Source organism: Desulfatibacillum alkenivorans DSM 16219 (assembly GCF_900142135.1).
GTDB lineage: Bacteria > Desulfobacterota > Desulfobacteria > Desulfobacterales > Desulfatibacillaceae > Desulfatibacillum > Desulfatibacillum alkenivorans.
The window spans coordinates 1-55280 of the sequence record NZ_FQZU01000039.1 but is presented as its reverse complement, the minus strand read 5'-3'; the positions used below and the strand labels follow the sequence as shown (position 1 = coordinate 55280).

The 55280-nt window shown below is 55.5% G+C and carries 52 protein-coding genes; 28 read left to right on the top strand and 24 right to left on the bottom strand.

All coding sequences use genetic code 11. The features are described 5' to 3' along the window. Nucleotides 1-589 (top strand): electron transfer flavoprotein subunit alpha/FixB family protein (locus tag BUE18_RS22415; RefSeq protein WP_139264858.1); only part of this gene is annotated, 589 nt, incomplete at its 5' end. Between the two features lie 166 nt (nucleotides 590-755). On the opposite strand, the gene BUE18_RS27685 is transcribed toward BUE18_RS22415, so the two are convergent. Then, nucleotides 756-1151 (bottom strand): hypothetical protein, encoded by a 396-nt coding sequence (locus tag BUE18_RS27685; protein WP_139264868.1) that lies wholly within the window; start codon nucleotides 1149-1151, stop codon nucleotides 756-758. 57 nt (nucleotides 1152-1208) lie between these two features. On the opposite strand from BUE18_RS27685, the gene BUE18_RS22410 reads away from it, so the two are divergent. The 3 genes from BUE18_RS22410 (at nucleotide 1209) to BUE18_RS22400 (ending at nucleotide 5225) form a co-directional block, all read left to right on the top strand. After that, nucleotides 1209-2366, top strand: coding sequence for a hypothetical protein (locus tag BUE18_RS22410; RefSeq protein ID WP_170868435.1), 1158 nt, complete (start codon nucleotides 1209-1211; stop codon nucleotides 2364-2366). Nucleotides 2367-2783: 417 nt separating this feature from the next. Continuing rightward, nucleotides 2784-3149: a hypothetical protein gene (locus BUE18_RS22405; protein WP_073478395.1), complete on the top strand. Its 366-nt coding sequence runs from the start codon at nucleotides 2784-2786 to the stop codon at nucleotides 3147-3149. A gap of 276 nt (nucleotides 3150-3425) precedes the next feature. Next, complete coding sequence (locus BUE18_RS22400; protein ID WP_073478394.1) at nucleotides 3426-5225, top strand: AMP-dependent synthetase/ligase; 1800 nt, start codon at nucleotides 3426-3428, stop codon at nucleotides 5223-5225. Nucleotides 5226-5287: 62 nt separating this feature from the next. Here the strand turns inward: BUE18_RS22400 and BUE18_RS22395 are convergent, their stop codons facing one another. The 3 genes from BUE18_RS22395 to BUE18_RS22385 form a co-directional block, all read right to left on the bottom strand. Beyond that, nucleotides 5288-6340, bottom strand: coding sequence for an START domain-containing protein (locus tag BUE18_RS22395; RefSeq protein ID WP_073478393.1), 1053 nt, complete (start codon nucleotides 6338-6340; stop codon nucleotides 5288-5290). A 106-nt stretch (nucleotides 6341-6446) separates the two neighbouring features. Continuing rightward, nucleotides 6447-6995: a response regulator gene (locus tag BUE18_RS22390; RefSeq protein ID WP_073478392.1), complete on the bottom strand. Its 549-nt coding sequence runs from the start codon at nucleotides 6993-6995 to the stop codon at nucleotides 6447-6449. A 31-nt stretch (nucleotides 6996-7026) separates the two neighbouring features. Then, nucleotides 7027-8202 (bottom strand): PAS domain S-box protein, encoded by a 1176-nt coding sequence (locus BUE18_RS22385; protein WP_073478391.1) that lies wholly within the window; start codon nucleotides 8200-8202, stop codon nucleotides 7027-7029. 341 nt (nucleotides 8203-8543) lie between these two features. Here BUE18_RS22385 and BUE18_RS22380 point away from each other — a divergent pair, with 341 nt between their 5' ends. Further along, entirely contained in the window at nucleotides 8544-9605 is a 1062-nt protein-coding gene (locus tag BUE18_RS22380) for a FecR family protein (protein ID WP_073478390.1), read from the top strand. 318 nt (nucleotides 9606-9923) lie between these two features. Here BUE18_RS22380 and BUE18_RS22370 read toward each other — a convergent pair whose 3' ends face one another. After that, complete coding sequence (locus tag BUE18_RS22370) at nucleotides 9924-10274, bottom strand: DUF3795 domain-containing protein (RefSeq protein WP_073478388.1); 351 nt, start codon at nucleotides 10272-10274, stop codon at nucleotides 9924-9926. Between the two features lie 11 nt (nucleotides 10275-10285). Next, nucleotides 10286-11134 (bottom strand): RNA polymerase sigma factor, encoded by an 849-nt coding sequence (locus BUE18_RS22365; RefSeq protein ID WP_073478387.1) that lies wholly within the window; start codon nucleotides 11132-11134, stop codon nucleotides 10286-10288. Between the two features lie 283 nt (nucleotides 11135-11417). Between BUE18_RS22365 and dnaJ the strand changes: the two genes are divergently transcribed. The 4 genes from dnaJ (at nucleotide 11418) to dusB (ending at nucleotide 16311) form a co-directional block, all read left to right on the top strand. Then, entirely contained in the window at nucleotides 11418-12518 is a 1101-nt protein-coding gene (gene dnaJ, locus BUE18_RS22360; RefSeq protein ID WP_073478386.1) for a molecular chaperone DnaJ, read from the top strand. 33 nt (nucleotides 12519-12551) lie between these two features. Further along, a complete protein-coding gene (gene queD / locus BUE18_RS22355) occupies nucleotides 12552-12923 on the top strand; it encodes a 6-carboxytetrahydropterin synthase QueD (RefSeq protein ID WP_073478385.1) in 372 nt (123 codons plus the stop codon). A 151-nt stretch (nucleotides 12924-13074) separates the two neighbouring features. After that, complete coding sequence (locus tag BUE18_RS22350) at nucleotides 13075-15255, top strand: DNA translocase FtsK (RefSeq protein WP_073478384.1); 2181 nt, start codon at nucleotides 13075-13077, stop codon at nucleotides 15253-15255. 42 nt (nucleotides 15256-15297) lie between these two features. Beyond that, nucleotides 15298-16311, top strand: a complete 1014-nt coding sequence (dusB, locus tag BUE18_RS22345; RefSeq protein WP_073478383.1) for a tRNA dihydrouridine synthase DusB — start codon at nucleotides 15298-15300, stop codon at nucleotides 16309-16311. Here the strand turns inward: dusB and BUE18_RS22340 are convergent. Together BUE18_RS22340 and queF are read right to left on the bottom strand one after the other, a co-directional pair. Continuing rightward, on the bottom strand, nucleotides 16298-17233 hold the full coding sequence (locus BUE18_RS22340; protein ID WP_073478382.1) for a hypothetical protein: 936 nt from the start codon (nucleotides 17231-17233) through the stop codon (nucleotides 16298-16300). The genes dusB and BUE18_RS22340 overlap by 14 nt on opposite strands. 19 nt (nucleotides 17234-17252) lie before the next feature. After that, a complete protein-coding gene (gene queF, locus BUE18_RS22335) occupies nucleotides 17253-17642 on the bottom strand; it encodes a preQ(1) synthase (protein WP_073478398.1) in 390 nt (129 codons plus the stop codon). A 199-nt stretch (nucleotides 17643-17841) separates the two neighbouring features. On the opposite strand from queF, the gene BUE18_RS22330 reads away from it, so the two are divergent. Both BUE18_RS22330 and BUE18_RS28070 read left to right on the top strand, forming a co-directional pair. After that, nucleotides 17842-18660, top strand: coding sequence for an MBL fold metallo-hydrolase (locus BUE18_RS22330; RefSeq protein WP_073478381.1), 819 nt, complete (start codon nucleotides 17842-17844; stop codon nucleotides 18658-18660). A gap of 37 nt (nucleotides 18661-18697) precedes the next feature. After that, a complete protein-coding gene (locus BUE18_RS28070) occupies nucleotides 18698-18868 on the top strand; it encodes a hypothetical protein (RefSeq protein ID WP_170868434.1) in 171 nt (56 codons plus the stop codon). Nucleotides 18869-18911: 43 nt separating this feature from the next. Here BUE18_RS28070 and BUE18_RS22325 read toward each other — a convergent pair whose 3' ends face one another. The 4 genes from BUE18_RS22325 to BUE18_RS22310 all read right to left on the bottom strand — a co-directional run bounded on the left by BUE18_RS22325 (nucleotide 18912) and on the right by BUE18_RS22310 (nucleotide 26783). Continuing rightward, the gene (locus tag BUE18_RS22325; RefSeq protein WP_073478397.1) at nucleotides 18912-19643 is read right to left on the bottom strand and encodes a hypothetical protein; all 732 of its coding nucleotides are present in this window, start codon (nucleotides 19641-19643) and stop codon (nucleotides 18912-18914) included. A gap of 34 nt (nucleotides 19644-19677) precedes the next feature. Beyond that, nucleotides 19678-20898 carry a PP2C family protein-serine/threonine phosphatase gene (locus BUE18_RS22320; protein ID WP_073478380.1) on the bottom strand — a complete coding sequence of 407 codons (1221 nt, stop codon included), beginning with the start codon at nucleotides 20896-20898 and terminating at the stop codon, nucleotides 19678-19680. Nucleotides 20899-21005: 107 nt separating this feature from the next. After that, on the bottom strand, nucleotides 21006-24935 hold the full coding sequence (locus tag BUE18_RS22315) for a translocation/assembly module TamB domain-containing protein (protein ID WP_073478379.1): 3930 nt from the start codon (nucleotides 24933-24935) through the stop codon (nucleotides 21006-21008). Beyond that, the gene (locus tag BUE18_RS22310) at nucleotides 24936-26783 is read right to left on the bottom strand and encodes an autotransporter assembly complex protein TamA (protein WP_073478378.1); all 1848 of its coding nucleotides are present in this window, start codon (nucleotides 26781-26783) and stop codon (nucleotides 24936-24938) included. 177 nt (nucleotides 26784-26960) lie between these two features. On the opposite strand from BUE18_RS22310, the gene BUE18_RS22305 reads away from it, so the two are divergent. The 4 genes from BUE18_RS22305 to BUE18_RS22290 all read left to right on the top strand — a co-directional run bounded on the left by BUE18_RS22305 (nucleotide 26961) and on the right by BUE18_RS22290 (nucleotide 33868). Next, nucleotides 26961-29957 carry an AIR synthase-related protein gene (locus BUE18_RS22305; protein WP_073478377.1) on the top strand — a complete coding sequence of 999 codons (2997 nt, stop codon included), beginning with the start codon at nucleotides 26961-26963 and terminating at the stop codon, nucleotides 29955-29957. Continuing rightward, nucleotides 29954-30775 (top strand): phosphoribosylformylglycinamidine synthase subunit PurQ, encoded by an 822-nt coding sequence (locus BUE18_RS22300; RefSeq protein WP_073478376.1) that lies wholly within the window; start codon nucleotides 29954-29956, stop codon nucleotides 30773-30775. The genes BUE18_RS22305 and BUE18_RS22300 overlap by 4 nt, the downstream gene beginning before the upstream one ends. After that, nucleotides 30756-31277 (top strand): cobalamin-dependent protein, encoded by a 522-nt coding sequence (locus tag BUE18_RS22295; RefSeq protein WP_073478375.1) that lies wholly within the window; start codon nucleotides 30756-30758, stop codon nucleotides 31275-31277. The genes BUE18_RS22300 and BUE18_RS22295 overlap by 20 nt, the downstream gene beginning before the upstream one ends. A gap of 221 nt (nucleotides 31278-31498) precedes the next feature. Beyond that, on the top strand, nucleotides 31499-33868 hold the full coding sequence (locus tag BUE18_RS22290; protein WP_073478374.1) for a PAS domain-containing sensor histidine kinase: 2370 nt from the start codon (nucleotides 31499-31501) through the stop codon (nucleotides 33866-33868). A 404-nt stretch (nucleotides 33869-34272) separates the two neighbouring features. Here the strand turns inward: BUE18_RS22290 and BUE18_RS22285 are convergent, their stop codons facing one another. Further along, on the bottom strand, nucleotides 34273-34845 hold the full coding sequence (locus tag BUE18_RS22285) for a chalcone isomerase family protein (RefSeq protein ID WP_073478373.1): 573 nt from the start codon (nucleotides 34843-34845) through the stop codon (nucleotides 34273-34275). Nucleotides 34846-35021: 176 nt separating this feature from the next. Here BUE18_RS22285 and BUE18_RS22280 point away from each other — a divergent pair, with 176 nt between their 5' ends. Both BUE18_RS22280 and BUE18_RS28065 read left to right on the top strand, forming a co-directional pair. Then, on the top strand, nucleotides 35022-36413 hold the full coding sequence (locus BUE18_RS22280) for a DEAD/DEAH box helicase (protein ID WP_073478372.1): 1392 nt from the start codon (nucleotides 35022-35024) through the stop codon (nucleotides 36411-36413). Between the two features lie 158 nt (nucleotides 36414-36571). Then, nucleotides 36572-37501, top strand: a complete 930-nt coding sequence (locus BUE18_RS28065) for a hypothetical protein (RefSeq protein ID WP_073478371.1) — start codon at nucleotides 36572-36574, stop codon at nucleotides 37499-37501. 160 nt (nucleotides 37502-37661) lie between these two features. Here the strand turns inward: BUE18_RS28065 and BUE18_RS22270 are convergent, their stop codons facing one another. From BUE18_RS22270 to BUE18_RS22235, 9 genes are read right to left on the bottom strand one after another with little or no spacing between them, the layout of a single operon-like run. Next, nucleotides 37662-38105 (bottom strand): hypothetical protein, encoded by a 444-nt coding sequence (locus BUE18_RS22270; RefSeq protein ID WP_073478370.1) that lies wholly within the window; start codon nucleotides 38103-38105, stop codon nucleotides 37662-37664. Between the two features lie 38 nt (nucleotides 38106-38143). Beyond that, nucleotides 38144-38731 carry a response regulator gene (locus BUE18_RS22265; RefSeq protein WP_073478369.1) on the bottom strand — a complete coding sequence of 196 codons (588 nt, stop codon included), beginning with the start codon at nucleotides 38729-38731 and terminating at the stop codon, nucleotides 38144-38146. Nucleotides 38732-38789: 58 nt separating this feature from the next. Beyond that, nucleotides 38790-39710 (bottom strand): MBL fold metallo-hydrolase, encoded by a 921-nt coding sequence (locus tag BUE18_RS22260; RefSeq protein ID WP_073478368.1) that lies wholly within the window; start codon nucleotides 39708-39710, stop codon nucleotides 38790-38792. Between the two features lie 24 nt (nucleotides 39711-39734). Beyond that, nucleotides 39735-39887, bottom strand: a complete 153-nt coding sequence (locus tag BUE18_RS28060; RefSeq protein WP_015948047.1) for a hypothetical protein — start codon at nucleotides 39885-39887, stop codon at nucleotides 39735-39737. Further along, a complete protein-coding gene (locus tag BUE18_RS22255) occupies nucleotides 39884-40579 on the bottom strand; it encodes a zinc-ribbon domain-containing protein (protein ID WP_073478367.1) in 696 nt (231 codons plus the stop codon). Before BUE18_RS22255 ends, BUE18_RS28060 begins: the two co-directional genes overlap by 4 nt. Nucleotides 40580-40619: 40 nt before the next feature. Beyond that, nucleotides 40620-41789: a type IV pilus twitching motility protein PilT gene (locus BUE18_RS22250; RefSeq protein WP_073478366.1), complete on the bottom strand. Its 1170-nt coding sequence runs from the start codon at nucleotides 41787-41789 to the stop codon at nucleotides 40620-40622. A gap of 36 nt (nucleotides 41790-41825) precedes the next feature. Next, a complete protein-coding gene (locus BUE18_RS22245; protein WP_015948050.1) occupies nucleotides 41826-42908 on the bottom strand; it encodes a type IV pilus twitching motility protein PilT in 1083 nt (360 codons plus the stop codon). 3 nt (nucleotides 42909-42911) lie between these two features. Beyond that, nucleotides 42912-43421, bottom strand: coding sequence for a DivIVA domain-containing protein (locus tag BUE18_RS22240; RefSeq protein ID WP_073478365.1), 510 nt, complete (start codon nucleotides 43419-43421; stop codon nucleotides 42912-42914). Nucleotides 43422-43471: 50 nt separating this feature from the next. Next, a complete protein-coding gene (locus tag BUE18_RS22235) occupies nucleotides 43472-43774 on the bottom strand; it encodes a YggT family protein (protein WP_073478364.1) in 303 nt (100 codons plus the stop codon). Between the two features lie 505 nt (nucleotides 43775-44279). On the opposite strand from BUE18_RS22235, the gene rpmF reads away from it, so the two are divergent. The 11 genes from rpmF (at nucleotide 44280) to nusB (ending at nucleotide 53427) form a co-directional block, all read left to right on the top strand. Next, nucleotides 44280-44456 carry a 50S ribosomal protein L32 gene (gene rpmF, locus BUE18_RS22230; protein WP_015948053.1) on the top strand — a complete coding sequence of 59 codons (177 nt, stop codon included), beginning with the start codon at nucleotides 44280-44282 and terminating at the stop codon, nucleotides 44454-44456. A gap of 563 nt (nucleotides 44457-45019) precedes the next feature. Continuing rightward, nucleotides 45020-45766, top strand: a complete 747-nt coding sequence (gene fabG / locus BUE18_RS22220; protein WP_073478362.1) for a 3-oxoacyl-[acyl-carrier-protein] reductase — start codon at nucleotides 45020-45022, stop codon at nucleotides 45764-45766. Between the two features lie 195 nt (nucleotides 45767-45961). Next, nucleotides 45962-46192 (top strand): acyl carrier protein, encoded by a 231-nt coding sequence (acpP, locus tag BUE18_RS22215; RefSeq protein ID WP_073478361.1) that lies wholly within the window; start codon nucleotides 45962-45964, stop codon nucleotides 46190-46192. A gap of 70 nt (nucleotides 46193-46262) precedes the next feature. Then, nucleotides 46263-47513 (top strand): beta-ketoacyl-ACP synthase II, encoded by a 1251-nt coding sequence (gene fabF / locus BUE18_RS22210; RefSeq protein WP_073478360.1) that lies wholly within the window; start codon nucleotides 46263-46265, stop codon nucleotides 47511-47513. Nucleotides 47514-47634: 121 nt separating this feature from the next. After that, nucleotides 47635-48876 (top strand): serine hydroxymethyltransferase, encoded by a 1242-nt coding sequence (glyA, locus tag BUE18_RS22205; protein WP_073478359.1) that lies wholly within the window; start codon nucleotides 47635-47637, stop codon nucleotides 48874-48876. A gap of 18 nt (nucleotides 48877-48894) precedes the next feature. After that, nucleotides 48895-49365 (top strand): transcriptional regulator NrdR, encoded by a 471-nt coding sequence (gene nrdR / locus BUE18_RS22200; protein ID WP_073478358.1) that lies wholly within the window; start codon nucleotides 48895-48897, stop codon nucleotides 49363-49365. An 80-nt stretch (nucleotides 49366-49445) separates the two neighbouring features. After that, a complete protein-coding gene (gene ribD / locus BUE18_RS22195) occupies nucleotides 49446-50564 on the top strand; it encodes a bifunctional diaminohydroxyphosphoribosylaminopyrimidine deaminase/5-amino-6-(5-phosphoribosylamino)uracil reductase RibD (protein ID WP_073478357.1) in 1119 nt (372 codons plus the stop codon). Nucleotides 50565-50573: 9 nt separating this feature from the next. Beyond that, nucleotides 50574-51233 (top strand): riboflavin synthase, encoded by a 660-nt coding sequence (locus tag BUE18_RS22190; RefSeq protein ID WP_073478356.1) that lies wholly within the window; start codon nucleotides 50574-50576, stop codon nucleotides 51231-51233. 9 nt (nucleotides 51234-51242) lie between these two features. Then, entirely contained in the window at nucleotides 51243-52457 is a 1215-nt protein-coding gene (locus BUE18_RS22185; RefSeq protein ID WP_073478355.1) for a bifunctional 3,4-dihydroxy-2-butanone-4-phosphate synthase/GTP cyclohydrolase II, read from the top strand. Nucleotides 52458-52523: 66 nt separating this feature from the next. Continuing rightward, nucleotides 52524-52991 (top strand): 6,7-dimethyl-8-ribityllumazine synthase, encoded by a 468-nt coding sequence (ribH, locus tag BUE18_RS22180; protein ID WP_015948063.1) that lies wholly within the window; start codon nucleotides 52524-52526, stop codon nucleotides 52989-52991. A gap of 4 nt (nucleotides 52992-52995) precedes the next feature. Next, nucleotides 52996-53427: a transcription antitermination factor NusB gene (gene nusB / locus BUE18_RS22175; RefSeq protein WP_073478354.1), complete on the top strand. Its 432-nt coding sequence runs from the start codon at nucleotides 52996-52998 to the stop codon at nucleotides 53425-53427. A gap of 80 nt (nucleotides 53428-53507) precedes the next feature. On the opposite strand, the gene BUE18_RS22170 is transcribed toward nusB, so the two are convergent. Further along, nucleotides 53508-54662, bottom strand: coding sequence for an acyl-CoA dehydrogenase family protein (locus BUE18_RS22170; RefSeq protein ID WP_073478353.1), 1155 nt, complete (start codon nucleotides 54660-54662; stop codon nucleotides 53508-53510). Between the two features lie 29 nt (nucleotides 54663-54691). Beyond that, the coding region (locus BUE18_RS22165) for an electron transfer flavoprotein subunit alpha/FixB family protein (protein WP_139264858.1) at nucleotides 54692-55280 on the bottom strand (589 nt) is incomplete at its 5' end.

The following is a 55280-nucleotide window of genomic DNA, read 5'->3' as shown; positions in this document are numbered from 1 at the left end:
GCTGACCGCCGTCCGCCAGGAATACTCCGGCCAGGTTTACGCCAAGATGGACGCCGACGTATCCGGCGGCGCCGTGATCACGGTGCGTCCGGGCGCCTTCGCGGGCGACGAAGCGGGCGGAGCAGGCGGAGCCGTGGAAGAGAAGGCCGCCGACGTTCCGGCGGTGGGCCGCAAGTATCTGGAAACCGTGGCCGCCGAAGTGGGCGACGTGGACATCACCAAGAGCGAGGTGCTTTTGTCCATCGGCCGCGGCATCGAGAGCGAGGACAACCTGGAAGTGGCTTTTGACCTGGCCAAGATCATGGGCGCGGACGTATCCTGCTCCCGTCCGATTGTCGACTCCAAGTGGTTGGAGCACGCCCGTCAGGTGGGCACCTCCGGCCAGACGGTCAAGCCCAAGGTTTACATGGCCATGGGCATCTCCGGCGCCTTCCAGCACTTGGGCGGCTTGAAGGGCAATCCTTTCATCGTGGCCGTGAACAAGAACCCCAAGGCTCCCATCTTCCAGGTGGCGGACGTGGGCATTGTGGGCGACATCCTGGAAATCATGCCCGAAATGCAAGAAAAGCTCGAAGAAATGAAGGGCTAATCGCCTTTTTGTTTCAGCGGCCATGCCGCCGGACTTTCAATATCTTTAAAAAAAGGGCTTCGCTTTTGGGCGAGGCCTTTTTTTTGTGGAGCAGCCTTCCTTCCCGCACTGTCCGTTTTGTCCCCATTTTTGTTTTGAGATATTATTTTCCATGCTATAACAGTTTTTATTGTTTTTTATACGCAAATAAAAGAAGGGAAAGCACATGGTTTTCGGCTATGTATTGATCTGGCTGGAAAGTTTGGTTTTGCCGCTTTGTGTGAGTGCAGCGGTCGCCTTTGTGTTTCACAAAATCCAGCGCACATGGCTCAAGGCCGCCTTGCTTGTTCTGTATAGCCTTTTGTTCCTGACAGCCGCCGGTTGCGCGGTGCTGTATTTCTGGGTCATGAATTTCGTTGGGTACATCCCTTCGTGGACGGTTCAATACTCCGCATCTGCGGCGATAATAGCCACTGCCCTGAGCATCCTCATTTTCGTTAAATTCAAAATCAAATCCTTTTTTAAGCCCCTGCTGACAGCCACGGCCGTGATGGCAATATTGTTTCTTACCCTGATCGGCCAAAATAGCCTCCTTGCAAAAAACAATATAGAAATGGCCCAGGCTTTTATGGATCAGGCCATGGCCGGCCTGCCCTGCCCCATTCCGGACGAGAAAAACTCGTTTCTGATATACAAGTCCTTGTTCGACGTTTTCAGCCACGAAGAATCCGAGTTTATGGAAAAAGCGATTCAGCCTGGATTTGACCCTTTGAGTGGCGAAGTGAAATGGCTTTTAGCCAATCATCCTCATGTGCTGGCTAAAATGCTGGAAGCCAGCCTCAGGCCCGGGTACTACTATCCATTTTCTCTGGATGATGAATTTTACGATTATAAAGATACACAGGGCCAACTCGATCTGTTCCGATTTTGCGGCTTGGCAGCCATGAATCTTGCAGCCAAAGGGCGTTTGTACGAAGCGGGACAGATTTTGAACGACCTGCGCTTGTTTTCAAACCGGCTTCAAAAATTTCCAGGGAAAAGTCTTCATTATTTCGGACCTCACTTTCAGGGACTGATCAGGGACTATGAAGAAAAATGCCTGTTTGCTTCCGAAGGAAAGCCTGAGAATGCGATGCTTCCCGCCTCCACTGCTGCATTTTATGACTTCCCCCAAAAACCCCTGGAATTGGAGTTTACCTGGGTTGCCCAAGCCATGGTCAGCCAGGATTTTAAACTTGAGGACGCTTCCTGCGTCCGGAAACTATCCGGAGAAATGTATTTTATCGATAAGGTTTGTTGCGCCCTTCCAATGGAAACGCTGTTCATCAATTACCAGTTCGACCAAATGGAGATACTTTTGAAAAACTGGAAACTATTGGTTGAACGGCCCTGCATCAACTTTCGGGAAAACCTTAGCCAATCATTTGCGGAATATGAGCACAGTTATATCGGTCAGATGCTTGGTGGTTTGTACAAATTTGGCGCCATGGACTTTAAATGCTCCGCACAACTTCATAACAACATGGAAATATTAATCAGAGCCTTATGGGACTACCGTATTGAACATGGCCAATATCCGAAAAGCCTTGATGCCCTTGTTCCGGATTTTTTAGGGGTACTTCCTTTAAATCCTTTGACCGGACAGCCGCTTGCAGTGGAGTTTATCGATGGCGGGTTAACCATAAAAAGCCAGGCGCCGAAAGATTCCATGGTGTTTTTCCCCAATGATTTCCACATGGGTGCGGCGTTTGAAAAAAACCGGCTGGCCGAAAAAAACCAGACCGGGAAAGACAATTAAGCTGCGCAGAGCGCGGTTCGGACAGGCACGGGGGCCTGTCGCTACATCTAAATGAATCCTTTGCGGCATAAAAGGCAATGTTGGCGCGCCCCCCTGTGGGCGGCATTTGCCGCAGCATGTCCCAATTGGCCCATGGACTTGTGGGAACAGCGTAGATTCAGGGCTTGCCCTGCTTTTTTTGTGCTCCATTGCCGCCGACGGCGTTCAAAAGCGTCATAGATACATTTATTTGCTATAATTTCAGATAGTTCAATATTCATTCCCACGCGAAGCATCCGAACAAAAAAAAATGAGAAGCTGGATTCCCGACAAAGACGCTTGGGAATGACGGCCGGAAAGGACGCACCTATTGCGCCTCTATTGTGCGCGGGAACCCCGCAACTACCATGCGAGGAGACCTCGCGACTACGCAAAAACATGGATTTGAATGGGATTGTTCGCCCGCCAGCCGTTGACAATATCGACAATCAATATGGGCGGCGCCTTTTGCGCTTACGCGCCCAGGCAAATAACGGCCTTGCCTGGGCCAGCCGACAACAAGCCGTGCGCGGCAAGCGGCGTCCCACCATTTCTGACGCGGCAAGCGGCGCACTTGCCACGCATGGGAATCGCATAACGGCAAAATTCGATTTTCTACGCTTGGTTCTTTTTAAATCGTTCGGCGTGGGTTTAAATGCAAAAAGAAAACCTCCAATCCTGTATAATCCCGTTGCAGATTCCGTTGCAGATTCCTTGACGTTCGGCCAATTTCGTGCTTTGAAATTTGTGGACGTTCGGCCCTGAATCTTGCTCTTAAGGCGGGTTTTTCCCGGGGTTGTCCGTCTGTTCATAGCTCTTCCAAACGCCTTTTCTCCCGGTCGGTTTGCAGGAGGGGACGCCGCCCTTGGTTTCGGCCCCGGAGGAGCAGGAAATATGGAACCGCGATTATGTTGAACGGGGGATGAACCGGCTTATTGAAAATGCCGATGCCCGGCATCACAACCGCAGGTTTGTATTTCGTCAGTTACTATTCGCCGGACTAATGGCGTTGTTCCGGCAAAACGATTTGGAGGAGCAGGCATGGAGAGATATGAAACCCCGAACAATTTAGTGGATCTGTTTGAAGATGCAGTGAAGCGATTTAAAGACAACCCCCTTTTCGGAGTAAAAAATAAGGAGAAAACCGGGCTGGACTGGATGACCTACGGCGAGGCCGGAGCCCGTGTGGATAACCTGCGGGCCGGTCTGGTGCAGATGGGCGTGGGAAAAAACGACGTGGTGGGATTCATCGGCAACAACAGGCCGGAATGGGCTATCAGCGCGTTTGCAACCTACGGCGCCGGCGCCCGGTTCGTTCCCATGTACGAGGCTGAGTTGGAAAGCACCTGGGAATACATCATACGGGACAGCGGCGTGAAGATTTTGATCGTGTCCAAGCCCGCAATATTTGAGAAGGTTTCCGCCTTCGCCGACCGCACGCCGGGTTTGGAAAGGATTTTCATCATCGAAACCCAGGGCGAAGCCTCCCTGGGCGAGTTGGAAGCCTTGGGCGCGAAAAATCCCGTGGAATCCATCAAACCGGACAAATACGACGTGGCCGCCCTGGTATACACCTCCGGCACCACGGGAGAGCCCAAGGGCGTGCTTTTGACCCACCAGAACTTTTCCTCCAACGCCGCAGGGGGGTATCACCTTTTCACCGAGGCATTGACCGAGCAAGCCCGCAGCCTGTCCATTCTGCCGTGGGCTCATTCCTACGGCCAGACGGCCGAGCTTTACAACTGGATGCAGTTCGGCGGTTCCATCGGGTTCATGGAGTCCGTAGAGACGCTGGCTGACGATCTGGCCCTTGTCCGTCCGACCTTTATGATCGCCGTGCCCAGGGTGTTCAACAAGATTTACGACGGCCTGCAGGCCAAAATGGCGGAAACCGGGGGCCTGCCCAAAGCCCTGTTTGACATGGGCGTAAAAGCGGCCAGGGAAAAGCGGGAGTTGGCCGCGGAAGGCAAGTCCAGTTTTTTGGTGAACCTGAAATTCAAGCTGGCGGACAAGATTGTCTTTCAAAAAATCCGGGACAAGTTCGGCGGACGCCTCCAGGGCGCCCTGACGGGCAGCGCCTTGATGAATCCGGAAATCTCCCACTTTTTTGCGGACATTGGGGTGCCCGTATTCGACTGCTACGGACTCAGCGAGACCTCGCCGGCCGTCAGCATGAACTGTTTTTCGGCCTATAAAGTGGGCAGCGTGGGCAGGCCCATCGAAAACGTCAAGGTGGTCATTGATCAATCGGGCGTGGACACCATCGGCGACGACGGCGAGATCATCGTATACGGCCCCAACGTCATGCAGGGCTACCACAACAAGCCCGAGGCCACCGCAGCGGCCATGACCGCCCACGGCGGATTCCGCACCGGCGACCGGGGCAGGATCGACGAGGATGGCTTCCTGTTCATCACCGGCCGGATCAAGGAAGAATACAAGCTGCAAAACGGAAAATACGTCTATCCCGGCGCCATCGAGGAGGACATCCGGCTGCTGCCCAACGTGGCCAACGCCATGCTCTCCGGGGAAGGCAAAAAATACAACGTCTGCCTGGTGGTTCCGGATTTCGAGGTCCTGGGCGATTACGCCCGGCAAAAAGGCTTGTCCGCCGATCCCTTTGACCTGGTTGAAAACAAGGAAATCACGGACATGATCGCCGCCGAAATTACGGCTTCCTTGAAAGGCAAGTACGGCGGATACGAAATTCCGAAAAAGTTCATCTTTCTGGCCGACGACTTCACCCTGGACAACGGCATGCTCACCCAGACCATGAAGTTGAAAAGGAAGGCTGTTTTCGACAAGTACAATGACGCGATAGAGGATTTGTATAAGGAATAAAGCGAGTGAACAGCGGGGGATCGCCCCCTTGGATAAGGGTGCGATCCCCCGCGCATATTGAGCTAATTGCTGGCGACGACGCTGTTCCGTTTGAGGTAGGTCTCGATGATTTTGGGCGACGTTTGGCCGGCCTGGTCAGGCCCGTGAAGGATGGTTTCCACCAGCAGGTCATCCTTGACCGCGGCCTCGATGGTTTCTTCGCACTGCCCCTGTGCGGTTAAATAGGCGCGCAAAATCCCCTGGACCGCCGTCTTTTTGCTTTCGTCCGAGCCCCATCCGTAGAGAATGGTTTCGCTGGTCCTGCCGTTGTCCGAAAGCAGCACGCCGTCGATATCGCGGTCGGCCAGGATCATTTCAATAAAATCCTGGTCCTGGATGAATTCCCTGAGCCGGGCCACCAGGATTTCCTTGACCCGTTTTTTGTTCTCCAGAATGTTCAGGCAGACTTCACGATCCGGGGACTGCTTGGCGGCCTCGATGTACTTTTCCTTTTTAAACAAGGCCTTCAAGTTCATGAAAGTGTCGTACATCATGTACTTGGTGGCGATGTTGGCCATCCAGTCCGGAATGGCCCCGGCCAGGTCCGCCCGGTAGGTCTGGATAATGCCGGTCCTCTCCCGGGTGATGAATTCAAAGACGTATTGCCCTTTCAGGGAAGGCATGCGGATGTAGTCGTCGCTTTCCGGGCAGGCGGGAGTGACAATGTTGCGAAAATTCGACACGGCGCGGCCATGGACGAGGTCGTACTCCGTGTCCGTCCCCAAAGCAAGGTCCCGGTCTTTCAGGGGCCAGGGCAGATTAAACATATTGTATGTGGAAAAGTGGTTCCGGTCCGTCATTTCCAGCAGGCGGGCTTCCTGGCAATAGGGAAGCCAATCGGCGCAGGCGGGAACGTCCCGCAGGGTTTCGCCCACCACTTCGATGGGAGCGTCAACTACGGCCACTGCACGGAATTCAAAGATCCCCGACCCCTCCACCTTGCGGGAATAGGCTTTGATGCCGTTTTTATCCATGACCAATTCCCATTCTCCATATTGGGTTTCGGCCATGCACAAAGGGGCGGCCGCTAAAAAGGCGGCCGCCAGAAGCGCCAGGAGAATCAAGGCCTTTTTCATAGTAAATCTCCTCGTCTGGTAAAATTGCAATTAAAAAAAGACCCGCTTTCAGACTGCGTCAGGACGGTTCAGGGCTAAGGGAAGGCTAATGCCGTTCTCCGATTCCTCAGCCTCCGCAGGCGGGGCATAGGGTTGCATCCACGTTGATCTTTTCGCGTTCCACCAGGTAATCCTCCAGATCCATCCAGTCTCCGGCGCCTGGCTCTCTGCCCCGGTCGTCCCGGATTTTTTTGCACTCGCAGCAGATGGGCAGGATTTCCTCATAAGCCCGGATTCTTAGCCTGAACTCCCTCTTTTGCAGGCATTTTTCCACGCGAAAGTGAATTTCTTCGGGTTCGGCGGGTTTGAGGAGAAAATCGTCCGCGCCCAGCCTCAACGCATCAATGGCGATGGACACCTTGCCGTATCCGGTGAGGATAATCACCATGGCGTCGGGATGGCGGCTTTTCGCCGCCTTAAGCACCTCCAGCCCGTCCACCTGTTCCATGACAAGGTCAGTCAGAACCAGATCAAAGGATTGCACGGCCAACAGCTCCAAGGCCGCCTCCCCGCCGGAGGCCGCCGCGACCCCGTACCCCCTTGATTGCAAATCCCGCGCGATGGCGTTTCTGATATAATAATCATCCTCTACCAGCAGTATTGAATAATCAGGCATAACGCGTCCTAAAAAACGTGAATAATTGGGATCAGGCGCCGGGACGCCGCACCGGAAGCTCTATGGTGAACAAGGCGCCGCCCTCGGGAGAGGCTCCGGCCTTTAACGAGCCTCCGTGGTCCGCAATAATGGACCAGGGCATGTGAAGGCCGCCGACTTCTTCGGCCCCTCCCCCGGGGCGCAAATAATTGAAATCAAAAATGCGATGGCAGTCCTCCCTGGACAAACCCGGGCCGTTGTCGGACAACTCGATAATAATTCTATCCTTTTTTCTTCGGGAAGTCACACTGATTTCTCCGGGCGCCTCGGGCGACCTCATTTTGCTTTCCACGGCGGCGCAGGCGTGATTCAATAAAACAAACAGAGCGTGCTCCATCCTTTTGGACCATGCCATGGTAAACGGAATCTGGGTGGAAAGGCTAAGCGTAGTGCGGATGCCTTTTCGATCGAACCTGGATCTGAAAAGCCGGAACACGTTGACAATGCTTTGATTCAGGTTGACAGCCCTGAGCATTTCATTGACGGCCGGGTCCAGGGAGGCGATCATTTTCGCCGCGTCTTTCAGGCGTGCGGCGGCCTCGGTGAATCTGGTCCAGAAAGGCCCCAACTCAGGCTCTTCCTTGACCATATTATCCAGCGAGGACATATGGTCCTGGGCTTCCCGCCAGACAAGACAGAACTCCCGGGCCAGAAATACGGCCTGCTGCCCGGCCGACGCCATCTGACGGGACCACACCAACTCCTGCTGTTGCATCCTTTCTCTGGTGATCTCCGATGCAATGCAACGAACTCCGCCGGCGCCGGTCATGACATGAACCGGCGATCCGGTCACCCGGAACCAGACCGGCGCACCGTTCTTGTCCAAGGCCCTGTACTCGCCCGCTTGGGGTGAATGGACGAACACCCGGCTCAACTGGTTGACCGCCCGCTCCTGATCCGGTTCCAGAATAAACTCGGACAAACGCCTCCCTATCAGCTCGTCCGGCGAATAGCCCAAGGCCCTTTCCACCGCCTGATTCACCTGGATGATCTCCCCCTGCGAGTCCAGAGTGAAGACGATATCCTCCATCCCCTCTATCAAGGACTGATAGCGGGCTTCGCTGATCTCCCAGGCTTCCTGGGCGGCCTGCCTGCGCATGCTTTCCATATGCAGGCGGGTCTCGCAGGACTCCAGCCTTTCAAATAGGGATTCCCGGTCCGATGACAAGGCTTCTCCTTGACTGGCGGCGGCCTTCGCCTTATTGGTCTTTTTTAAGGTTCATCCCCAATGAATAAACAAAGTTAAACAGACGCCGCTCCCATTGGACGCACCCGTCTAAACGGTCGTGGCGCAATAAGAAGCGTGATTGTGTATTGGGGAAAATAACTGACCGCTCGTGGAACTAAATTTTTGTAGCAGGTTTTCCTGGCATTGTCAAATACTTGCCAAGTGTGGAAAAAGGGCTTGACCCGGATATGCATCAATAGTATTCAGCATTATTACCAGTCTCTTAGAATATTCGATTTGCCGATCCCCATGATTTCAAATAGCCGCAAAGAGGACGCCAAATGAACAAAAGCTCCACTATTTTTGGAAAAATTTCCATTTTTCTGATTCTCATAACACTCATGCTGACCAGCGCCGGCCCCGTTCTTGCGGGAGAGGAGCCCATCGGCAAGGTGGCTGTTTTTTCAGGTGAAGTCATACTCCGGGGCCAGGATGTGTGGGGAGGCGGCGTGGTGGTCGGGCTTCCTATTTTTTCCGGGGACAAGATTGTCACCCTGGACGGAAGCGCCGAGCTGGTTTTTGAGGACGGAACCAACGTCACCTTGTGCCGTTATTCGGCCGTGGAGTTCAAGCAATGGACCCGCAAGGGCTTGCCGTTGATTCAGTCGGACAAGACGCGGCGGCGCTTCACCCTGTATGCGGGAAAAATATGGATAGAAACCGATTACCGCCAGATGCGTTCTGAAATAGCGGTTCCGCCCATGGTTTCGGGCCTGAGAGAGGACGCCGGGACCACGCGCATCGCCGCTTTGATTTCCCTGGATCACAAAGGGGAGGCTTTCATGTCCTTTGACGAAGGCGACAGGAGCTTCACCATCGGGCCTTGGAAAATGGGCGTTGCGGAAAACGTCCCTCCGGCGGCAGCCAAGGAGAACGAATTCATTAAAAAGGCCCTGGCCGCAAAAACAGCCGCTTTAGTGGCCCAACGGGCCAGCGAAAAAGAGGATCTGGACCAGGCGGCGGCGGAAAGCCTTCGTAAACTGGCCTGGATCCGCGCCAACAAAGCCTCAGCCGAGGAAGCCTTGTACAGCGCCAAGTATCTGGAGGATTGGACGCCTGACAAGCAGATTTTGGCGGACGCCAGAGAAGCGGCTCGTGTGGCTGAGGAACGGCTCAAGACAGCCGAGGTCGCGGAAAAAGCCGCCATCGAGGCGGGCGCCTTGGTGGAAGAGTGGGACGCCTTGTACCAGACGGCCATGGACGAATTTGAAGATCAGCGGGCCATCGAAGGCGTGGACGAAGGCAGCATCGGCGACCTGGAGGGCGGCGGCCGCTCCGCCAAGCCCAATGACCTGGGCATGCCCAAACCCGGCGCCTTCACCAGCAAGAACCCCTGCGAATAAAATTCCTTTAAAAACCGTAAAAGCCCGGCCGGTTCAACCGGCCGGGGCTTTTTTTAAGATATATTTTTTGGTTTCGTTCATATGCTTTTGGCTTCGGGTGTTGCTCCCGGCGCAAAGAAAACAGCCTCTGTGGAAAAAACTCCGTAAACTCTACCCACCTACTATTTTTATGTATGAAACGCAGGCTGGTAAAGCTCTGAAGTTGGATTCTAAACTGCTGGGAGAATGCGTCTGGTTCAAACGCATTAAAGGGCGGATGCCACTCTGCGAAACCCAACAAAACAGAGAGGCCGCCGCGACCCATGGTCTCCTTCACTCTCACGATTGCAGCTTTTGCAGAACCCTGTCGAAATTGTCCTTGGCGAATTTGGAAAAATTGTGAAAAGCCTCCAGCTTGCCGCAAGGCGCGTCCGAACAATGGGCGCAATTCTCCAAGCCTTTTTCTTCGCCGCAGGCCCGCACTTCGCAAGTCGCGCAATATCCCAGCTTGCGGCCTTCCTTGGGCAGGCACCCGTCGCAGTTGACCTGTTCGGGCGTCAGGTCGAATCCATAGGTTTTGTTTAAAAAGGCCGCCGCTTTCGCCCTGATGACGTCGTCGTCCTTTTTTGTGGCGATGTACGAGGGGCATTGGGCGCAATCCAGGCCGCAATAAGCTATCATTTCTTCCATGGCATTTCCTCCTAGTTAAGAGTTTTGAGTTCCTGAAATTTTTCGGAATCCAGCATTCGGCGAATGGCCCGGACGAAATCCCGGGGGGCCTGGCAGTCCGCCTGGCAGCGCATGATGGCCGCTTCCCTGGTTAAATGCTCCAGGGCTTTGAGGCTGTCCTCCAGGCTGCTCTGGCCGTCGCGGCCCGGCCCCTGATCGGCGAAGGAAAGCGCTTTCAGGTCCATGAGGCCGTTCTGCATGGCCAGCGTTCCCTGGGTGAGGCAGTTGCAGGGATTGCCTTTTTCGTAGAGATCGCAATTGACGCTCAGAAACTCCCGGATTTTCTCCCGGGCCCGGGACAGCCTTTTCCGGAAAGCAGCAGGCTTGATGTCCAGGATGGCGGCGCCTTCCGGGCCGGGAATGCCCATGGTTTCCCCCAGGATGTAGACGATACGATGCTCCCAATCCAGGCATTGCAGGAGTCCCTGCATGCAGGCGAGACGCATTTCTTTGACGATCAACTCCTGCTCCGCCTCGTCGTAATCCAGGGAGGGGGCGTCCGGGGGGTCCTGCACGATGGCGGCCTGGCGCCTTTCAAAGGTGAACCAGTAGGCAGCCCGTTTTTTCCGCACTCCCATCAAATGATTGGAGGCCACCTTCAAAGCCCAAGTATCGAATGAGCTTTTGTGGGCGAAACTCCCCAGATTGGTGATGATGCGGATAAGGATCTCCTGAACGGCGTCTTCGGCGTCCTGGGGGTGGTAGAGCATTTTCAGGGCCAGTCCGAAGATCCTGTGCTGGATGGCCCGGACAATGCTTTCCAGGGCGTGCTTGTCTCCTTGCTTTGCCTTTATTGCCAGATTTTCCAAATTTTCGTTCATGGCGTTCTCTCCTTAGTTCGGCCGTCCCGGGCGGCTTGTAAGGGTAGAGTGCAAAACAAGGGGATGTGTGACAGGAAATGCGAATTTTTTTATTTTACAACCTTTTTAGCCCTGGCGCAAAGATTCCCGCACGGCTTAGTTTTTGGCAAAGAAAAATCAAGGTCTTGTCAGGCGTTGACAACAGCCCCTGATGTGTTAAGTTTTTGGGTGCTAATAAAAGCCTTTTTTGGCTATTGTGCGAAAATTCATTTAATCCATTCAGAAACCAGACAGCAAACCGAATATGAGCGAAAAACGTTGTTATTACGAAGTATTGGGAGTTGAGCGAGACGCTTCGGCGCAGCAACTTAAGGCTTCTTATCGCAAGTTAGCCATGAAATACCACCCGGACCGCAACCCCGGGGACAAGGAAGCGGAGGAACTGTTCAAAGAGGCCGCTGAGGCGTACGAGGTCCTGACGGACCCCAAAAAACGCGGCATCTACGATCAGTACGGCCACGAAGGCCTTTCCGGCCAGGGTTTTAGCGGATTCAGCGGCTTTGACGATATTTTTTCCAGCTTTGGAGACATATTTGAAGAGTTTTTCGGGTTTGGAGGCGGCCGCCGGGGAAGAAACCGGGTTATGCGCGGCTCCGATCTGCGCTATGACATGCGTCTGGATTTCATGGAAGCGGCCTTCGGCGCGGAAAAGGAAATCGACATCCAGAAGCCCGAAACTTGCGAAGAATGCGGTGGATCCGGCTGCGAAGAGGGCTCCAGCCCCACCGTGTGCCCCCAATGCCAGGGAACCGGTCAATCCACCACCCGCCAGGGCTTTTTTACGGTCCGCACCACTTGCGCCCAATGCCGCGGCCAAGGACGGATTATTGAAACCCCCTGCCAGAACTGCCACGGCCAGGGAGTGGTTCAAGCCAGAAAAAAAGTGACCGTACGCATTCCCGCCGGCGTGGACAACGGCTCCAGACTGCGCCTTTCGGGCGAGGGCGAGGCCGGCCCCCAGGGCGGACCTCCCGGCGACCTCTACGTCTTTTTGTATGTGGAGCCCCACGAGTATTTCCAGCGCCAGGGCGTGGACGTAGTCTGTCAGGTGCCCATTTCCTTTGTACAGGCGGCTCTTGGCGCGGACATCAAGGTTCGCACCTTGGAAGGCGAGGCCGACCTGAAGGTGAAAAAAGGAACCCAGCCCGGCGACATCGTGACCCTGCACAACCAGGGCATTCCGTCGTTGCGCGGCAACGGCCGGGGCGACCAGATCATCCAGTTGATGGTGAAAACGCCCACCAACCTGAGCAAAAAGCAGGAAGCCCTGTTGGAGGAATTCGCCAAACAGGAAGACAAAAAGCTCACCAACAAGCTGAAAAGAGTGTTGGGCGGTAAAGCATAAAAAAACACCCATCCAAAAGAACGGATCAGATCCATGTACGAATTAAAGGTAAAAACCGATTTTGCGGCCGCCCACAGATTAACCCTGGTGGGGCATAAATGCGAAAACCTTCACGGACACAACTGGAAGGTGGAGGTCTGCATCAAAGGCGACGGCCTGGACGAGGGCGGCGTATTGATGGACTTTGGCGTCATCAAAAAGAGCCTCCGGGGCATCATGGAGGAGCTTGACCATAAATTCCTGAATGAATTGGATATGTTTTCCGACTGCCCGCCGTCTTCCGAAAATATCGCCCGCATTATCGCCGACAAACTGGGCGCGGCCGTGAACACGGACAAGGCCAGAGTCTACTCGGTGACGGCCTGGGAGTCGGATAACGCCAGCGCCACGTATATAGTGCAATAGCCCATCAAAAACGGATATTTACACTTGATTTTGCTCGTTCCGTGATGATACTGTCCGAACTTAAGGACGAGGGGGGCGCCAACCTATTAATCCCCCCTCCTGGAAGCGAAATCGGATGCCTTAACCCTGGACGGTCTTATTACGAGGAGCAATGCGCAAGGAAGTATCCGGTATACTCTTCTTATTCGTTATCGTGTTTACTCTCGGCGCTCTGGCGACATACACCCCAGAGGACCCGGCGCTGTTTTTAAACATAGGCGGAGACGGGGAAATCAACAATATTTTCGGCCCCGCCGGAGCGCATTTCGCCGGAGTGCTCATAGGCCTGTTCGGCCTTGGGTCCATTTGGATTCCCGTACTTCTTCTGCAAGCCTCGATTAAATTGTTGAAAAAACAAGATCTTCCCCACTGGCTGCCGACCGTGGGAGGCGCTTTCTGCCTGATTATCGCCACGGGCGGGGTGCAAGCCCTGGCCGGTTTGGATGAATGGACGGGCATAAACTGGCAGTCAGGCGGAATCCTGGGCGGACTGACGGAAGACGCCCTGGTGAAAGCCTTGGGGATAACCGGTTCAGCCATCGCCCTGGCCGCCATCTGGACCATCGCCCTGATTTTCGCGACGGGCATATCCGTAACCAGGGTGTTGAAAAGCTCCGCCGAATCTTTGGGCAAGGGCTTCGCCTACCTGAAAAACCGCCGCGCCCAGGCCAAAGCCAAAAAACCCGTTGTGGTCAAGGCCAAGCCCAACCGGCCTAAAAGGAAAAAACCCAAACAGCAGGATCCTCCCGCCATCAAGCAGGCGCCGGAGCAGCCTCAGCCGCCTTCAAACGCCAAGAACAAGGCCACCCAGCAGGTTTTCAATTTTATGATTCCGGGAAGCTACACCTTGCCCGATGTGGACATGCTGGATAATCCGCCCCCCCGCCCCAAGGGAGCGGACGCCAAAAACCTGGAAATGCAGTCGCGCCTGCTGGAAAAAAAGCTGGAGGATTTCGGCGTGCAAGGCAGGGTGAGCGAAGTCTGCCCGGGCCCGGTCATCACCACTTTTGAATACGAGCCCGGCCCCGGGGTGAAGATTAACCGCATCGCCAATCTTTCGGACGACCTGGCCCTGGCCCTGCGCGCCATGAGCGTTCGCATTGTGGCGCCCATCCCGGGCAAGGCCGCCGTGGGCATAGAAATCCCCAATATGGAGCGCGAGTTCGTCTACTTTAAGGAATTGGCGTGCTCCAAGGAATTTGAAAGCTCAAAGTCCCGCCTGACCCTGTGTTTGGGCAAGGATATCGAGGGCAACTCCTGTGTGGCGGACCTTGCCAAAATGCCTCATTTGCTCATTGCCGGGGCCACGGGATCGGGCAAAAGCGTGGCCCTGAACTGCATGATCGCCAGCCTCTTGTACAAGGCCTCTCCCGAAGAGGTGAAGCTGGTCATGATCGACCCCAAACGCATCGAGCTTTCCATGTTCGACGGCATCCCTCATTTGATCACTCCGGTGGTGACGGACGTAAAGAAAGCCACCAACGCCCTGTATTGGGCGGTGAACGAAATGGAGCGCCGGTATCAGGCCATGGCCGAAATGGGGGCCCGGAACATTGGCGGGTACAACCAAAAGGTCAAGGCGGCACTTTCCAAAAAGGCGCCTTTGCTGGAAGGCGAGGAAAAAAAGCAAGACCCCGAATACATGCCCTACGTGGTGGTGGTCATCGACGAACTGGCGGACCTCATGATGGTGGCCTCCAAGGACGTGGAAGCCGCCCTCCAGCGTCTGGCCCAGATGGCCCGCGCCGCCGGCATCCACCTGATTCTGGCGACTCAAAGGCCTTCCGTGGATGTTCTGACGGGAACCATCAAGGCCAACTTCCCCACCAGGGTGTCTTTCCAGGTCTCCTCCCGCACTGACTCCCGGACCATTCTGGATGCCAACGGAGCGGAAACCCTGTTAGGCATGGGCGACATGCTGTATTTACCGCCGGGCGCCGCCAAAATCCAGCGTATGCACGGCGCTTTCGTCTCGGAAGGCGAGTTGGAGCGCATTCTCTCCCACGTGAGAAGCCAGCAGAAACCGGAATACGACGAGTCCGTGACCGACGCCCCGGAAGCCTCCTCCGGCGGCGAACTGACCGAAGAGGATTACGACGTCAAGTATGACGAAGCCGTGGCTATCGTTACGGAAACCGGCCAGGCGTCCATTTCCATGATTCAGCGGCGTTTGCGCATCGGCTACAACCGGGCGGCCCGCATCATCGAAGTCATGGAAAAGGAAGGCGTCGTAGGCCCCTCCGACGGCGTCAAACCCCGGGAAGTTCTGGCCAGGAGCTACCTGAACGATTAACGCCTCTTGCTTATTATCCATCCCTGGAATACATGAACCTCCATGTTAAAGATTGCTTCCTTAAAACTGGATAATCCCCTGGTGTGCGCGCCCCTGGCCGGAGTCACCAACCTGCCTTTCCGGCTAATGGCCAAGCGGCATGGCGCAGGCCTTGTATGCTCCGAGATGATCAGCTCCAACGGGTTGATCCGATATCAAAAAAAGACCATGGAGCTCATGACGAGCAAGGAGGAGGAGCGGCCGCTTTCCATTCAGATATTCGGCTCCGATCCCGGGGTGCTGGCGGACTCGGCCAGAATCGTTGCGGAACATGGAGCGGACATTGTGGACATCAATTTCGGCTGTTCCGTTAAAAAGGTGCTGAAAGGCGGCGCAGGCTCCGCGCTCATGGCCGACCTGCCCAAGGCGGAAAAAATCCTGAAAGAGGTGCGAAAAGCCACTTCCCTGCCTTTTACCATCAAAATGCGCTCGGGCTGGGACGCCTCGGGCGACGAGGCCGTGGCCTTGGGCAGAATCGCCCAGGACGCGGGCGTGGATGCCGTGGTTCTACACCCCCGCACGGCCAGGCAGGGGTTTTCCGGGCATTCGGATTGGTCCCGGATAAAACGGCTCAAGCAGGAGTTGGCCATTCCGGTCATAGGCAACGGAGACGTAACCAAGCCTGAGCATGTATTGGAAATGATGGGGCAAACCGGGTGCGACGGCGTGATGATCGGCCGGGCTGTGCTATACGCTCCCTGGATTTTCCGCCAGGCCCTGCGCCTTTTGGAAAACAGGCCCATGGAGGAAATCGACCTGGACGACAGGAAAAAAGTGCTGTTGGACTACCTGGACGATACCATGGATTATTTGGGCGAAGAGCACGGATGCCGGGTGATGCGAAGCCGCCTGGCCTGGTTTGTAAAAGGCCTTCCGCACGCCGCCAGGTTTCGGGGGGAGATCACCCGCATAGCCTCCAAAGAGCAGGCAGGGGAATTAATCGAAGAGTTTTTTAGAAACATTGAAGAGCGGCGGGAAGAAGCTCCCGCCGCTTTGGATGGATCTACAAAGGATTGATGCTGTCCCGCCGATTGCGGATGGACACCCAGGCGGCGTTGGAGACGTCCGCGTCTTCGGTCAGTTCGGCCCGGCAGGATCCGGCATACACTTCCACAACCTTGGCCCGGGCCAGACGCTTGCCCGGCACGACGAATTGCTCGCCCTTTACGCCGTCCACGATATCGCCGTTGGCGCAAATCCAGAGCAGCATGCCTTTTCTCAGGCCCACTTCCTCACCCGAGGCGATGGTCACGGACTTGCCGTCCACGGTGGTCACAAAACCCGTCCAGGGCAAGTCGGAGAGAGCGTCGCAAATTTTATCTTCGGTTTGCTTGACGATGTCGGAGAAGATCTCCTGTTTCCACTCAACGGTCTCCAGGTCTTCGCCGTCCTTTAACTGCTTACTGGAAAAAATTCTGGCGTCTTCGATCTTGGAGCCGGTCAGGGAGTCATACACCCACAGGTCCAGACTGACCTTGATGACTTTTACGGATTCCCGGAAGGGATAGATGCCTTTTTTCTCTTCTTCCAGGGAGACTTTCCACAAAGAACCGGTGACCACAATGCCCGCGCCTACGGCTCTGGCTTCGGCCATGAGGGCCAGGTTTCGGTCCACTCCGGTGATGGGGCCGAAATGCTCGGTAACCAGGTACTCAACTCTGGGCGAATCCTGGACAAAGGTCCGTTTGCACTTGTCCCGTAAGCGGATTTTCAAGGGATCGCCCACCAATGCGGTCAAATCCAGATCCTGGGCCTGGGATGGATTGTAAAACTGGGCCACAATGATCTGCTTTTTCAATTTCCCCGGGGGCCCCATAAGCTCCTGGGCCAATTCCTGAGGAGAAGACGTATAAAAGTTGACGGTGGAGCACCCGGAGCCCAAAAGGGCCAGGGCCGGAAAAATGATCAGAACGGTTAAGATACGGACAAATTTTGTCATTACACTCCGCCTGGTTGGATTATTTGACGTACTTGGCGCTAACCTGGGTGCTGATGCCTCCGCGCGGGGTGAAGTCGCCCGCCACTTCCAGCCTTTTGGGCTCCAGGGCTTTCACCAGGTCTTCGAGAATCCGGTTTACCACATGCTCGTAAAAAATTCCCACATTGCGGTATTGGAGAAAGTAGTACTTGAGAGACTTCAGCTCCACAATTTTTTTATCCGGGCAATAGTTGACGGTGATGGTCCCGAAATCGGGAAGCCCGGTCATGGGACACACGGAGGTGAATTCCGGCTGATCGATCCGAATGTCGATGTCCCTGGATGTCTGGTATTGGTAATCAATGGTTTCCAGCACGGAAGCGTCTATGGTTTCCGGGCCGTCCGCCCTGAGCTTGACTTTTTCGCTCATTTTGCTCGCCCCTTTTTTTTCTTTCCGGGGCCGCCCCCGGAGAAATTGCAAGGCCGCGGCTTTAAGCGCCCGGTCCAAGCATGGTATTGGGTCTATACCTGATGGGAGAAAATGCGTCAATATTTTACGTCCTTGGCCTTCAGTTTGCTTGACACGCCTTCCGGGCCTTTGGTAGATACAGACCCCGAGGGCAAAACACATGAAAATCAAATACTACGGAGTAAGGGGAACCGTACCCACGCCCGGCCAAAGCACCATCCGCTATGGAGGGAATACGCCTTGCGTGGCTGTCTGGTGCGGCGAGGACCTGGTCATCCTGGATGCAGGCACAGGCCTGCGCGTCCTGGGCGATGAACTGGCGGACTCCTGTTTCGGCAATGGCAAGGGAAGCGCCACGCTGCTCATCAGTCACACGCACTGGGACCACATCCAGGGCTTTCCTTTTTTTTCCCCGGGATACGTCCAGGGGAACGTCATCCGCATCATGGGCGCGCACCAGATCAACAAGGGTTTGGAAACCGCCATGCATTACCAGCAGCAATACCAGAATTTTCCCGTCCTGCTCAGCCAAATGCCCTCCCGCATCACCTTTAAGGCTCTGGAGGAAGGGGTCGGCCATCGAATCGGCGAGGTGGACATAGAAACCGCCGAGATGAATCACCCCGGAGGGTCTTTCGCCTATCGGGTGACGTGGAAGGGCAAATCCGTGGTCTACGCTACGGACACAGAGCATTACGACTCCGTGGACCACAAGCTGACCCCGTTGTGCAAAGACGCAGACATTCTGATTTACGACAGCACATACACGCCCGAAGAATACCCCAATTTCAAGGGATACGGACACAGCACCTACGAAGAGGGCATCAAGCTGGCCAGAGCGGCCAACGTGAAATCCCTTCATCTTTTTCATCACCATCCCAACCATACCGACGAAATGCTGGACGCAATGCAAAAAAAGGCCCGGGCTGATTTTCCCCAAACCTACGTTGCCAGGGAAGGTTGGGAACTGGAAATATAAGGGCCGCAAAACGGCTCTGAAAAACAAGGCGATTAGCATGGCTATTGAAGAAAAAATTCTGACCGTCAGCAAAGAAATCGTGGTGAAATTCATCGAGGTCGGACGGGTTTCCCCGGCTTCGTTTCCGGAGACTTTCAAAGACGTGTACAGGGCGGTCAAGGAAGCCGTGGAAGAAGGCTCCGCTCCGGAAGACGCTGACGACGAATAAAAACCCGAAAAAGCCTTTTGAAGGCTTTTTCGGGCGGTCTTTCCTATTGCAGGGCGAACTTCAAGTTATGGCTTTGTCCCTCTTCGCCGTATTCGTTGATCTGCAAACGCAGGGTTTTGACGGATTCGGCTTCTCCCGGAAAAAAGATGTAGCCGTAGGCCAGCCCCTGACCCGGAATGGCCTTGTTCTCCAGGGTTTTGGACTCCAGGTCGTCTATGATCCGGTTGCTGGCCTCGTTGCTGTCCAGCTTGGAGGCGCCGCCCAAAGTAGCGCCCGAGGCGCCGCCAATGGCCGCGCCCTTGCCGATGCTCTCGCCCACCGAGTCGCCCGTGACCACGCCCACGGCCGCCCCGATTATAACGCCGGCGGCAGCGCCCAACAACGCATTTTTACCGGCGGACTTGAAAATTTCATTGGTGTCCGCGTATTTGGTGACCCGCCCATAGGCGATTTTATCGGCCAGCACAGGCCAGATATTGCCTTCCTGGTCTTCCAAAAAGGTCTGGTCTCCGTTAATCCAAAAGGGAACGCCGCCCTGATTGTCAAAAACCACGAGCACGGGAATCAGCCCGGATTCGCGAATGTCAAAGCCAAAGGTTTCCTTGGCTTCCTGGGGATCGAAATAGGCCTTCGCCGCAATGTCCGCGCCGGCGACGTTCATGGAATTTTCGTAGCTGGCCGGCGTTTTAAAAGACAAGGGCTGGGCCTTATAGGTGTTGCAGCCTGCCGTCAGGAAGCAGGCGATAATCCCGATCGCTATACACAGTTTTTTCATGGAGGCTTTCCTTTCCATCAATACAAATCAGATTTTACTCTTTAATCCGCTCCATTGCCATGAGGGAGACGTCGTCCTCAAAGTTGGGGTCTCCGCGGAAATGCACAAGCTCCTCCCCCATTCTTCGCATCAGGTCCTTTAAAGGCAAGTCGCGTTTTTCAGATAAAAAGTTTACAAGTTTTTCCTGGGAAAATCTATTTCCTTTCCGATCCAGGCAATCCGTTATTCCATCCGAATACAAAAACAACCTGTCGCCGGGGTCGATTCTATACAAGTCCTCGGCAAACTCGGCGTCAGGCAGCAGGCCCACGGGCAGGCCGCCGCTCCCCAACAAACGGGCTTCCCCCTGGTCCGGGATTAAAATGGGGTAGGGATGACCCGCCTGGGTGAGGATGATATTTCCGTTCCTGCGATCCACAATGCCATACACCATGGTGAAATACTGCTCCACGGTTTCCGTGCGCTGAAAAAGCAGGTTCAACTCATTGGCCATGGAGGAGGGTGAAATGCTGCGGCTGAATTCGGCGCCGTCCGAACACGCAAAAAAGCGGGCCTCGTGAAAAGGCATGCTGGTGATTGTTTTGTTGACCGTAACGGAAAGCATGGCCGCAGGGATTCCGTGGCCGGAAACGTCCAGGGAGTAAAAGGCCAGATGGTAGCGGTCTACGGGGAAATAATTGAAAATATCGCCGCCGATCACCTTGCAGGGCATGAACAGGGAGTCGAAGCGAAAGCCGTAAACCATGCTGGAATTGGGCAGCAGGCTTTGCTGGATCCAGGCCGCCGCGGCAATGTCCTTGTTCAGCATGTCCTGGGCATGGGTAAGCTCTTTGTACATGTCCTGGAGTTTGGCGTTTTTCTCCTCCAGGCTGCGCTCCAGGTTGAGAATGCGCTTGGCGGCCGCCAGCTTGGCCTTGAGCTCGGCCATGACAAAGGGCTTGCCCATAAAGTCGTCGGCGCCGGCCTCCATGCCCTGGAGCAGGTCGTCTTTTTGGGATTTTGCCGTCAGAAGCACAACGTAAACATAGGAGGGAAAAGGATGCGCACGAATCCGGCGGCACAACTCCACGCCGTCCATGCCGGGCATCATCCAGTCCGAGATCACCAGCGTGACGGGAGTTTCTTTCAGGATCTCCCAGGCTTCCAAACCGTCCTGGGCTTCCATCACCTGATAATCCCAGGCCGAAAGCCCTTCTTTGAGCAAATGCCGGACTCCCGGGTCGTCATCCACAATCAATATTGGCGCAGATTTCATCACCAGGTTAATCTCCCTGCCTCATCCCTTAATGGCTGAAAAAGCGCCCCACCGCCAATATTTTCAGATTACCAGAGGTTTCAAAAAACTGTCAAATTATTCGCATTTTAATAGTCGTAATTCCAAAACAGGTCCACGCCGGACTCGGATTGGCTGATCTGGCTCTCCACGGAGATTTTTGGCGTGAGTTGATATTGCAACTGGACTTCGTTGGCGCTTTCGGAAGAAATCCCCCGGCGATAGGTCACAAACAGCTTGGGCGACAAATACTTGCCCACCACCAAATCCTGCCCGCCGTTTCCTTCGCCGTTGCTGCGCACGCTCAGCATATCCACGGGAACGTCCGCGCCCACAATCTGCTTGAATTCATCCAAGGCCTTGGCCGCCAGCATGGCGGCGCCCTGCTCTTTCAGGGATTTGGATTCTCCGCTGCTCAGATCCGAGGCCCTTTTCCCGAAAATCAATAAGGACGCGATATCCGTCTGGTCCAGCTCCGGATCCGCGGACAGGGTGATGATCATGGATGAGGGCGTTCCGCCTATCTCCAAATAGATGGTCACGCCGGCTACTTTGTAGGCGGCCACGATCTCCAGGATAGGGTCGGGCGGATAAAGGCCCACAAAATCCACACGTCCTTTTTCCACGTCGAAATTTTTGCCGCGGAACTCGTATACGCCCCGTTTGGTTTCCAGATATCCTCGGGTGCGTATGGCTTCGGACTGACGCTCTTTGGTCACGTTCAGGTCGCCCCCCGCCTGAATCTGGGCGCCCTCGCCCCGTATCCACATGGGGCCTTCTATGCTCACCTGCAGGTCCAGGCCCATGGGCTTGATGGGGGATTCTTTTTCCTCCACTTCTTCGCCCACAATGCGCACGTCCTTTTCCACAGACACCTTGCGTCGCATTTCCGCCATAAAACGGTCAAGCCGGAATTCCCCCTTACCCACCTTCACCTGGCCGGTCAGGTCAATATCCGGCCACAAGCCCGCCAGCTTCAAGTCCGAATCCGCCCTGGCCGTTATCATGTTCCAGTAAGATAGATCGAAGTTGCGGGTTTGCAGGGCCAGGTTGAAATTCGTGGGCTTGAAGTTCTCCAGGGCCACGGTTCCCGAGCCGTGAAGCTCGCCTTCCTTTTGGGTGCGCGCGGACAAATCCTTGATGGCGACAAGCTCGGGCGTCCATTCCAATTGGGCTTTCACATCCGTAATGGGATCTTGCCATTCTTTAACAACCATGTTGCCGGCGGCCAAGGAGGCCGAACCGTGCAATATGGGCGCCCGAGGATCTCCCGAAGCGGCGGCCTCCAGGCTCAGGACGCCTTCCAGGACGTCCAGGCCGTCCACCCATTGGGGGAGAAAGGCAAGGTCCAGGCCCTGGCCTTTGATGGAGGCCTGCAATCCGCTGCGGGGCAGAAAATCGTCTTTCAACGGCAGCCCCAGTTCCATGGGGCAGGTTGACTTAAATTCCAGCTTGCCGCCGGTTTCCGGAACCAAATCCGCACTCACGAAAGCAAGGCTATTTTCATAAACTCCCGTCGCATGAAGGGAAAGCCCGGGCAAATCCTTGTCGATGCTGACCTCTTGGGCGTTGACCTCAAACCTGACCTCCGGCTTTTCCAGGGAGCCTTTTACGGCCAGGAAGGCGTCTCCGGCCCCGTTGATAGGCCTGGACAACTGCAAAATTTCAGACAACCGATAGAGGTTCAGATTCGGTAGATTTGCGGAGGCCTCCAGGTTTCCATCAAAACCATAGCTTCCCTTGATCTCCAGGATTTGCTCCTCACAAACCAGTTCCAACCCGGAAGTTTTTACGGAATCAGGAAGAATTTCCAAAACAGCGGGTTTGACAAGCGCGGCCCGCTTGCCTTGATAAACCGATTCCAGGCCGGATAAGGTCAACTTCTTTTCAGGCCTCTGATAGCCTGCAAGCCTGCCTGTGGCATTTATGCTGTCCGCCGCGCCGCCTGTTCCATTCAAGGCAAAGGTCAGGTCGTTGTGATCCAGATCCACGTCCAGTTCCAGGGCTTCGAAATCTTGCCCCGCCATATTCAAGGATTTGACGTCGCCTTGTACGGAAACGGTCATGGGGTCTATGGCTGCCTTTACCCTAAAATCCCCCTGGTCAATCGCGTAATCCAAATACTTTACTCCGCGCATGGAAATTTCGCCGTGCAGAGCCGGATTCAAGGCCGGGCCTTTGGCGAATAAATCCACGTCGGCCGCGCCCTTAAGCGGGTCTTCCAGATACGGCGCGGCAAGCCCGGATAAATCCGGCAGGGCAAGCTGCGCCCGGCCGTCTATGGTTGGGTTCTTCCATTTACCCTTGGCCTTCAGGTTGACTTTCGCCGAGCCTTTGACAGGGGATTTCAGGAATTGCCCGCTCGGGCCGGAGAGATCCGGCAGATCAGCCGTGACTTCCCCCTGGATGTCAGGATCGGCCAGATCACCCTTGGCCGTCAGGCTTAGGTTGGCGGCGCCCGGAATAGGCTGCTCCAGGAACAGGCTGGTCAGGCCGGCCAAATCGGTTATTTCGGCCTTTGCATTCACAAGGCCCCGGGCTTCATAATCCACCTTGCCCGATAGACTAAGATCCATGCCGTGACCCTGCACATTGGCCGAGCGAACCTCCACGCCCCGGCCGTCCAGGATGCCTTTGATGGAGGCTGAATTGATTTCCAACTGCTCCAGGCGTGACGGGGAAAATCCGGCGTTAAAGCTAAGAACCGTCTCAGCGAGGCCCTGCCCCGGCTCCTTGTCCGCCCGGCCGTCCAAGATGAAGTTCAAATCGCCGGACGGCGCCTGAGCGCCCATGGCCAGCTTCCTGGGATCGGCGTTCTGAACCTCGGAGTTAAATTGCACGGAGAGCGGAGCGTCCTGATCCAGCAGGCCCTTGGCGCTTCCGTTGGCCGTTAGCTTGAACTCCGCCTGATTTATATTCGCAGTCAATTCCAACTCGGAATGGCCGGACCGGTTGTACTCTAAAAATGCGTTACTTCTGCTGATGTCGTAAGTAAAAATCTTGGACTGAAGCAACACAGCATCGACCTCAATGTCCGCTTCTGGCCACAGGCCTTTCATGCCGGCGAAAATTTTTCCGTTGACGGTTCCAGGGACGCTTGGGGCCAGTTTATCAATAACCAATCCGTTGACCGTGGCCTTGACCACCGCCGTCAATTCCTCCCGGGTCAAATCCAAACCCGCTATTCCTTCCACGGTTTGCTCCGGATCGCACTTCAAAGCATAGGTGAATTCAGGCTTATCCAACGGCCCATGAGCGGTCAGGGAGATTATCAGGTTTTTCAAATCCGGCAGGCCGGGCGCCAAAGCCCGCCATTGCGCCAGGGATTGCGATTCCCCTTTAATCTGCACCTGGGTCTCGGCGCCGTCTTTGAGATCGTACACGCCTTTACAGGCCAGGGAATCCGCATTCTCCTTGCCGGCTCCCCGCAGGGTCAGGTTGTTCACCACGGCGGCAAAGGGCTTAAGGCGGCCTTTCAAATCCAATTGAAACGGCTGGTCCATCAAAACTTGGCCGTCCTGAGCATAAACCCTAACCTGAATCCGGCCGTTTTTGATTTCCGCCTTGGAGATGGAAACGGGAAAGCGGGCCAGTGTGAAGGGTTCTTTATCTTCCTGATTTACTTCGTCTTCCGAAGGGGGAAACCAGGACGCCGCGTTCCACGAGCCGTCCGGGTTTCTGACCAGGCTAACTGCGGGATTGTCCACGATTACACGGCCCAGGGAGATTTCCTCGCCCAGGACGCCGGGCAGTAAAGGCCCCACCGTGACGCTCTCCGCCTGAAAAATCACTTCGTCTTTGGCCGATATCTTCAGACCCTCGACGGTTACCCGGGATAGGACGTCCGGCATGATTCGCGAAAAGGAAATGGAGACGGGCAGGTCTTTGGTTGCGTTTTCCGCGTATTGCGTAAGCCGCTTCTGGACGAAATCCGTGCGCAGCGCCAGGGGGACGACAACAAAGCCGAAGATTAAAAAAACGAGCAGCGCCCACACTAATATTTTAAAAATTCGTTTCATTTAAAACGCCTGGCCAACGCTGAAATGGACGCGGTATGTGTCTGCATAATCGTCCTGGGGGTTCAACTGATAGCCCACGTCCAGGCTCAGTGCGCCCACCGGAGACTCGTACCGGATGCCGGGGCCGGCCGTGTAACGGAACGAACTGCCGTCAAAGGAGAACGGATCTTCCAAAACAGAACCGCAGTCCGTAAAGGCGACTCCGGTAATTTTTTTGTAAATGGGGAACCGCAGCTCTATGGAGCCCTCCCACCGGGATTGGCCGCCCAGGTATTCTCCGTCGTCGTTCACAGGCCCCAGGTGCTGGTATTCGTATCCCCGGACGCTGTGCGTGCCGCCGGAAAACAAACGCATGAACAAAGGCACGGTTTCCGTATCCTCCAAGGTCTCGATTCCGGCGAAACCGGCCCTGGAGGCCAGCACAAAACGTTCGCCCAGGGGAATCAGGATGGAGCCCTCCACAGACACCTTATAGTAATCTATTTCAGAGGCCAACGAGGAAGATCCGTACCAGTACCGGGTGGAGAGAAAAGTTCCCGAACGGGGGATAAGCACTTTTGGCCGCGAGTCTCTTTCCAGGCCTACAGCCAAGGACGAAACCAGGTAATTGTTTTCCGCTTCGGTTTCATCCCCTTGAAGATCCAGGGAGTATTCCTCGGGCCTGTGCATCTCCAATTGATGCCCTATGGTTCCGCTCCAATATCTGGACAGCTTACGGGTGACGGAAGCCTCGTTGAAAAACGAAAGGTCGATGTAACTGATTTCATCTTCCCGCTTGGCGCCGAGCGTATTTTTAAACTCCTGCTTTTTGGAAAAAAAATAGGGCTGCCATAACTCGGCCTGGGCGCTTTGCAGGATTTCAGAGGTTTTCACAGATAAATCAAGCTGCGTGGCCTGGGATGTAAAATGCCTGTGCCGCCATCCGGCCTGAAGCCGCAGCTTTTCTTCGGTGCCGTATCCGACTCCGAACCGTAGGCTTTTAAATTTTTTGTACTCCCCGGTGATTTCCAAAGGCAGGCTGCCCGGATTCTCCGGCGTGGGCGGCGCCGCGCTTTCCACCTGCTCTTTGGTTTCCGAGGTTTTCACCCCGACCTTGGAGAGAAAGCCCAAAGAAAATATTTCCCGCTGGGTTTCTTCAAGCTCTTTGCGGGTGTACATTTTTCCTTCGTCAAAAGTCACGCGGGAAAGAATAACGTTAGGATTGGTGTTCTCCAGGCCTGCAACGGAAACCGGTCCGAACAAATAATATCCCTTGGGCTCCACTTTAAGAGTTACGGCCGCGGTCTTTTCCTGCTTGTTGACCATAATGGAACCGGTCACCGCAGCGTGGGGATAGCCGTGTGTGTTCAATAAGCCGATGATCTTGTCTTTGGCCTGGCCGTAGGGCTCGGTGCGAAGCCGCTCCCCTTTTTTGAGGGGAGTGAATTCAACGATCTCCTCCCGAAGTTTTTCGGACAAGCCGTCCAGCCCCTCCATGTCCATGGAGTCCACCAGAACCGGTGGGCCTTCCGTGACTTTATACCTGACCGAAACCTTTTTCCGATCCGGATTTTCGTCCAGGGTGTAATCGATTTGGGATTCAAAATACCCTTCCTGCTCCATAAGCTGGGTCAGGTTTTTGATGTCCGCATCCACCAGGGATTGGTTAAACACCTGATCTTTCACCCAAGGCCTGATGTTGGCGGGGCGAACGGAAAGCACCGCCTTGGCCTTTTTGACGGAGACGGTTTCCAGGCCTTCAATTTTTACCTTGGCGACAGTCCAGTCCTTGCCGGGAGAAGCCACTATCAGACCTGGAATCATGAACAAAAGCAAAAGGTTCACATGTATTTTAAACAATCTTTTCATAAACCTGTATGTTATCACACCCCTAAAGCCGAATAAAGGCATAGATTCCTCAAGGAGGCCGAGGGTTTCTTTTCTTGACAAGCCAGGAAGGGCTTTATAGACAATGTTTTTGACGCCTGGACTGTTCCATTTTGGCCCCAGGCGATTATCTATCTAATAAAACAAAGGATTCATGTCATGCCCTCATGCCTTGAAATCAGTCTGAAACCGCAACTGATCGACGCCCACGGCGCCGGGGTGGCCAAAAAAGCCAAGAGCTATTTCGGCATCGCCCTGGACAGCGTCCGGTCCGTAAACATCCTGACCCTGGACGCGGACCTGTCGGACGGCCAGTTGGAGCGGCTTCGCACGGAAATCTTTACTAATCCGGTGATTCAGGTCTCAAGCTACGCCCCCCTGGAAATCGATTTTGACTGGGTGATCTGGGTGGGTTACAGGCCCGGCGTAAGGGACAACCCGGGCGCCACGGCCGTAGAGGCCATTGAAGACCTGTTCGGCCTGAAATTCACCAAGGATCAGGCCGTGTACACCAGCATGCGCTATTGCTGCAAGGGAAAAGGCCTGACCCGGCGGGACATGGAGACAATCGCCAAGGAAATCCTGGCCAACGACATTATTCAGCAATGGAAGGTGTTCAGCAAGGAGGAGTGGGACCCCAAAACCGGAGTGGGCGTCGTCATCCCCAAGGTTAAGCTGGACCACGAGCCTTCGGTGTCCACGGTTTCCATTTCCAGCGATGAAGAGCTTATGCGCATTTCCGACGAACGGAACCTGGCGCTCAACCCCAACGACATTCCCACGATCCGCTCCTATTTTCTCCGGGAGGACGTCCTGGAAGCCCGCAAGGAAGTGGGGCTTTCCGAGCCCACGGACGTGGAGCTGGAATACATCTCCCAGGCGCGCAGCGACCATTGCAACCATAACACCTTCGGCGGCAAATTCTTTTATACGGACCTTGCCACGGGCGAAAAAATGGTCATGGACAACCTGTTCAAATCCTGCATCAGCGATCCCACCAAAGCCATTGCAGCCCGAAAGCCCTGGGTGATATCCGTGCTGTGGGATAACGCGGGCGTGGGAAAATTCGACGACGACCATTATTACTCCATCACCGGAGAGACCCATAACTCGCCCAGCAACATGGAAGCCTACGGCGGCGCCATTACGGGCATCGTCGGCGTTTACCGCGACCCCATGGGAACGGGCAAGGGCTCCAAGCTCATCGCCGGGACCTACGGGTTCTGCGTGGGCCCCCGGGACTACGACGGCGACTTGAAGCCCCGCCTCACTCCCAGGCGTCTGCTGGACGGCATCATCGAAGGCGTGAAGGACGGCGGCAACAAATCGGGCATTCCCACGGCCTTCGGCCAGGTTTGCTTTGACCCCGGCTACCTGGGCAAATGCCTGGTGTTCGTCACCGCCCTGGGCCTTATGCCGGCCAAGGTGGACGGCGGCCCGTCCGAAGAAAAAACCACCTCCCCCGGCGAGCTGGTGGTCATGTGCGGCGGCCGGGTCGGCAAGGACGGCATTCACGGGGTGACCGCCTCGTCCGAGGTGTTTTCCGAACACACCCCGGCCGGACACGTTCAGATAGGCGACCCATACACGCAAAAGAAGATGCACGACTTTTTGCTGGAAGCCAGGGACCAGGGACTCATCGCCTTTATCACGGATAACGGCGGCGGCGGCCTGTCCTCCTCGGTGGGCGAATCGGCCCGCTTTTCCGACGGCTGCAAGGTGGACCTGGCCAAGGTTCCCCTTAAATACGACGGCCTGGATCAATGGGAAATCTGGGTGTCCGAATCCCAGGAGCGCATGACCGTTTCCATCAAGCCGGAGCATGAAAAGGCATTTTTCGCCCTGGCGAAAAAGCACGCTGTGGAATGCACGGTCATCGGAACTTACACGGATTCCGGCAAGCTGCACATCACATACAAGGACGAAACCTGCGCCTACGTGGACATGGATCTGCTGACGGCGGCCTTCCCCCAATGGGAGTTCGAGGCCGAATGGGTTCCGCCCGAGCTGCGCGGCCTGAAGGAGCCGGTGCTGTCCGCCCCGGCGGATCATAACATGCTGCTGCTGGACATGCTTGACCGGCCCAACATCTGCTCCAAAGAATGGATCACCCGGCAGTACGACCACGAAGTGCAGGGAACCAGCGCCATCAAGCCCCTGGTGGGCAAGGAGCGGGACACGCCCAGCGACGGCGCCGTGTATCGCCCGGTGCTGACCTCGGAAAGCGGCATCGCCATTTCCCAGGCCGTGCTGCCCGCCTACTCGGCCATTGACGCCTATCATATGACGGCATGCGTGATGGACGAAGCCGTGCGGAGAGTCCTGGCCGTAGGCGCGGATCCCGAACAAATCGGCGGGGTGGACAACTTTTGCTGGCCCACCATTATTTTCGACGAAAAACAAAACCCCGACGGCAAGCACAAGGCGGCCCAACTGGTCCGGTCGTGCCTGGCCTTGAGGGATTTATGCAACGCCTACGACCTGCCCCTGCTTTCAGGCAAGGACAGCATGTACGTGGACGGGCACCTGCCCGGACGCTACGGGGAGCGGCACAAGGTTTCGGCCCTGGAAACGCTTCAGTTCACCACCACCGGTTTGGTCCACGACGTGGCTCACTGCAAGACCATGGATGTAAAGGCGCCGGGGGATCTGGTTTACATCGCCGGGCTGACCAAGAACGAGTTGGGCGCCTCGGAGTATTACGAACACCTCGGCCACTTGGGCCTGAACGTCCCCAAAGTGGACGCTAAAGCCAATATGGCCCTGTACAAGGCCCTTTACAAAGCCATGACCGAGGACTGCGCCGCCTCGGTGCGCGGCGTGTACCGCGGCGGCCTGGCCGTGCACCTGGCCTTGTGCTCCATGGCCGGCTGCCTGGGCCTGGACCTGGATTTGGCCAAGGTTCCGGCCGAGGGCGCGGACAGGGACGATGCGCTGCTGTATTCCGAAAGCGCGGGCCGGTTCATTCTCACCGTAGCGCCTTCGGACAAAGAGCGGTTTGAAGAAATTTTCGCCGGCCTGCCCGCGGCCTGCGTGGGCCAGGTTGTGGAGGCTCCGGTTCTTTCCGTTAAGGGCCTGGGCGGCGATGAAATCATCCGTACGGAAGTGCAGGACATGAAAGATGCGTGGAAAAAACGCTTTGGAGGTTTGATATGAAAAAGGTCCGGGTGCTCGTCCTTACGGGATACGGCCTGAATTGCGACCACGAAACCGCAAACGCCTTTTCTTTGGCTGGCGCCGAGCCCGTGCGGGTTCACATCAACAGCCTGATCGCCGGCGAGGAGCGCCTGGAGGATTTTCAAATCCTGGCTTTCGGCGGCGGCTTTTCCTGGGGCGACGATCACGGCGCAGGCGTCATTCAGGCGACCAGAATGAAAAACAACCTGGGCGGCCAGTTGTTGGAATTCGTGGGCAAAGGCGGGCTGGTCATCGCCATTTGCAACGGGTTCCAGGCGGTGGTCAATCTTGGCCTGCTGCCCGGTTTTGACAATGACTACACATCCCGAAGCGTCGCGCTGACTTACAATGATTCCGGCAACTTCCGGGACGACTGGGTGTATCTTGCACCCAACGAAAAATCCCCCTGCGTATTTACCAAGGGGCTGGAATCCTTTGACCTGCCCGTGCGCCACGGAGAAGGCAAGCTGTACGCGGAAGACGCGGTGATCAAACGCCTGCAGGAAAACAACCAGGTGGCCTTGCGCTACGCCCTGGCCGACGGCTCTCCGGCCAACGGCAAGTTCCCGGAAAACCCCAACGGGTCCGTGGACGACATCGCCGGCATCTGCGACCCCACGGGGCGCATCTTCGGGCTCATGCCCCATCCGGAAGCCACGGTGCATTATTCCAACCATCCCCAGTGGACCCGGATCAAGGAAGAAAAAAAGCGCAAGGGCGAGGCCATGGGCGACGCCGTGTCCCCCGGCCTTCAAATTTTTATCAACGGTGTGAATTATGTCCGGGAAAACCAGTAGCCCCTCAGAATTAAGGGGCAAACTGGATTCCCTGATCGCCTGCTTCCATAACAAAAAAGCCACCCGCCTCCAGATGGAGAAAGGGATTCAGGCCATTTTGGACTGGAAGCGGGCGAACAATATCCCCGGCCTGTGGAACCCTCCTCCCGTCATGGTGACCGCCACCCTGGACGACGCCATGGGCCACGGCCTGGACCTCATCCATCAATACGCCGAGGCCGCCGGCCTGGAATTAGTTGAACTCGGCCTTCTCCAGCCTCCTGACAAGATCATCCAGGCCTGTCATGACAAAAAGGCCCGCGTTCTGGGCCTGACCGTCCTGCAGCAGTTTTCGGGCGAAGACGCCGCACGCATTGGGCGCTCCATCCCCGAAGACGCCCTGTTCATAGCCGGAGGCGCCGCCTTTCTCTTTGATCCTGACCTGGCTGAAGAAGCCGGTGTGGACTATGTTGCCAAGGACGCCCTGGCATTTTTGCAGTATCTGTTGAAATCCCTCAAATAATAACCTTTCCTTTCATCAAAACCAGGAGAACTGAATTTATTTATTATTAAAGGCAATAAACCATGCCGCATACAGGGTCTTTTGTGCAAATTTTCTAAATTCACTCTTGATTGATCATCCTTAATCGCTTTATAGTTGTAGTCTATTTGGTTTTCAAAACCATTGCCTTGCTTTAAGTGTCATGAAAAGAGCCGCTTTAATCGCCGATACGGAGGGAATCTGTGGGACGACGGCCTGAAACAACCAACAAGAACGCCTACGATCCGCCCGAGCCCTCCGGCCTCCGGGAATCCCAGGAAAAGGGGCTGCTTCACGCCCTGGGATCTCTTTGCGACATTGATAATATTCCCATGGCGTATGTGGAAGTCGATCTGGAAAAGACTTGCATCGCAAGGGTGAACCGGATGTTTTGCAGGCTTTCAGGGTTTTCCCATTCGGAACTTGTGGGCATGACCAATCTTCGGGGCTTGTTCAGCATTGATTCCAATTCCCTGGGATTATTTCTTGAAAGGACGAAACAAGGGGGGGCGGACTGCGCCTCGCTTCCGGTCGTCGTTCATAGACAAGGCGCCGAAGGCATTTCATGCTCCGCCAGGCTGCAAGCCGTAAAAAACGGAGAAGGCCTGAAGAGCCTGGTCGCTCTGCTTTCCGATCCTCCTCCCTGGCGTCAGGACGACATGGAGCGGCTTCGATTGAAAGCCGCCGTGCGCGGCAGCAAAGACGCCGTGGGCATGGCTTACCCCGACGGCAGGCATTTTTATCATAACGAGGCTTTTTCCCGCATGTTCGGGTACAGCCTGAAAGAGTTGCGCAATAAGAGCCCCCAATCCCTGTACAACAACCAGGAGCAGGCGGCGGAAGTCTTCGAGACCATTCAGAACGGAGAATTCTGGAGCGGCGAGGTGGAGATGCGCACCAAAAGCGGTCAGATTATTCACGTGGATCTGCAGGCGGACGGCATTACGGACGCCGAGGGCCGGGTGATCGCCCTCATCGGGCATCATACGGATCTGACCGACTCCAAGATGACCGTTCTGCAACTGGCCCAAAGCGAGGCGAAGTATAAGGATTTTGTGGAAAACGCTCCCATTGGGATGTTGATCACCAACCTGGACGGGGAGATTGTGTACGCCAATAAAAAAATTGAGGAGGTCACCGGCTACGACCTGCGCGACTGGAAAAATTCGTCGTTTCTTCCCATACTATACCCTGAAGACCTGCCGCTCATGCATCAGCAGAGAAACCAGGCCCTAACCACCCGGAAGGAAGTGAAGCCTTACGTCCTTCGGGTGGTGACGGCCTCCGGGGAAATTCGATGGCTGCGAACCATTCCCCAGCTTGTGTTCAGCGACGCGTCCAACTCCTCGAGCGAGATTGTTGGCTTTCAGAACTTTCTGGAAGACATCACCCCCACCAAACTGGCCATTGAGGAAAAGGAAAGGCTGGAAAAGCAGCTCATACAATCCCGCAAAATGGAGGCCATCGGCACCATGGCGGGAGGCATAGCTCACGACTTCAACAATATTCTGTATCCTATCCTGGGTTATGCGGAAATGCTCAAGGACGATCTGACGCCGGAATCCATCCCGTACAAAAACGTGGAGGAGATTGAAAAATCCGCGTACCGGGCCAGGGATCTGGTGCAGCAGATACTTTCCTTTTCCCGGCCCACGGAGCAGGAAGTGGTTCCAGTGGCCGTCCAGTCGGTTTTGGAGGACGTGCTGCGCATGCTCAGGGCGGTCCTGCCCTCCACAATCCAGATCACCCCGAAAATTTCCAGAAAATGCCGGATGATTCTGGCTGACCCGACCCAAATTCACCAAGTGCTTTTGAATTTATGCACCAACGCCTATCACGCCATGATGGATCAAGGGGGGCTGCTGGATATCAGCCTTGTTGAAGAGCATATTAACCCGAGCCAGGGAGAGCCGGTGTTGCCAATCGCCCCGGGAGACTATGCCAGGCTGACGGTTCAGGACACGGGGTGCGGCATTTCCAAGGATGTGATCGAACGCATTTTCGAGCCCTATTTCACCACCAAAATCGCCGGGGAAGGCACTGGCCTGGGTTTGGCCTCCGTGTTGGCCATCGTGCAGAAACTCAAGGGCCATATCAGCGTGGAATCGGAAGTGGGCAAGGGGAGCGCCTTTAAGGTATACCTGCCCATCATCCCCATCACCCAGGGGGATTTTGTGGAAAAGGATATTTCCCCGGTTCCCAAAGGGTGCGAACGCCTTTTGATCGTCGACGATGAAGATGCCATTGTTAAAATGCTGGCCCAGATGCTCCACAGGCTGGGATACAAGGTGACCTGTTTTTTGGACAGCCAAAAGGCCTGCAACGCTTTTTTCCAGGAGCCCGAGTCCTATGACCTGGTCATTACGGATCTGACCATGCCCAAGATGACCGGCCTGGTCCTGGCTGAAAAAATGCATAAAATAAAGCCCTCCCTGCCTATTATTTTATTCACGGGATACTCGGAAATGGCGTCCTCCAGCGATGTGGAGAAAATTGGCGTCAAGGCCCTTTTGAGCAAGCCCGCCAACATTATTGATTTAGGGCGAAAAATCAGGGAAGTGCTGGACGAGTAGTTAAATCCAATAGACGCCATCCAATTTGGTACAAGGACTATGACGCTGGGTCCCCGCTTGCGGGAGATCCCATAAAGCGGATCACCCTTGCGGGGATGACGACCTTGTTGGGTTCTTTTAAATACAAAGGGCGATCGTGATTTCAGGCCGACGTTTTTCGTCATCCCCGTGAAGGGAGGCGGCGGGATGATTGCGGCAGTTATGCAATCATCGTGACGCAATCCCGGAAACGGGGACCCAGAGTCATTTTATAATGACTGCAGGGAGGTAATAACAGCCTTTTTCATAGGCCTTCCGCCAAACTTAACCGGTTGCCTTTTGATCCGGATTAGATCATTATTAGATAAAAAAAGCCGGGAGGCCCAAAGAGGACGCCCCGGCTTTTTGAATTTCTGAATAAACGATTATTTGCCCAGCATGTCCTCTTTCAGGTCTTCCATGTTTCCGTCCATGGGGCCTTTGCCCAGCCAGATGGAAAACACCATGTTCTTGAATTCCTTGCCGGGGATGGTCGCTTGTTCCTTGCCGTCCAGGTAAACCACCAGGCCCTTTGCGGGCAGGTAGGCCATGTCGTAGGTCTGGCCTTCCACAGTGTCAACGGCGAAGCAGGCGTTGAACTTGTTGATTTGCTCCTGCCAGGGCGCGGTGTTGTTGTTGGTGATTGCCGTGAAGCTTTCGTTCCAGGAGTCGATAAGCTGCTGAGGGGTGATCTTGCCGCGGATGAAGACCATGCGGATCATCATGGGTTCGTCGGCGTTCAAAATCTTTTCCGCGTCGCTGCTCTTATTCTCCAGGAACAATGCGGCGGCGTAGACCTTGACGAACTTGAGCTTTTTCCGTATGCCCGCGCCGTTGAAGGTCAGCTTGGCCCCCTCGATGGTTACAGTGTCGGGAATTTCCGCTCCCCCAAAATCCTTGGCCATGGCAAATGGAGCAGCCATAAGCAAAACCAGCACTGCAATAACAATCCTCTTCATAATCCTCTCCTTTTTGTTCACGAAATAAAACTGAATAGAAACCCCCGTCCAGGTAGGAATTAGGACCACTCCATTTGAATCCAGAACCGGCTTAAAGTCAAGCACAACCTTACCGCGCTTTACAAGCATGCCGGTCAATGCTAACTCATGGCCGAGAATCATTGGAAATAGCGGCTATGAAAATCCAAATAAAAATCAGTTCGACAATCCGGATAAAAGGGCCTCTTGACCCGGAGTTGGAGGCGTTCCTCAAGCGCAGGTTGACGCTAGTCAATCCGGTTTGGCTGGAAAATCAAAAGTTCGGCAGGTACAATTACGGGGTGAAAAAACACCTCCAATATTATTGGAAGCGGGGGGACGTAACATCCATGCCAAGGGGGTTCGCCAGGCAATTGCTCACCTGGCTGTCGCGCTCCGGCCTCGACTACGAAATGGTGGATGAAACCCGCGAACTGCCGGAAGTCCAGTACGGATTCATGGGGGAGTTGTATGGATTTCAACAGGAGGCCGCCCAACGCATTTTGTCCCGCCGGTTCGGCGTGGCCCGCATGCCCACAGGCGCGGGAAAAACCATCCTGGCTTTATACTGCATCAGCGAACGGGCCCAGCCCGCCGTAGTCATCGTCCACACCAAGGAACTGCTCTACCAGTGGAAGGAGCGGGCCCTGGATTTTCTGGACATCAGGGAGCAGGACATCGGCCTCGTCGGGGACGGCAAAAAGCAGTTTGACCGCAGCCTGACCATCTGCGTGGTCAACTCGCTGTATAAATGCGCCGCTCAGATGAAAAAAAAGACCGGCCATTTGATCGTGGACGAATGCCACCGCATTCCCTCCCGCAGCTTTACCGTGGCGGTCAAGGCCTTTGACAGCAAATACATGCTGGGGCTTTCGGCCACGCCTTTTCGCAGGGACGGCCTGACCCCGCTCATTCCCATGTACATCGGGGACCCGGTTTGCGAAGTCAACCCCATGGACCTTCAGGACAAAGGGAAAATCTCCCGGGCTAAACTGGTGGTGCGCAAAACCAACTTTGACTATCCCTACGAGGATGACTACCACCAGATGATTTCCATTCTGGTGGACGACGGAGACCGAAACAGGCTCATCGCCCGCGACGCCGTGGAGTTTCATTGCCAGGGGAGCGGGACCGCCCTGGTGGTCTCGGACCGGAAAAGCCACTGCCGCAAGCTGGCGGCGCTCATGGCGGACAAGGGCGCCAGGGTGGGCGTGCTCACCGGAGATCTGCCGGATATCAAACGCAAGGAAATCGTGCGGCAGGTCAACGAAGGCGAGGTGGACATTCTGGTGGCCACGATCCAGTTGATCGGGGAGGGCTTTGACTGCCCTTCGCTTTCGGCCCTGTTCATGGCCACGCCGGTCAAGTTCACGGGCAGGGTGCTCCAGGTCGTCGGCCGCGTGCTCAGAGCCCAAAAAGGCAAGGAGCAAGCCGCGGTGTTCGACTACGTGGACAAGCCCGGAGTCTTACAGGCCTCTTTTCAATCCCGCATGGAGGCCTATCGCCAGTTGGGCCTGAAGGGGCAAAGCCCTTTGCGATTCTGCTCATAATACCTTGCAAAAAGCCGTGCAGACCATGACAATCCATATGTTGGAGTAATGGGTTCTTTGTGGTATGATAGGTGTCCAATCGGACGGAACCTTCCGTAAATTCGATCAGCTTCGGAACTGCTACTGCTCGGGACCTTGATATCAAGAGGGCTGCTTCAATGAGTGAAAATATCAAATACATGGTTGTTATTACGGGAAAAGCGCTGCCAGGCCACAACATCGCCAACGTCAGGAACAACGTGGCCTTGCGGTTTAATATGCAGGACGCCAGGGTGGATAAAATGTTTTCGGGCAGGCCCGTCGCCGTAAAAAGAAACATGGACCTGGAGGCCGCCAAAAAATTCAAGGATGTGTTCGCCCAACTGGGCGCCGAATGCCTGGTTATGGAGGAAAAGTCCGCCCAGGGTCAGCCTGCCCCCAAAAAGCAGCCGAAAAAAGCCGGCCCGCCGCCCAAGTCTCCGGAAGAGCTTCGGAAAGAAATTTTCGCCGGCAAGGTGAAAAAACAGTTCGAGCACCTGGACGCCCAATACGTCAAAGTGGGATTCCAATCCGGCTTTGAAAAAATGTCCGTGGTTTTCTCCATCCTCATGGTTCTGGCAATCGCCGGAATCGGCGCCGCCTGGCATCTATTGCCTCAAGTCACATGGTACATGGCGGTTCCGGGCATGCTCCTGGCCCTGATTATCTTCAGCCTGCCGCTCATGAAAAGCCAGCAGGGATTTTTGAAAAAGGCCGTCGCCGCCCTGGTGGATAAAAACGCCGAAGACCTGGCTTTTTCCCTGGCCTGCCTGGACTCCTGGCTGGACAGGATGGACAACCAGCGTCACGCCAAACTCATCCGCAAGGAATTGGACAAGGTCATTGGCAGGCACAGCGACCAGATGGAAAAAATGATGGATTACGCATACAACATCGCCGAGGTCGTACAGAAGATGGAGGAGGAAGAGGCCAAAGCCCGGGAAATCCTTCCCGCGCCGCCGGAACCGAAAGCAGAGGCGCCGCAAGAGGCTGGGGAGGAAAACGCCGAACAAGCCCTTGAGCCTCCGCCCGCGCCCAACCCCGCCAAGAAAAAGAAAAAAGCCAAATAGCTTTTGGTCAAAGGTCCGGCGACCGCCCCCCCGTATTCCGCCGTCGACCATCAGGAAGTTCATCTTGGGGACCGCGACCTCCTCGACCCTTTTGGATGAGGGTCTGTGCAGGTGTTTGAGTTCCTTTTTGCAGCCGATTTTGTTCACGCATCCATTTCCTTTAATTCTCTATATCCTCAGACGCAATCCCCGCTTCAGGGACCTCCGGCCGGGATTGGATGACCAGCGTGCTGGAGCCGCGATTTTCCGGGCTGTGGGATTTGATCGGCGGGATGGCCTCATGCCGTTTATGCCCGGAGCCGCCGTTTTTCCAGGACTCTCGCATATCCATTTTCACGCCGTCCATTACGTCGGCGTCCAGTTCCAAAAGCATGGGGCCGTATCCTGTTTCCCGGTAAATGACTAGGGAATTCCCCGGCCGGTCCCGTTCCTCTTCCGCCAGGGTTATGGAGACAAAAGCTCCGCAGACGTCGAAAAAAAGCGGAATTTTATCCTGAGAGACCAAATGATAGGCGCGGATGAATTGGGAGGCCGGGTCTTGGGCGTTCGCCGGCATTGGGAGTGCGGCGAGGAGAAACAGAAAAATGATAAGCCTTGTTTTCATGGCGGAGGTTCGCCCTTTTCCGGTTTCAAGGCCTGGGGTTAGTTGTTTTCGAATTCCTTTTCCAGCTTTTCCTGGGCGCGGGCGAAGCAGTCGGGGCAATAGGTGGACGAGGCGTTCATTTTGGCTCTGGTGTACAGGTAATGCTCCACCGAAACCCAGGCGCCTTTTTTATCTTCCCCGCCTTGGCGGTCCCAGACCTTTTTGCACGCGGCGCACACTGGCAGGTAGTTTTCGTAAGCCTTGATTTTCCGCTGCTCCTCCTGGGATTCAAAGCACTTTTCCACCCTAAACTGAATTTCTTCCATTTCGCAGGGTTTGAGCAGGTAATCGTCCGCTTCCAGACGAATGGCTTCGATGATGGAAGGCATGTCGCCGTATCCGGTAAGGATAAGGACCTGGGTCAGGGGGGAGGTTTTTTTCGCCTTGCGCAGGATGGCGATGCCGTCCACCACGCCCATGACCAGATCGGTGATGATGAGGTCGAACTTTTGCTCGGACAAAAGGCCCAGGGCTTGGGCCGGATTGCTGATTGCGGTGATGGTGTACCCGGAAGCCGCCAAAAAGTCGCCGATGCTGTGCAGAACAAAGACGTCGTCGTCTACAAGTAGAATGGACTTTTTCGGCATGACGTACAACCCCTTGCTTTCGCGCCTTGTTTAGCATGGCCGGGCGCATGGCCTGCAATTACTGAGCGGCCGCGTTCCGGCGGTCGCGAAGATATCCTGCAATCCCTCTGATGCTGTTAAACATGAACCCTTTTTCCCGCTCCTTGACGTCGCCGGGCAAGTGGGGGTGAAGCCTCAGGCCGGGGTCTTGGGCCAGCAGGCTTTTCAGACACCGTTCTTCCAGGTCCTCGCTGGAAACGGCCATTTCCCGTTCAATAATCTGCGCCCACAATAGGACCTGGTCCTTGTGGGCGGCCAGCAGGGAGGCGCCAGCGCCCCTTACGGCCCCGTAATGGCCGTAGCAGTATATATCGTGCGGCGTTTCCATGAGGGCGTCCATGCTGCCGCAGCTTATTTCCATCAAAAAACGGGGAGGCGTAGCCGGCCTGATCCATACGCCTTTGCCGGGAACTTCATACCGGACCCCGCCGGTCTCTCCGGCGAACAAGACGCCGTCTTTGAGATAGCTGATATGATGCACCGCGTGGCCGGGAGTGTTGATCACCTTCACGCCCAGGTCCGCGAAATCATCGGAGCTGACCAGATTTTTTTCCGGGACAGGCTGGATTTGACCGTAAGCCCTGGCCGTGTCCCCCAGGGTTTTCAGGCTGCCCTGCCACAGGCGCTCCGGGTCGGCCATGTGCGGAACGGCCTTGGGGTGGCACACGACAGGCGTATCCGGAAAGCTCCGGGAAAAATCGCCGGCGCCGCCCGCATGATCGATGTGGATGTGGGTCAGGAGCAAGGCGTCCAGGCGCGTGACGTTCATTTTTTCAAGGGTTTGGACTAAAAGGGGAACGGTTGATGCGGGCCCCGGGTCCACCAAAAACGTGACGTCCCCCTGGTACAGCCAGGCGCTGATAAAGGTATGAAACCCCCGCAACGTGGGTTGATCCAAGGGTATCAGGGTAAGTTCCGGAGTAATGCGCTGCGGTTCCATGATATTTCAACACGGGAACGGAGATCAGTCCATTCCCATGGCCTTTTCCATCTTTTTAATTTCTGCAATCAGGGCTTCTTTTTCTTCTTTGCCGAGGGATTTGTCGTTCAGGCGTCTTTTCAGGCCCAAAAGGGTCATCTCGGCCCGGTAATCCTGGCATGTGTACTGTCCGGTCATACTCGTCCTGCGTCTTCCATGGCCTGCATGAACACTTTGTAAAAAAGCGTGTTTTCAGCAATGGCGCGGGTTAAAATCTTGTCTATGTCGTCTATCCCGCTGGGATTGATGGTGATGTTCACGCTTTTTGCGAACGCGGCCATGTTATCCATGGTCCTGTGATTATTGGAAACCAGCGCCACAAAAATCTTTCTCCTGGTGGATATTACCATTCTGCTTAAAAATTTCAAGACATGGTTGTTTTCCGGCTCGTCCGTATCGAACATTTCGTTCAGCACGATGATGTCAAACACATGGAAGCGCATCTGTTTGAGCGCTTCCCGGGCGGCGCCGGGTTCGGTCACCAGATATCCCAGGGAGGTAAGGGCCTCTTTGATTTTCGCCTTGTACACAGGGTCCAGTTCGCAAAGCAAGGCGGTGCGTGCGCCTTCCTCCAGGAAGTCGAAGGGCTTGTCGTCCGCGTCGTACCCGCGGGAGCTGATTTCGTCCATGAGCTTGGAGGTTTTGCCCTTCTGGGGCGGCGCCTGAGCCCCTTTGGGCGGCGCCGCGGGGGCGGCCGGGCCGTTTTGTTCGGCGTTCACCGTGATTTTCTTTTTGCATTTGGGACATCCCAAAGAAAAGGACTGCCCTTTGGGCACTTTTTCGTCCGGGATGCGGAATTGCCCCTGGCAATGCTGACATGTAATATTCATGATCCACTCCTGGGAGAACGGGGGCGGTCGGGCCCCAGGTTCAGTTTACCTTTCTGCCGTAATCCAAATCCACCTGCAGGTCTTCGATATCGGTGGTGGTCTCGCCCCGGGCGCTCTTGACGGAGTCGATGCCGCGCCCTGCAACGTCCTTATGGCTTGAGTAGGCGAGAGCCGTTTCCTCCGTAATCAGGCCCCTCTCGTAGAGGCTCACGATATAATCGTCAAAGGTGATCATGCCGAAGGCCTTGCCCTGGGTGATGATGTTGTGGAAGGTTTTGTCTTCCGATTCCCCGTGGAGGATGGCGTCCCGGACGCGCACGTTGGAGCCCATGGCCTCAAATGCGGCCACCCGGCCTCCGCCCACTTTAGGCAAAAGCCTTTGACAAACCACCCACCTTATGGTGTCGGCCAGGCGGATGCGGATTTGCTGTTCCTCTTCCGTGGAGAACATACCCAGGATGCGGTTGATGGTGTGCCCGGCGTCCACGGTGTGGATGGTGGAAAGCACCAAGTGGCCGGTTTCCGCTGCGGCCAGGCCGATTTCCACGGTTTCCCTGTCCCGCATTTCGCCCACCAGAATCACCTTGGGCGCCTGGCGCAAGGCGGCTCTCAGGCCTACGGCGAAGGATTCGAAATCCGTCCCCATTTCCCGCTGGTTAAAGGTCGCCTTTTTGTGGGGATGTTGGAATTCCACCGGGTCTTCCAGGGTGACCACATGCACCGCCTGGGTTTCGTTGATCTGGTTGAGCACGGCGGCCAGAGAGGTTGATTTACCAGAGCCCGTGGCGCCCGTAACCAGGGCGATGCCGTTCTTTTCATGGGACATCTTTAAAAATGCGGAGGGCAGATTCAACTCTTCCAATGTGGGAATTTTGGTCTCCAGCTTACGAAGAACGATGGAATAAGCGCCGCGCTGAGAAAAGATGTTGACCCTGAACCGGGCCTTGCCGGGAAGCTCGTACGACAAGTCGCACGAGCCGTCCCGCATGAGTATTCTTGAAAGCCGCCGGTCCCCGTTGATCAGGTTCATGGCGAAAATTTCGGTCTGATAGGGGGTCAGTTCCGGAATCGGCGGACTTAAATCCACCGGGGAAAGGACTCCCGAGCTCTCCACTTGAAAGGGCCTGCCCGCGGTGATGTTCAAATCAGACACGTTGTCAAAGGTGTCCAGCATCCGCGTCAGGATGTGGTCGATTTCCTGTTTTCTCATGAAAACGCTCCCTCACTCACCTGCAAAAAAATCTGTCTACGCCTCCGTGAAGTCCGCCGGCGGATGTTTGAGCAAGGGTCTGAACCTCGCCTTCTCATTAGCCTTGGCGTAGGCTTCCTCGGGATCGATTCTTCCTTTGTGGATGAGTTCCATAATGGCGTCGTCCAACAATTGCATGCCGTATTTCTTACCGGTCTGGATGGAGGAAGGAATCTGATAGGTTTTATTCTCGCGAATCAGGTTCCTGACCGCCGGAGTAGCAATTAATATTTCCAGGGCCGCACAGCGGCCTTTTTTATCCACCCGCTTGAACAAGGTTTGGGCCAGGACCGCCCTGAGTCCGTCCGCCAGGGTGGACCGGATCTGGTCCTGCTGCGTGGCCGGGAAGACTTCGATGATGCGGTCCACGGTTTTGGCGGCGCTGGTGGTATGCAGGGTTGCAAACACCAGGTGGCCTGTGGAGGCTGCTTCGATGGCCAGGGAGATGGTTTCCAGGTCGCGCATTTCGCCGACCAGAATGATGTCCGGGTCCTCGCGCAGGGCGCCGCGCAAGGCCGCGGAAAAAGTCTTGGTGTGCGCCCCCACTTCCCTGTGGTTCACGATGCAGCTTTTGGACTCGTGCACGAATTCGATGGGGTCTTCAATGGTGATGATGTGGTCCTTGCGCTGGCGATTGGCCACGTCCACGATGGAAGCCAGGGTGGTGGACTTACCCGATCCTGTAGGGCCGGTGACCAGCACAAGGCCCCTTGGGAGGCTGGCCAGCTTGGGCACGACAGGGGGCAGGCCCAATTGCTCGGCCGTGAGAATGGTCTGGGGAATTTCGCGGAAAACCGCCGCCACGCCGAATTTTTGCATGAAAAAATTGGCGCGGTAACGGGCCACCCCGGGCAGTTCGTACCCAAAGTCCAGGTCGCCGGTTTCTTCAAACACCTTGACCTTTTCCTCCGGCGTAATCTCATAAAGCATGGATCGCAGATCATCGCTGTCCAAGACCTTAAACTTGATTCTTTCCATCTCCCCCCGGATGCGTAAGGCAGGCTGCTGCCCCGATACTAGGTGAAGGTCCGAAGCGCCCTGCTCATGCATTAATTTGAAAAACGCATCAATTCTGGCCATTATCTAGCTCCTCTGCGATTTTTTGAAAACAGCGATTTTATCATCCCGGGAGTCCAAGGCCTGGCTCTCTTCCCGGTTGATATCCAAAATCTTCTTATGCGCTGCTAAAACTCCGCGGATGCGGGCGTCCAATAAAGCCCGCTGCCGCTTAAGCTCCGTTATGTCGTCTTTGACCTTTGCATAGGATTGATGTGCGCGGTTGATGATGTCCTCCGCCTTTATCTCCGCCTGGGAGACAATCAACTCCGCTTCCTTTTTGGCGTTCTCCTCCATGCCCTCCATAACCTGTCTGGAATGAAGGATGCTGTCCCGGAATCCCTCCTCGCGCTCTTTGTATCCTCGCACTTCCGCCTTCAGCAAGGCTTGCGCCTCCTGGAGCCCGCGGTTTTCCAGAACCAGCTCCTCCATCGCCAGGGAAACCGTTTCCAAAAAACTTTCCACCTGATTGGAATCCAGCCCCCACAGACTGCGTTTGAACTCCTGCTTTTGTATCTCCATGGGGGTGATCTTCATAAGCGCCTCCTCCTTATGGATAACAAGTCCGTCAGCAAGACCCTATTCTATCAGTGCAGAAGCCTGAAGGCCAAGGACCGGAGGCTTTGCACGAAGAAATTCTGGAGAAAGACGATGGCGAATATTACCACCACAGGCGAAAAATCAATGCCCGAAAAGCTCACCGGCAAGTAGCGCCGGACCTGTCTTAACACAGGCTCGGTCACATTGTTGATGAAACGGACAATGGGGTTGTAGGGGTCGGGATTTACCCAGGATAATATGGCCCCAATGATTAAAATGTACATGTAAAGGGTCAGGGCCAGGTCTGCCACGATGGCTAGTGCGTTGATGAAGTGACCAATAACAAACATTAATTTTCATTCCTTGTGCCGATATTAGAAATCCAGCCATGCCGGACGCCGCAACGCTCAATTTCCCCTCGCGTGCTTCAGGATACCCCTGGAAAGATGAACAGGTCAAGCTAGGCTATACGTCCAATATAGTAGTAGATAATACTAGCGTAGAAAAGTCAAGATACAATCAGTCCAGTAACCCGATTGTGACAAGCATTACGCGAATACGCCTGCAAATCATTCGCCGGTCCTGAAGATTGGCCCCCTGAGGGCCCGTTATGAGCGAACAAAGTTCACCCGCCCGGCCGCAGCATTCCGGGGCAAAAGCCATAATCCCCTTGCCTCTGATTCGTAAAAATGCTTGACAACGACCGGGCGCATGCTTTATATGTCCATGCTTTACCGGGCGACCGGCCGTGGAGGCCCTCGCCCTTGCCGCCGGAAAACTTCGCCGAAGGAACAGGCCCGTCAAAACGCCGCCTGGAGGCGCTTCGGCCACAATACATTTTGCAGGAGAATTCTCATGGCTTTACCGAAACATAAAAAATCCAAGTCCAAACGCGACAAACGCCGCACCCATCAAAAACTGACGGCGCCCAACGTAGTTAGCTGCCCTCAGTGCGGAGACCCCAAGCTCCCCCATCATATCTGCCCGAGCTGCGGAACCTACAAAGGCCGCACTCTGATTGAGACAGACTGATTAAGCATTTGAGTTGGGTCATATCTTAATGATTTGCGTCGCCTGACCGGCGGTTTCGTCAGGCGGAAATCCCACCGGCGCATCCGATGCCTGTACTGTACTCTTTCTTCGCGCCCAAAGGATCGAGTGATTAAGATATGACCCTTTTTTCGCCTGCCCTGTCCACTTGTTTGAGCTCACCCGGTCCGCTGAATCGTTAGGATGCCAAAATCCGTTTTTGGGATTTAATTAAGGAGACGGCGCGGATGTCCAACACAAAATGTAGCTCCCAGGGTTCAACCGGCTGCAGAAAAACGCCCTTTCCGCGTTTTTTCGTTCTATTGCGGGCGGGCCTGCTTTGCGGCTTTTGTCCGGCCTCCCGAAAAAGCATCGGTTTCTGCATCTCTCTCCGTCCTCTTTTCATCGAGCCATTCAACCGCGCCAGAATTTCGGGAATCCCCACCCCCTCGCACCGAACAATTGCGCACAGGGCCTGGCCCCGGCTTGACAGGCGGAAAGCATGTTGCTCTAATCATCCCTTGGCTTCAATTCCACGCATACAATTAATCTCGTAGGAGACGATTATGGATAAAGAATCCCAAGTTGTTGTCGTTACAGGCGGCTCTCAAGGCATTGGCCGGGCTATCGCCCTGCGTTTCGCCGGCCAGGGCGCATCCGTTTATTTTTGCCATTACGATCCGGACGACTCGGAATCCAAAAAGACGGAGAAGCTCCTGGCCGAGGCGGGCGGCCAAGGCAAAGGCTATAAAGTGAATGTGGCTGACAAGGATGAAGTGAAGGCCTTTTTCAAGGCATTGGTCCAGGAAGCCGGCCGCATTGATGTGCTGGTCAATAACGCGGGCATTACCAAAGACGGCTTCGCCGTCCGGATGAAGGAGCAGGACTGGGACGCCGTGGTGGACATTAACCTCAAAGGGACCTTCTTTTGCATTCAGGAGGCCGCCCGGGCCATGATGAAGCAAAAACAGGGCAGGATTATTAATATTTCCTCCGTCGTCGGCGCCATGGGAAATCCCACCCAGGCCAATTACGCCGCCTCCAAAGCCGGAGTCATGGGCCTGACAAAAGCCATGGCAAAGGAACTGGCTTCCCGGGGAATATTGGTGAACGCCGTGGCGCCCGGGTATATCAACACCCAGATGACCGATATCCTTTCCGACGAGGTTAAGCAGGCTTTTATCGACGCTACGCCTTTGGGAAAAATGGGCGAGCCGGAAGACGTTGCAGCGGCCGTGGAGTTTCTGGCTTCGGAGAACTCCCGTTACATCACCGGCCAGGTGCTGCATGTGAACGGCGGAATGTACATGTAACAAGGAAAAAGGCGCTTATAAGCCGTTATTTTAACCCCTAAAGCCGCTGTCCGGCGCCCGGAACCCAGGCAAAGGCCATTCGCCATAAGTTGTATGCTTGATTTTTCCGGTGCAACATATATAGTGGCAGGAAAAAAACCATCGCAAGGCGTCCCATTAAAAATGGCGCCGTGAAAGCAAGGAGGTTTGATTACCATGTCTTTGGAAGAAAAAGTAAAAAACATAATCGTGGATAAACTGGGCGTGGAGCCCGATGAAGTTGTGGAAGAAGCATCTTTTGTGGACGACCTGGGCGCCGATTCCCTGGACCTGGTTGAACTGATTATGAGCATGGAAGAAACCTTTGACCTGGAAATCTCCGACGAAGAAGCGGAAAAAATCCTCAAGGTCAAGGACGCCATCGAATATATCAAAGCGCACACCTAAAAAAACGCGCAGGACGGGGCCGCGGGTCAGCCTGTACGCCCCCGTCCCAAAACATCCGGCAGGAGTTTGAATGAATACCTGCACACCCGAAATTGTGGTCACCGGCCTGGGTATGGTTACGCCCCTGGGCGTCGGCGTGGAGTCAACTTGGTCCGCCCTTTGCCAGGGGAAGTCCGGCGTAGGCCCCATCACCCGCTTTGACACATCCGGCTTTAAGACCACCATAGCCGCTGAGGTGAAGGACTTTAACGCCGAAGACTTCATGAGCAAAAAGGAGGCCCGGAAGGCGGAGCGTTTTATCGCCTACATCATCGCGGCTTCCAAAATGGCTCTGGATGACGCGGGGCTTGTCATTGACTCGGGCAACGCCGAAAGAGTGGGCGTGTTTACGGGCTGCGGCCTGGGCGGCCTCCAGACCATGGAGGAAAGCCGCGATGTCATTGTGAATCGCGGTCCCGGCCGGGTTAGCCCTTTTTTCATCCCCATGCTTATCGGCAATATGGGGCCCGGCCTCATCGCCATCCACTTCGGCGCCAAAGGCCCCAACTGCAGCGTGGCCACGGCCTGCGCCGCAGGCACCCACTCCGTGGGGGAAGCCATGCGCATTCTTCAGCACGGCCAGGCGGACGCCATGATCACCGGCGGCGTGGAATCGGTTATCACGCCCCTGTGCATTGCGGGTTTCAACTCCATGAAAGCCCTGTCCACCCGGAACAGCGAGCCGGAAAAGGCCTCCCGGCCCTTTGACAAGGAACGGGATGGATTTGTGGTGGGGGAAGGCGCAGGAATTCTCATCCTGGAAACCAGGGAGCACGCGGAAAAGCGCGGCGCCCGCATTTACGCAACCCTTGCGGGTTACGGCATGTCCGGCGATGCGTACCACATGACCGCGCCCTCCCCGGAAGGGGAAGGCATGGCCCGGTGCATGAAAAGCGCCATAGAGGACGCCGGCCTGCCTTTGGAAGCCGTCGACTACATCAACGCCCACGGCACCTCCACCCAATTCAACGACCTGTGCGAAACCCAGGCCGTCAAGTCTCTGTTTGGAGAGCACGCTTACAAGCTGGCTATAAGCTCCACCAAGTCCATGACAGGCCATTTGCTTGGAGGCGCCGGAGGCGTGGAATCGGTATTCACCGCTTTGACGGTGTATCATGACCTTATTCCGCCGACCATCAACCAGGAATCCCCGGACCCTGAATGCGACCTGGATTATGTGCCTAACCAGGCCAGGAAGCAGGTGGTCAATGCGGCCATGAACAACTCTTTTGGATTCGGAGGCACCAACGCCTCCGTTATCATGAAAAAGTTTAAAGCATAGCAAGGCGCAAACGTTTAATTTTTTTGCAAGCTCTTCATTTGCAGGCTTGTTATATCCAAAATATTTTGGTACCGGTTTCTTGTTGCAGCAAGAACCATTTTGTTGAAAAGGGAGCAAACCTTTGGATCTGGAAACCATTAGAAAAGTTGACCCTGAGGCGGCGAAAGCCATCGAGCAGGAATTGGACAGGCAGCAGTTCACCTTGGAGCTGATCGCCTCGGAGAATATCGCCAGCCCGGCCGTCATGGCCGCTCAGGGCAGCGTAATGACCAACAAATACGCGGAAGGGTATCCCGGCCACCGATATTACGGCGGATGCGAGTTCGTGGACGTGGCCGAAAACCTCGCCAGGGACAGAGCCAAGGAATTGTTTCAGGCCGATTACGCCAACGTGCAGCCCCATTCGGGATCCCAAGCCAACATGGGCGTTTACTTCGCCCTGCTGGAGCCCGGAGACACCGTGCTTGGCATGGACCTCTCCCACGGCGGCCACCTTACTCACGGCAGCCCGGTCAGCTTTTCCGGCCGCATTTTCAACTTCGTCCATTACGGCGTCAAGGAAGAAACCGGAACCATCGATTACGACCAGGTTCGCTCCCTGGCAAAGGAACATAAGCCCAAGCTGATCGTGGCGGGCGCCAGCGCCTATCCCAGGATCATCGACTTTCCCCAACTGGAAAAGATTGCCAAGGAAGCCGGCGCATACCTTATGGTGGACATGGCTCACATCGCAGGCCTGGTGGCGGCCGGAGAGCATCCCTCCCCCCTGCCTTATGCAGACGTTGTGACCACCACGACCCATAAAACCCTGCGCGGCCCCCGGGGCGGCATGATCTTGTCCAACAAAGGATTCGGCAAAAAACTGTCCAGCCAGATTTTCCCCGGCATCCAGGGCGGACCGCTCATGCACGTCATCGCCGCCAAGGCCGTGGCTTTTAAAGAAGCCCTAACCCCCGAATTCAAGGCGTATCAGCAGCAAGTAGTCAAAAACGCCGCCTGCCTGGCCAAATGCCTCATGGACAACGGCGTGGACCTGGTCTCCGGCGGAACGGACAACCACATGATGCTCCTTAACCTCACCAACCTTGGCATTACCGGCAAGGAAGCGGAAGGTCTGGTGGAGCAGGCCGGCATTACGGTTAACAAGAACACCATCCCCTTTGATAAAAATGGGCCGGCCGTCACCAGCGGCATCAGGGTGGGAACGCCGACCATTACCAGCAGGGGCATGAAAGAGCCGGAAATGGAGCTCATCGCCGATTGCCTGGCGAACGTTTTGAAAAATCCCCAGGATCAGGCTTTGATAGAAAGCACGAGAGCCAAGGTCAGGGACCTTTGCCAATCTTTCCCCATTTACGCATAGCTTTCAGGGAGGAAAGGGATGAAATGCCCCTATTGCGGTGAAACTGAAGATAAAGTCATAGACTCCAGGCAAGGCAAGGAGGCTGATGTAATTCGTCGCCGCAGGGAGTGCTTGTCCTGCTCCCGCCGTTTTACCACCTACGAAAAGGTGGAGGACATGCCTTTGGTCATCATCAAAAAGGACGGCCGGAGAGAGGTCTTTAACGGGGAAAAAGTGCGGGCCGGCATGCTCCGGGCATGCGAAAAGCGCAATATCAGCGTCCATGTGATCGATGAGTTTATCGAACAACTGGAACGGGATTTGCGCGAAACCGGCGAAAAGGAAGTTCCCTCCCACGAAGTGGGCGAGGCCATCATGAACAAGCTGCACGAACTGGACGACGTGGCTTACGTCCGCTTCGCCTCGGTGTACAGGGAGTTCAAGCACGTAAACGACTTTATTTCCGAACTCAAGTACCTGCTTAAGCAGCAGCAAAAGGGCGGCAAGTAACAGCCCGGCGGTTTGGACGATTTTTTTTTCGGGGGGTAACCGGATTACGGTCCCCCCTGTTCTTTTTTTACAAGGGCGCAATGAAAAAACAGGACACCCAATACATGCGCCAGGCTTTGGCCCTGGCTGAAAAGGGAACGGGAAGCACGTCGCCCAACCCCATGGTGGGCGCGATCATTGTCAAGGACGGCAAGGTAATCGGCCAGGGCTGGCATAAAAAGGCCGGCGGACCTCACGCCGAAATCTTCGCCCTGGAGGAAGCCGGAGCGGACGCCAAAGGCGCGACCATGTACGTCACCCTGGAGCCATGCAACCACCACGGCAAAACTCCGCCCTGCTCCCACGCCGTACTTAAGCAGGGAATCGCCAAGGTGATCGCCGCCATGAAAGATCCCAATCCCAAAGCCCAGGGCGGCCTGGAATACCTCCAGGAAAACGGCGTGGAAACCCAATGGGGCGTCTGCGAAGCCGAAGCCCGGAGGCTCAACGAATTTTTCATCAAGCACGTCACCACCGGCAGGCCCTTTGTGGTCTGCAAATGCGCCGCCACCCTGGACGGCCGGATAGCCACGCGCATAGGCGACTCCAAATGGATCACCGGCGAAGAGTCCCGGGCCTGCGTCCACAAAATGCGCCACGCCATGGACGCCATCCTGGTGGGAATCAATACGGTCCGCATGGACGACCCCAGCCTCACGGCCCGCCTGGAAGACGGCGAAGGAAACGATCCTTTGCGGGTCATCCTGGACAGCCGCCTATCCATGGATCCCAACGCCAAAATGTTGCGCCAGGATTCTGATTCTGGTACATTGATTTTTTGCGGCCCCCAGGCGCCTGAGGCAAAACGGGAGGCTCTGGTAAAAGCGGGCGCAGAAATTGTGGAAGCGCCTGAAATGAGCGGGTTTTTAAACCTGGATTTCATTTGCCGCCACCTTGGCGAAAAGGGCTTGAACAGCCTGCTGATTGAAGGCGGCGGCCATGTGCATTCATCCGCCCTGAAATCAGGCGTGGTGGACAAGGTCTGCTTGTTTTACGCCCCGAAAATTTTGTGCGGCGACGATGGAGTTCCCATGTTTGCAGGCCCAGGGCCTGACTTTATGGCCGACTCCATAGCTTTGAAGGACATTACCCTGCACCGTTTCGGAAACGACTTTATGGTGGAGGGATATGTCATGGATCTTTTTGATGAACGGGACTGATAATACGCCATGTTTACAGGAATCATAGAAGGCCTGGGAACCCTCAAGCGCATTAACAAGGGCCGGGGCGTCACCATGCAGATTCAGGCGGATTTCGACCTGACCGGCGTCAAACTGGGCGACAGCATCGCCGTTTCCGGAACATGCCTCACCGCCACCCGCCTGGACGGCTCAACCTTTGACGTGGACGTATCCCCCGAGACCATCAGCCGCTCCATCCTCCATTGGGCCAAGCCCGGCGACAGGGTGAACCTGGAAAGGGCGCTTACTTTCGCCTCCCGCCTGGACGGCCATCTGGTGCAGGGGCACGTGGACGGCATAGCCACGGTGTCTTCCGTTAAGGCGGACTCCAACGCCATCCTGTACTCCTTTGAGGCGCCTCCCAGTCTCACCTATTACATGGTGGAAAAAGGGTCGGTTGCCATTGACGGAATCAGCCTTACTATTAACCAAAGGTCTGATACCGGCTTTTCCGTTAGCATCATACCGCATACCGCAAAAATCACGACCATCGGACTGCGCAAGCCCGGCGACCGTGTAAATATAGAAACCGATATAATCGGGAAATATGTGGAACACTTTTTATCCGCAACTAGAGGAGAGGCGGATAAGAACTCCCAAATGCCGGGCATTAACATGGAGTTACTTGCCAAGAACGGCTTTTTATAAGAGGCAGACATGGCTAAAATCAGCATTGAGCAGGCAATCAAGGAAATCAAGGAAGGCAAGATGGTCATCCTGGTGGATGACGAAGACAGGGAAAACGAAGGGGACCTGGCAATCGCAGCCGAATTTGTAACCCCGGAAGTGATCAACTTTATGGCGAAATACGGCCGCGGCCTTATTTGCCTTTCCCTTACCAAGGCTAAAGCCGACATTCTGGATCTTCAACCCATGGTCGGCAACAATACCTCGCCTTACCAGACAGGCTTCACCGTGTCCATCGAAGCCAGATGCGGCGTCACCACGGGCATCTCGGCGGCTGACAGGGCCACCACCATCCAGACCGCTATAGCAGACGACTCCAAGGCCGAAGACCTTGTGCGCCCTGGTCATATATTCCCGCTCCGCGCCCGTAACGGCGGAGTCATCGTCCGCGCAGGCCAAACCGAAGGCTCCGTGGACCTGGCCCGTTTGGCCGGCTGCAAGCCCGCCGGCGTCATCTGCGAAATCATGAAAGACGACGGCACCATGGCCCGCATGCCCGACCTGGAGGTTTTCAGCGAGGAGCACGGCATTAACATCTGCACCATCGCCGACCTCATCGAATACCGCATGAGCAAGGAATCCTTTGTGCGCAGAGCCGCCGAAGCCAATCTGCCCACGTCCTACGGCGGAGACTTTAAAGTCATCGTTTACGAAAACGACGTGGACGAATACCTGAACATCGCCCTGGTCAAGGGAGACATCAACCCCGACGAGCCCACCCTGGTGCGTGTGCACTCCGAATGCCTCACCGGCGACATCTTCGGATCCCAACGCTGCGACTGCGGCGACCAGCTTCAGGAAGCCATGAGAATGGTCAACGAAGAAGGCAAAGGCGTCATCATTTATGTTCGCCAGGAAGGCCGCGGCATCGGCCTGGTCAACAAAATCAAGGCCTACGCGCTGCAGGACGGCGGCCTGGACACCGTGGAAGCCAACGAAAAGCTGGGCTTCAAAGCCGACCAGCGCAACTACGGCATCGGCGCCCAGGTGCTGGTGGACCTGGGAGTGCGCAAAATGAAGCTCATGACCAACAATCCCAAAAAAATGGTCGGCCTCCAGGGCTACGGCCTGAGCATTGTGGAGCAGGTGCCCCTGGCCGTGCGCCCCAACTGCCACAACAAAGACTACCTGGAATGCAAGGCTTTGAAAATGGGCCATTTGCTGGACGTGGAATCTTATAAATAAAACAGGGAGACGTCCCTGCCTAAAAAACTTAACCGGATCGCGTTTTCGGATAACAGGAGGAACACTATGCCGCGCATGATAGAGGGAACGCTCTCAGCGGAAGGCAAACGCTTTGGAATCATCGTAGCCAGATTCAACGATTTCATCTCTGACAGGCTGCTGGGCGGCGCGCTGGACGCGCTCATGAGGTCCGGGGCTGCAGACGAGAACATCGAAGTCGCCAAGGTGCCCGGGGCTTTTGAAATCCCCCTGATCGCCGATAAGATGGCTAAAAGCGGCAAGTACGACGCACTCATCTGCCTGGGCGCCGTCATTCGCGGCTCCACGCCCCATTTCGACTATGTATGCGCAGAAGCCTCCAAAGGCATCGCCCATGTCAGCCTTGGCGCAGGCATCCCCGTCATGTTCGGCATTCTGACCACCGACACCATCGAGCAGGCCATTGAGCGCGCCGGGACCAAGGCCGGCAACAAAGGCTGGGACGTGGCCATGGGCGCCATCGAAATGGTCAACCTTGCGGAGCAGTTCAAATAATTCTATGGGAAAAAGACGCAGGGCAAGGGAGCTTGCGCTCCAATCATTATTTTACGTGGACTCAACCTCAGCCCCCCCGCTGGAGGCCTTGGATCTGTTTTGCCAAAACTTTCCGCCTCCCAAGGATTTGGCCCGGTTCTTTTATGAACTGGCCAAAGGGGTGATTGAAAAACGGGATGAGATTGACCGCCTTATTGAACAGCATTCCAACAATTGGAAACTGTACCGCATGTCGGCCGTGGACCTGAACCTCATGCGCATTGCCGCTTATGAATTTCTGTTCTGCCCCGACGTACCCCGCCGGGTGTCCATCAACGAGGCCATAGACATCGGCAAACGCTTTGGCACGGCCGAGTCCGGCGCCTTCATCAACGGCATCCTGGACAGCATCCATCTGCATCTGGGCAAGGAAGAAAAGGCCGGAAAGAAAAAATAGGATTTTTCAATAATCAAATATAAAAGGGGCGTCTTCCGTCAGGAAAACGCCCCTTTGTTGTTTTGCTTTTTCAGCCAAAGCTACTTGAGCTTGCCGATCACGCTGCTTGCGATGGTATTCTTCTGGATTTCCTTGGTTCCTTCGTAAATTTCCGTGATCTTGGCGTCACGATAGAACCGTTCCACGTCATACTCACGCATGTAGCCGTAACCGCCCAAAAGCTGTATGGCTTCGTCCGCCACTTCCACGGCAGTGCGGGCGGCGAACATCTTGGCCATGGAGGTCAGCTTGGGATCAATCTTGCCCTGGTCGTAGTTCCATGCAGCCTTGTAAGTCATAAGGCGGGCGAGTTCGACCTTGGTGGCCATATCGGCCAGCTTGTGCTGGGTGATCTGGAACTGGGCCAGCTTTTTGCCGAACTGCTCGCGCTGTTTGACGTATTCCACGGCCCGGTCCAAAGCGCCCTGCGCGGTTCCCAGAGCCTGCGCAGCGATGAGGATGCGGCTTTCGTCAAAGAATTCCAGGACTTGATAAAAGCCCTTGCCTTCCACGCCGATGAGGTTTTCCTTGGGTACGCGAACGTCCTTGAAAACAACCTCTGCCGTATCCATCATGCGGATGCCCAATTTATCGCCCACGGAAGTGGTGCTCACGCCTTCCCTGTCAGCTTCCACCAGTATCATGCTAAGACCGCGGTATCCGGGCTTGGCGTCCGGGTCAGTCTGGCACAGGGTGCAGAAAAAGCCGGCGAGGTTGCCGTTGGTGATAAATATTTTGGTCCCGTTAATCACCCATTCATCGCCGTCCAGGACCGCAGTGGTGTCCATGCCGGTGATGTCGGAGCCGTGTCCGGGTTCGGTGAAAGCGCCTGCGGACAGGGTTTCGGCTTCCGCTACCTTGGGCAGCCATTTTTCCTTCTGGGCGTCAGAGCCGAAACGCAGTATGATTTCAGAGGCGAAGCCGGCCAAAATCAGGCAGGCGCCAATGCTGGAATCGCCGCGGCACAGTTCCTCGGCGACCAGAATATTTTCCAGCACGCCGTAACCCATTCCGGAATATTTTTCAGGAAAATGGAGGCCGATGAAGCCAAGCTCTCCAGCCTTCTTCCAAATTTTTGTGGGGTACTCGTGTTTGGCGTCCAGTTCCCTGGCAAGCTCCATATCGAATTCGCCTTTGGCAAACTCCCTGGCAGCCTTTTGCAGGTCCAGCTGTTCTTTATTTAAAGAAAAATCCATTGAAACACTCCCCTCCTAATTAGGATTGATTAGCCCTTCATTTCTTCGAGCTTTTCTTGCATTTCGGGCATGATTTCCAGGATGTCGCCCACAATGCCCACGTCCGCCACCTGGAAGATGGGAGCCTTGGGGTTCTTGTTCACGGCCACGATGAAAGGATTGCCCTTCAAGCCGCCCAAGTGCTGGAAGGCGCCGGAGATGCCCATGGCCATGTAAACCTTGGGCTTGACCGTCTGGCCGGAGGTGCCCACCTGACGGGCGTGCTCCAACCACTTGGAGTCGACAATCGGACGGGAGCAGGATACGTCCGCGCCCATGATCTTGGCCAGGTCAAAAGCCACTTCCAGGTTGTCCTCGCTCTCGATGCCGCGGCCGATGGACAAAAGCACTTCGCTCTTGGTGATGTCCACGTCGCCCACTTCGGCGGCCACGGTTTCCAGATACTTGCGGCCCACCGCCGGAACGTCGGCTGCCTTCTCTTCCACGGCTCCGCCTGCTCCGCCCGCTTCGTCGCCCGCGAAGGCGCCCGGACGCACCGTGATCACGGCGCCGCCGGATACGTCGGCGTCCATCTTGGCGTAAACCTGGCCGGAGTATTCCTGGCGGACGGCGGTCAGC

Bases quoted from the DNA above. Each gene is read 5' to 3' on its own strand.
- BUE18_RS22410 (WP_170868435.1), top strand. From the start codon at position 1,209: ATGGCCGGCCTGCCCTGCCCCATTCCGGACGAGAAAAACTCGTTTCTG.
- BUE18_RS22405 (WP_073478395.1), top strand. From the start codon at position 2,784: ATGGATTTGAATGGGATTGTTCGCCCGCCAGCCGTTGACAATATCGAC.
- BUE18_RS22400 (WP_073478394.1), top strand. From the start codon at position 3,426: ATGGAGAGATATGAAACCCCGAACAATTTAGTGGATCTGTTTGAAGAT.
- BUE18_RS22395 (WP_073478393.1), bottom strand. From the start codon at position 6,340: ATGAAAAAGGCCTTGATTCTCCTGGCGCTTCTGGCGGCCGCCTTTTTA.
- BUE18_RS22390 (WP_073478392.1), bottom strand. From the start codon at position 6,995: ATGCCTGATTATTCAATACTGCTGGTAGAGGATGATTATTATATCAGA.
- BUE18_RS22380 (WP_073478390.1), top strand. From the start codon at position 8,544: ATGAACAAAAGCTCCACTATTTTTGGAAAAATTTCCATTTTTCTGATT.
- BUE18_RS22370 (WP_073478388.1), bottom strand. From the start codon at position 10,274: ATGGAAGAAATGATAGCTTATTGCGGCCTGGATTGCGCCCAATGCCCC.
- BUE18_RS22365 (WP_073478387.1), bottom strand. From the start codon at position 11,134: ATGAACGAAAATTTGGAAAATCTGGCAATAAAGGCAAAGCAAGGAGAC.
- dnaJ (WP_073478386.1), top strand. From the start codon at position 11,418: ATGAGCGAAAAACGTTGTTATTACGAAGTATTGGGAGTTGAGCGAGAC.
- queD (WP_073478385.1), top strand. From the start codon at position 12,552: ATGTACGAATTAAAGGTAAAAACCGATTTTGCGGCCGCCCACAGATTA.
- BUE18_RS22350 (WP_073478384.1), top strand. From the start codon at position 13,075: ATGCGCAAGGAAGTATCCGGTATACTCTTCTTATTCGTTATCGTGTTT.
- dusB (WP_073478383.1), top strand. From the start codon at position 15,298: ATGTTAAAGATTGCTTCCTTAAAACTGGATAATCCCCTGGTGTGCGCG.
- BUE18_RS22340 (WP_073478382.1), bottom strand. From the start codon at position 17,233: ATGACAAAATTTGTCCGTATCTTAACCGTTCTGATCATTTTTCCGGCC.
- queF (WP_073478398.1), bottom strand. From the start codon at position 17,642: ATGAGCGAAAAAGTCAAGCTCAGGGCGGACGGCCCGGAAACCATAGAC.
- BUE18_RS22330 (WP_073478381.1), top strand. From the start codon at position 17,842: ATGAAAATCAAATACTACGGAGTAAGGGGAACCGTACCCACGCCCGGC.
- BUE18_RS28070 (WP_170868434.1), top strand. From the start codon at position 18,698: ATGGCTATTGAAGAAAAAATTCTGACCGTCAGCAAAGAAATCGTGGTG.
- BUE18_RS22325 (WP_073478397.1), bottom strand. From the start codon at position 19,643: ATGAAAAAACTGTGTATAGCGATCGGGATTATCGCCTGCTTCCTGACG.
- BUE18_RS22320 (WP_073478380.1), bottom strand. From the start codon at position 20,898: ATGAAATCTGCGCCAATATTGATTGTGGATGACGACCCGGGAGTCCGG.
- BUE18_RS22315 (WP_073478379.1), bottom strand. From the start codon at position 24,935: ATGAAACGAATTTTTAAAATATTAGTGTGGGCGCTGCTCGTTTTTTTA.
- BUE18_RS22310 (WP_073478378.1), bottom strand. From the start codon at position 26,783: ATGAAAAGATTGTTTAAAATACATGTGAACCTTTTGCTTTTGTTCATG.
- BUE18_RS22305 (WP_073478377.1), top strand. From the start codon at position 26,961: ATGCCCTCATGCCTTGAAATCAGTCTGAAACCGCAACTGATCGACGCC.
- BUE18_RS22300 (WP_073478376.1), top strand. From the start codon at position 29,954: ATGAAAAAGGTCCGGGTGCTCGTCCTTACGGGATACGGCCTGAATTGC.
- BUE18_RS22295 (WP_073478375.1), top strand. From the start codon at position 30,756: ATGTCCGGGAAAACCAGTAGCCCCTCAGAATTAAGGGGCAAACTGGAT.
- BUE18_RS22285 (WP_073478373.1), bottom strand. From the start codon at position 34,845: ATGAAGAGGATTGTTATTGCAGTGCTGGTTTTGCTTATGGCTGCTCCA.
- BUE18_RS22280 (WP_073478372.1), top strand. From the start codon at position 35,022: ATGAAAATCCAAATAAAAATCAGTTCGACAATCCGGATAAAAGGGCCT.
- BUE18_RS28065 (WP_073478371.1), top strand. From the start codon at position 36,572: ATGAGTGAAAATATCAAATACATGGTTGTTATTACGGGAAAAGCGCTG.
- BUE18_RS22270 (WP_073478370.1), bottom strand. From the start codon at position 38,105: ATGAAAACAAGGCTTATCATTTTTCTGTTTCTCCTCGCCGCACTCCCA.
- BUE18_RS22265 (WP_073478369.1), bottom strand. From the start codon at position 38,731: ATGCCGAAAAAGTCCATTCTACTTGTAGACGACGACGTCTTTGTTCTG.
- BUE18_RS22260 (WP_073478368.1), bottom strand. From the start codon at position 39,710: ATGGAACCGCAGCGCATTACTCCGGAACTTACCCTGATACCCTTGGAT.
- BUE18_RS28060 (WP_015948047.1), bottom strand. From the start codon at position 39,887: ATGACCGGACAGTACACATGCCAGGATTACCGGGCCGAGATGACCCTT.
- BUE18_RS22255 (WP_073478367.1), bottom strand. From the start codon at position 40,579: ATGAATATTACATGTCAGCATTGCCAGGGGCAATTCCGCATCCCGGAC.
- BUE18_RS22250 (WP_073478366.1), bottom strand. From the start codon at position 41,789: ATGAGAAAACAGGAAATCGACCACATCCTGACGCGGATGCTGGACACC.
- BUE18_RS22245 (WP_015948050.1), bottom strand. From the start codon at position 42,908: ATGGCCAGAATTGATGCGTTTTTCAAATTAATGCATGAGCAGGGCGCT.
- BUE18_RS22240 (WP_073478365.1), bottom strand. From the start codon at position 43,421: ATGAAGATCACCCCCATGGAGATACAAAAGCAGGAGTTCAAACGCAGT.
- BUE18_RS22235 (WP_073478364.1), bottom strand. From the start codon at position 43,774: ATGTTTGTTATTGGTCACTTCATCAACGCACTAGCCATCGTGGCAGAC.
- rpmF (WP_015948053.1), top strand. From the start codon at position 44,280: ATGGCTTTACCGAAACATAAAAAATCCAAGTCCAAACGCGACAAACGC.
- fabG (WP_073478362.1), top strand. From the start codon at position 45,020: ATGGATAAAGAATCCCAAGTTGTTGTCGTTACAGGCGGCTCTCAAGGC.
- acpP (WP_073478361.1), top strand. From the start codon at position 45,962: ATGTCTTTGGAAGAAAAAGTAAAAAACATAATCGTGGATAAACTGGGC.
- fabF (WP_073478360.1), top strand. From the start codon at position 46,263: ATGAATACCTGCACACCCGAAATTGTGGTCACCGGCCTGGGTATGGTT.
- nrdR (WP_073478358.1), top strand. From the start codon at position 48,895: ATGAAATGCCCCTATTGCGGTGAAACTGAAGATAAAGTCATAGACTCC.
- ribD (WP_073478357.1), top strand. From the start codon at position 49,446: ATGAAAAAACAGGACACCCAATACATGCGCCAGGCTTTGGCCCTGGCT.
- BUE18_RS22190 (WP_073478356.1), top strand. From the start codon at position 50,574: ATGTTTACAGGAATCATAGAAGGCCTGGGAACCCTCAAGCGCATTAAC.
- BUE18_RS22185 (WP_073478355.1), top strand. From the start codon at position 51,243: ATGGCTAAAATCAGCATTGAGCAGGCAATCAAGGAAATCAAGGAAGGC.
- ribH (WP_015948063.1), top strand. From the start codon at position 52,524: ATGCCGCGCATGATAGAGGGAACGCTCTCAGCGGAAGGCAAACGCTTT.
- nusB (WP_073478354.1), top strand. From the start codon at position 52,996: ATGGGAAAAAGACGCAGGGCAAGGGAGCTTGCGCTCCAATCATTATTT.
- BUE18_RS22170 (WP_073478353.1), bottom strand. From the start codon at position 54,662: ATGGATTTTTCTTTAAATAAAGAACAGCTGGACCTGCAAAAGGCTGCC.